Source organism: Paenirhodobacter sp. CAU 1674 (assembly GCF_029222945.1).
In the GTDB taxonomy this organism is placed as follows: Bacteria; Pseudomonadota; Alphaproteobacteria; order Rhodobacterales; family Rhodobacteraceae; genus Rhodobacter.
The window spans coordinates 220,496-277,081 of record NZ_JARHUH010000005.1 but is presented as its reverse complement, the minus strand read 5'-3'; the positions used below and the strand labels follow the sequence as shown (position 1 = coordinate 277,081).

General features: G+C 63.5%; 53 protein-coding genes and 1 tRNA gene (2 of these 54 only partly in view). 22 read left to right on the top strand and 32 right to left on the bottom strand.

Features of this window, described 5'->3' with window-relative positions:
• The 3 genes from purQ to purC all read right to left on the bottom strand — a co-directional run.
• Nucleotides 1-27, bottom strand: the 5' portion of a protein-coding gene (gene purQ, locus P2G62_RS09560; RefSeq protein WP_275734654.1) for a phosphoribosylformylglycinamidine synthase subunit PurQ. 642 nt of this gene lie to the left of the window's left edge; only the first 27 of its 669 coding nucleotides appear in the window; its start codon is at nt 25-27; the stop codon falls past the left edge of the window.
• A gap of 71 nt (nt 28-98) precedes the next feature.
• The gene (purS, locus tag P2G62_RS09555; RefSeq protein WP_275734653.1) at nt 99-338 is read right to left on the bottom strand and encodes a phosphoribosylformylglycinamidine synthase subunit PurS; all 240 of its coding nucleotides are present in this window, start codon (nt 336-338) and stop codon (nt 99-101) included.
• Nucleotides 339-349: 11 nt separating this feature from the next.
• Nucleotides 350-1,111: a phosphoribosylaminoimidazolesuccinocarboxamide synthase gene (gene purC / locus P2G62_RS09550; RefSeq protein ID WP_275734652.1), complete on the bottom strand. Its 762-nt coding sequence runs from the start codon at nt 1,109-1,111 to the stop codon at nt 350-352.
• A 220-nt stretch (nt 1,112-1,331) separates the two neighbouring features.
• Between purC and P2G62_RS09545 the strand changes: the two genes are divergently transcribed.
• From P2G62_RS09545 to bmt, 3 genes are all read left to right on the top strand, one after another.
• The gene (locus P2G62_RS09545; protein ID WP_275734651.1) at nt 1,332-1,643 is read left to right on the top strand and encodes a DUF1476 domain-containing protein; all 312 of its coding nucleotides are present in this window, start codon (nt 1,332-1,334) and stop codon (nt 1,641-1,643) included.
• A 191-nt stretch (nt 1,644-1,834) separates the two neighbouring features.
• A complete protein-coding gene (locus P2G62_RS09540; RefSeq protein ID WP_275734650.1) occupies nt 1,835-3,844 on the top strand; it encodes a phosphatidylglycerol lysyltransferase domain-containing protein in 2,010 nt (669 codons plus the stop codon).
• Nucleotides 3,845-3,947: 103 nt separating this feature from the next.
• Entirely contained in the window at nt 3,948-4,964 is a 1,017-nt protein-coding gene (gene bmt, locus P2G62_RS09535) for a betaine--homocysteine S-methyltransferase (RefSeq protein WP_275734649.1), read from the top strand.
• 106 nt (nt 4,965-5,070) lie between these two features.
• On the opposite strand, the gene P2G62_RS09530 is transcribed toward bmt, so the two are convergent.
• A complete protein-coding gene (locus P2G62_RS09530) occupies nt 5,071-6,168 on the bottom strand; it encodes a PA0069 family radical SAM protein (protein WP_275734648.1) in 1,098 nt (365 codons plus the stop codon).
• 169 nt (nt 6,169-6,337) lie between these two features.
• On the opposite strand from P2G62_RS09530, the gene P2G62_RS09525 reads away from it, so the two are divergent.
• The 4 genes from P2G62_RS09525 (at nt 6,338) to P2G62_RS09510 (ending at nt 9,538) form a co-directional block, all read left to right on the top strand.
• The gene (locus tag P2G62_RS09525; protein ID WP_275734647.1) at nt 6,338-7,036 is read left to right on the top strand and encodes a B12-binding domain-containing protein; all 699 of its coding nucleotides are present in this window, start codon (nt 6,338-6,340) and stop codon (nt 7,034-7,036) included.
• A gap of 96 nt (nt 7,037-7,132) precedes the next feature.
• Nucleotides 7,133-7,291, top strand: a complete 159-nt coding sequence (locus P2G62_RS09520; RefSeq protein WP_275734646.1) for a hypothetical protein — start codon at nt 7,133-7,135, stop codon at nt 7,289-7,291.
• Entirely contained in the window at nt 7,288-7,917 is a 630-nt protein-coding gene (locus tag P2G62_RS09515; protein WP_275734645.1) for a DUF1638 domain-containing protein, read from the top strand. Before P2G62_RS09520 ends, P2G62_RS09515 begins: the two co-directional genes overlap by 4 nt.
• Before the next feature lie 226 nt (nt 7,918-8,143).
• Nucleotides 8,144-9,538, top strand: a complete 1,395-nt coding sequence (locus tag P2G62_RS09510) for an XRE family transcriptional regulator (protein ID WP_275734644.1) — start codon at nt 8,144-8,146, stop codon at nt 9,536-9,538.
• Between the two features lie 50 nt (nt 9,539-9,588).
• Here the strand turns inward: P2G62_RS09510 and P2G62_RS09505 are convergent, their stop codons facing one another.
• From P2G62_RS09505 to betI, 5 genes are all read right to left on the bottom strand, one after another.
• Nucleotides 9,589-9,828: a DUF465 domain-containing protein gene (locus tag P2G62_RS09505; RefSeq protein WP_275734643.1), complete on the bottom strand. Its 240-nt coding sequence runs from the start codon at nt 9,826-9,828 to the stop codon at nt 9,589-9,591.
• Nucleotides 9,829-9,909: 81 nt separating this feature from the next.
• Nucleotides 9,910-10,530, bottom strand: a complete 621-nt coding sequence (locus tag P2G62_RS09500; protein WP_275734642.1) for a thermonuclease family protein — start codon at nt 10,528-10,530, stop codon at nt 9,910-9,912.
• Between the two features lie 75 nt (nt 10,531-10,605).
• Nucleotides 10,606-12,261, bottom strand: a complete 1,656-nt coding sequence (betA, locus tag P2G62_RS09495) for a choline dehydrogenase (protein ID WP_275734676.1) — start codon at nt 12,259-12,261, stop codon at nt 10,606-10,608.
• Nucleotides 12,262-12,327: 66 nt separating this feature from the next.
• On the bottom strand, nt 12,328-13,779 hold the full coding sequence (betB, locus tag P2G62_RS09490) for a betaine-aldehyde dehydrogenase (RefSeq protein WP_275734641.1): 1,452 nt from the start codon (nt 13,777-13,779) through the stop codon (nt 12,328-12,330).
• Nucleotides 13,776-14,357: a transcriptional regulator BetI gene (gene betI / locus P2G62_RS09485; protein WP_275734640.1), complete on the bottom strand. Its 582-nt coding sequence runs from the start codon at nt 14,355-14,357 to the stop codon at nt 13,776-13,778. The genes betB and betI overlap by 4 nt, the downstream gene beginning before the upstream one ends.
• 119 nt (nt 14,358-14,476) lie before the next feature.
• Between betI and P2G62_RS09480 the strand changes: the two genes are divergently transcribed.
• Genes P2G62_RS09480 through choV form a run of 3 tightly spaced genes read left to right on the top strand, consistent with a single transcriptional unit; the run spans nt 14,477 to nt 17,350 of the window.
• Nucleotides 14,477-15,406, top strand: a complete 930-nt coding sequence (locus tag P2G62_RS09480; protein ID WP_275734639.1) for a choline ABC transporter substrate-binding protein — start codon at nt 14,477-14,479, stop codon at nt 15,404-15,406.
• A 55-nt stretch (nt 15,407-15,461) separates the two neighbouring features.
• Nucleotides 15,462-16,298 (top strand): choline ABC transporter permease subunit, encoded by an 837-nt coding sequence (choW, locus tag P2G62_RS09475; RefSeq protein ID WP_275734638.1) that lies wholly within the window; start codon nt 15,462-15,464, stop codon nt 16,296-16,298.
• Nucleotides 16,295-17,350, top strand: a complete 1,056-nt coding sequence (choV, locus tag P2G62_RS09470) for a choline ABC transporter ATP-binding protein (RefSeq protein WP_275734637.1) — start codon at nt 16,295-16,297, stop codon at nt 17,348-17,350. Before choW ends, choV begins: the two co-directional genes overlap by 4 nt.
• A gap of 85 nt (nt 17,351-17,435) precedes the next feature.
• Here the strand turns inward: choV and P2G62_RS09465 are convergent, their stop codons facing one another.
• The 8 genes from P2G62_RS09465 to P2G62_RS09430 form a co-directional block, all read right to left on the bottom strand.
• Nucleotides 17,436-18,341 (bottom strand): DMT family transporter, encoded by a 906-nt coding sequence (locus P2G62_RS09465; RefSeq protein WP_275734636.1) that lies wholly within the window; start codon nt 18,339-18,341, stop codon nt 17,436-17,438.
• Between the two features lie 52 nt (nt 18,342-18,393).
• Complete coding sequence (locus P2G62_RS09460) at nt 18,394-19,011, bottom strand: LysE/ArgO family amino acid transporter (protein ID WP_275734635.1); 618 nt, start codon at nt 19,009-19,011, stop codon at nt 18,394-18,396.
• A gap of 75 nt (nt 19,012-19,086) precedes the next feature.
• Nucleotides 19,087-19,533, bottom strand: a complete 447-nt coding sequence (locus P2G62_RS09455) for an HAD family acid phosphatase (protein WP_275734634.1) — start codon at nt 19,531-19,533, stop codon at nt 19,087-19,089.
• Nucleotides 19,521-20,093 carry a histidine phosphatase family protein gene (locus P2G62_RS09450; RefSeq protein WP_275734633.1) on the bottom strand — a complete coding sequence of 191 codons (573 nt, stop codon included), beginning with the start codon at nt 20,091-20,093 and terminating at the stop codon, nt 19,521-19,523. The genes P2G62_RS09455 and P2G62_RS09450 overlap by 13 nt, the downstream gene beginning before the upstream one ends.
• Nucleotides 20,081-21,157, bottom strand: coding sequence for an MBL fold metallo-hydrolase (locus tag P2G62_RS09445; RefSeq protein ID WP_275734675.1), 1,077 nt, complete (start codon nt 21,155-21,157; stop codon nt 20,081-20,083). Before P2G62_RS09445 ends, P2G62_RS09450 begins: the two co-directional genes overlap by 13 nt.
• A gap of 1 nt (nt 21,158) precedes the next feature.
• Nucleotides 21,159-22,235 carry an ABC transporter ATP-binding protein gene (locus tag P2G62_RS09440; RefSeq protein WP_275734632.1) on the bottom strand — a complete coding sequence of 359 codons (1,077 nt, stop codon included), beginning with the start codon at nt 22,233-22,235 and terminating at the stop codon, nt 21,159-21,161.
• Nucleotides 22,223-23,929, bottom strand: a complete 1,707-nt coding sequence (locus tag P2G62_RS09435; RefSeq protein WP_275734631.1) for an iron ABC transporter permease — start codon at nt 23,927-23,929, stop codon at nt 22,223-22,225. The genes P2G62_RS09440 and P2G62_RS09435 overlap by 13 nt, the downstream gene beginning before the upstream one ends.
• Nucleotides 23,926-24,897: an ABC transporter substrate-binding protein gene (locus P2G62_RS09430; protein WP_275734630.1), complete on the bottom strand. Its 972-nt coding sequence runs from the start codon at nt 24,895-24,897 to the stop codon at nt 23,926-23,928. Before P2G62_RS09430 ends, P2G62_RS09435 begins: the two co-directional genes overlap by 4 nt.
• 184 nt (nt 24,898-25,081) lie before the next feature.
• On the opposite strand from P2G62_RS09430, the gene P2G62_RS09425 reads away from it, so the two are divergent.
• Together P2G62_RS09425 and P2G62_RS09420 are read left to right on the top strand one after the other, a co-directional pair.
• Nucleotides 25,082-25,849 (top strand): DeoR/GlpR family DNA-binding transcription regulator, encoded by a 768-nt coding sequence (locus tag P2G62_RS09425; RefSeq protein WP_275734629.1) that lies wholly within the window; start codon nt 25,082-25,084, stop codon nt 25,847-25,849.
• A 245-nt stretch (nt 25,850-26,094) separates the two neighbouring features.
• Nucleotides 26,095-27,339 carry a site-specific integrase gene (locus P2G62_RS09420; protein ID WP_275734628.1) on the top strand — a complete coding sequence of 415 codons (1,245 nt, stop codon included), beginning with the start codon at nt 26,095-26,097 and terminating at the stop codon, nt 27,337-27,339.
• Between the two features lie 322 nt (nt 27,340-27,661).
• On the opposite strand, the gene P2G62_RS09415 is transcribed toward P2G62_RS09420, so the two are convergent.
• From P2G62_RS09415 to P2G62_RS09400, 4 genes are all read right to left on the bottom strand, one after another.
• On the bottom strand, nt 27,662-33,166 hold the full coding sequence (locus tag P2G62_RS09415; protein ID WP_275734627.1) for a DUF3320 domain-containing protein: 5,505 nt from the start codon (nt 33,164-33,166) through the stop codon (nt 27,662-27,664).
• Between the two features lie 348 nt (nt 33,167-33,514).
• The gene (locus P2G62_RS09410; protein WP_275734626.1) at nt 33,515-34,969 is read right to left on the bottom strand and encodes a serine protease; all 1,455 of its coding nucleotides are present in this window, start codon (nt 34,967-34,969) and stop codon (nt 33,515-33,517) included.
• Between the two features lie 520 nt (nt 34,970-35,489).
• Nucleotides 35,490-36,329 (bottom strand): recombinase family protein, encoded by an 840-nt coding sequence (locus tag P2G62_RS09405; RefSeq protein WP_275734625.1) that lies wholly within the window; start codon nt 36,327-36,329, stop codon nt 35,490-35,492.
• A gap of 1,060 nt (nt 36,330-37,389) precedes the next feature.
• Complete coding sequence (locus P2G62_RS09400; RefSeq protein ID WP_275734624.1) at nt 37,390-38,016, bottom strand: SOS response-associated peptidase; 627 nt, start codon at nt 38,014-38,016, stop codon at nt 37,390-37,392.
• Between the two features lie 229 nt (nt 38,017-38,245).
• Here P2G62_RS09400 and P2G62_RS09395 point away from each other — a divergent pair, with 229 nt between their 5' ends.
• Complete coding sequence (locus P2G62_RS09395; RefSeq protein WP_275734623.1) at nt 38,246-38,548, top strand: hypothetical protein; 303 nt, start codon at nt 38,246-38,248, stop codon at nt 38,546-38,548.
• Between the two features lie 582 nt (nt 38,549-39,130).
• Here the strand turns inward: P2G62_RS09395 and P2G62_RS09390 are convergent.
• From P2G62_RS09390 to P2G62_RS09375, 4 genes are all read right to left on the bottom strand, one after another.
• On the bottom strand, nt 39,131-39,328 hold the full coding sequence (locus P2G62_RS09390; RefSeq protein WP_275734622.1) for a hypothetical protein: 198 nt from the start codon (nt 39,326-39,328) through the stop codon (nt 39,131-39,133).
• A 430-nt stretch (nt 39,329-39,758) separates the two neighbouring features.
• Nucleotides 39,759-41,060, bottom strand: a complete 1,302-nt coding sequence (locus tag P2G62_RS09385) for a DUF3987 domain-containing protein (RefSeq protein WP_275734621.1) — start codon at nt 41,058-41,060, stop codon at nt 39,759-39,761.
• A gap of 239 nt (nt 41,061-41,299) precedes the next feature.
• Nucleotides 41,300-41,566 carry an HNH endonuclease gene (locus tag P2G62_RS09380; RefSeq protein ID WP_275734620.1) on the bottom strand — a complete coding sequence of 89 codons (267 nt, stop codon included), beginning with the start codon at nt 41,564-41,566 and terminating at the stop codon, nt 41,300-41,302.
• Nucleotides 41,567-41,618: 52 nt separating this feature from the next.
• Nucleotides 41,619-41,753: a hypothetical protein gene (locus P2G62_RS09375; protein WP_275734619.1), complete on the bottom strand. Its 135-nt coding sequence runs from the start codon at nt 41,751-41,753 to the stop codon at nt 41,619-41,621.
• A 251-nt stretch (nt 41,754-42,004) separates the two neighbouring features.
• On the opposite strand from P2G62_RS09375, the gene P2G62_RS09370 reads away from it, so the two are divergent.
• Nucleotides 42,005-42,403, top strand: coding sequence for an XRE family transcriptional regulator (locus P2G62_RS09370; RefSeq protein ID WP_275734618.1), 399 nt, complete (start codon nt 42,005-42,007; stop codon nt 42,401-42,403).
• Nucleotides 42,400-42,570, top strand: coding sequence for a hypothetical protein (locus P2G62_RS09365; RefSeq protein WP_275734617.1), 171 nt, complete (start codon nt 42,400-42,402; stop codon nt 42,568-42,570). The genes P2G62_RS09370 and P2G62_RS09365 overlap by 4 nt, the downstream gene beginning before the upstream one ends.
• A gap of 72 nt (nt 42,571-42,642) precedes the next feature.
• On the opposite strand, the gene P2G62_RS09360 is transcribed toward P2G62_RS09365, so the two are convergent.
• Nucleotides 42,643-42,861, bottom strand: coding sequence for an AlpA family phage regulatory protein (locus tag P2G62_RS09360; RefSeq protein ID WP_275734616.1), 219 nt, complete (start codon nt 42,859-42,861; stop codon nt 42,643-42,645).
• A 229-nt stretch (nt 42,862-43,090) separates the two neighbouring features.
• A tRNA-Ser gene (locus P2G62_RS09355) sits at nt 43,091-43,180 on the bottom strand.
• Between the two features lie 208 nt (nt 43,181-43,388).
• On the opposite strand from P2G62_RS09355, the gene P2G62_RS09350 reads away from it, so the two are divergent.
• The 7 genes from P2G62_RS09350 to P2G62_RS09320 are packed head-to-tail and all read left to right on the top strand — an operon-like array spanning nt 43,389 to nt 49,779.
• Entirely contained in the window at nt 43,389-44,297 is a 909-nt protein-coding gene (locus P2G62_RS09350; RefSeq protein WP_275734615.1) for an SPOR domain-containing protein, read from the top strand.
• A gap of 13 nt (nt 44,298-44,310) precedes the next feature.
• Entirely contained in the window at nt 44,311-45,474 is a 1,164-nt protein-coding gene (locus P2G62_RS09345) for a D-alanyl-D-alanine carboxypeptidase family protein (RefSeq protein WP_275734614.1), read from the top strand.
• Between the two features lie 4 nt (nt 45,475-45,478).
• Nucleotides 45,479-46,090, top strand: a complete 612-nt coding sequence (gene tmk / locus P2G62_RS09340; protein ID WP_275734613.1) for a dTMP kinase — start codon at nt 45,479-45,481, stop codon at nt 46,088-46,090.
• Nucleotides 46,087-47,208: a DNA polymerase III subunit delta' gene (locus P2G62_RS09335; RefSeq protein ID WP_275734612.1), complete on the top strand. Its 1,122-nt coding sequence runs from the start codon at nt 46,087-46,089 to the stop codon at nt 47,206-47,208. Before tmk ends, P2G62_RS09335 begins: the two co-directional genes overlap by 4 nt.
• Nucleotides 47,209-47,231: 23 nt before the next feature.
• Complete coding sequence (locus P2G62_RS09330; RefSeq protein WP_275734611.1) at nt 47,232-48,035, top strand: TatD family hydrolase; 804 nt, start codon at nt 47,232-47,234, stop codon at nt 48,033-48,035.
• A complete protein-coding gene (locus P2G62_RS09325) occupies nt 48,032-48,832 on the top strand; it encodes an MBL fold metallo-hydrolase (protein ID WP_275734610.1) in 801 nt (266 codons plus the stop codon). The genes P2G62_RS09330 and P2G62_RS09325 overlap by 4 nt, the downstream gene beginning before the upstream one ends.
• Entirely contained in the window at nt 48,829-49,779 is a 951-nt protein-coding gene (locus P2G62_RS09320) for an AEC family transporter (protein ID WP_275734609.1), read from the top strand. The genes P2G62_RS09325 and P2G62_RS09320 overlap by 4 nt, the downstream gene beginning before the upstream one ends.
• 171 nt (nt 49,780-49,950) lie before the next feature.
• On the opposite strand, the gene P2G62_RS09315 is transcribed toward P2G62_RS09320, so the two are convergent.
• The 5 genes from P2G62_RS09315 to P2G62_RS09295 all read right to left on the bottom strand — a co-directional run.
• Nucleotides 49,951-50,862, bottom strand: coding sequence for an ABC transporter permease (locus tag P2G62_RS09315; RefSeq protein WP_275734608.1), 912 nt, complete (start codon nt 50,860-50,862; stop codon nt 49,951-49,953).
• A gap of 83 nt (nt 50,863-50,945) precedes the next feature.
• The gene (locus tag P2G62_RS09310) at nt 50,946-52,196 is read right to left on the bottom strand and encodes an ABC transporter permease (protein ID WP_275734607.1); all 1,251 of its coding nucleotides are present in this window, start codon (nt 52,194-52,196) and stop codon (nt 50,946-50,948) included.
• 126 nt (nt 52,197-52,322) lie between these two features.
• Nucleotides 52,323-53,396, bottom strand: a complete 1,074-nt coding sequence (locus P2G62_RS09305) for an ABC transporter substrate-binding protein (RefSeq protein ID WP_275734606.1) — start codon at nt 53,394-53,396, stop codon at nt 52,323-52,325.
• Between the two features lie 110 nt (nt 53,397-53,506).
• Complete coding sequence (locus P2G62_RS09300; RefSeq protein ID WP_275734605.1) at nt 53,507-54,610, bottom strand: ABC transporter ATP-binding protein; 1,104 nt, start codon at nt 54,608-54,610, stop codon at nt 53,507-53,509.
• Nucleotides 54,611-55,105: 495 nt separating this feature from the next.
• Nucleotides 55,106-56,586 carry the 3' portion of a TRAP transporter permease gene (locus tag P2G62_RS09295; RefSeq protein WP_275734604.1) on the bottom strand. It continues 604 nt past the right edge of the window, so only the last 1,481 of its 2,085 coding nucleotides appear in the window; the start codon falls outside the window, past its right edge — the gene reads right to left on this strand; it ends in the stop codon at nt 55,106-55,108.

Here is a 56,586-nt window from a genome sequence, read left to right as displayed (position 1 = left end):
GGGGAAGGTGATGACGGCGGCTTTCATCGCGGGGGCTCCTGCTTTCTTTCTGGCTCAAATATCCCGGGGGTCCGGGGGCGGCGCCCCCGGGCGCACCCTCAGGCGATCTCGATCGTGTATTTCTCGATCACCGTATTGGCGAGCAGCTTTTCGCACATCTGGCGCACTTCGGCCTCGGCAGCAGCCTTGTCGGCCGCCGCCAGGTCCAGCTCGATCACCTTGCCTTGCCGCACGGCCTCGACGCCGCCGAACCCCAGATGGCCGAGCGCATGGCGCACCGCCTCACCCTGCGGGTCCAGAACGCCGTCTTTCAGCATGACATGAACGCGGGCTTTCATCGCGGGCTCCTTCAGTTGATCAGCGTGGGCTTGATGGTGGTGGTGTTGGTGGGCAGAACGCCCAGACGCCGCGCCACTTCGGTATAGGCGTCGGTCAGGCTGCCCAGATCGCGGCGGAACACGTCCTTGTCCAGCTTCTGACCGGTCTTCACATCCCACAGGCGGCAACTGTCGGGACTGATTTCGTCGGCCACGATCAGGCGCATGAAATCGCCATCCCAGATCCGGCCGATCTCGATCTTGAAGTCGATCAGCTTGATGCCGACGCCATAGAAGATGCCCGACAGGAAATCGTTGACCCGCAGCGCCAGCGCCACGATGTCGTCCAGATCCTGCTGATTGGCCCAGCCAAAGGCGATGATGTATTCCTCGGGGACCAGCGGATCGCCGAGCGCATCATTCTTGTAGCTGTATTCCACGATCGGACGCGGCAGCGCGGTGCCCTCTTCCAGGCCCAGACGCTTGGCGATCGAGCCTGCGGCGAAATTGCGCACGATGACTTCCAGCGGCACGATCTCGACCTGGCGGATCAGCTGCTCGCGCATGTTGATGCGGCGGATGAAGTGGTTCGGCACGCCGATATTGGTCAGCCCGGTCATGAAAAACTCGGACAGCCGGTTGTTCAGCACGCCCTTGCCCTCGATCGTGGCTTTCTTCTGCGCGTTGAAGGCGGTGGCGTCATCCTTGAAATACTGCACCAAAGTGCCCGGTTCCGGGCCTTCATACAGAATCTTCGCCTTGCCTTCGTAGATTTTCTTGCGCCGGGGTGCCATGGCTGCTCCGTTCGATGCGGCCCGCAGCTGCGGCAATCTGCAGCGGCAGGCGGAGGGCGGGCGCGTGGCCCTTTTCGCCCCTATAGGCCAAGGCCGCGCGCCCCGCAAGACATAGGGCAAAGCGCTGTCCAGTTAAAACTTCGTGAAAGCGGGCTTGCGGCGCGGCGCGCGCTCGGCCATATGAAAGAATAAGAGCAACCTTTGAGGGGGGGACCGGAGTATGACCACGTTTGACGAGCGCGAGCACGCCTTCGAAAGCAAATTCGCCCATGACGCGACACTGCAGTTCAAGGCCGAGGCTCGCTGCAACAAACTGTTGGCGCAATGGGCCGCTGGTCTGCTGGGCAAGACGGGCCCGGAAGCCGATGCCTATGCCAAGGATCTGATCGTCGCCGATTTCGAGGAGGCCGGCGCCGAAGATGTCGCACGCAAGCTGATCGTCGATCTGGAAGGCAAGAGCGACGAAGCCACGATCCGTGCGAAAATGGCCGAGTGCCTGGCCGAAGCCAAGCGTCAGCTGGCCGAAAGCTGAGCCACTCTTTCGGCGGCCCCTCCCGGGCTGCCGCCTGATTTTCCGGCCCCCTGGGGCCCGACCCTGTTGTGCTTCGCGCAGCGGGGTTTTGTTTACCCCGATCCCACTCCTCCGCCGACACCGGCCTTCCGTTAAGCCTATGTGAACCGCTTCGCGCCACACTCCCATTCGGGTTCGGGGAGGAAACACGGATGTCGGAACACCACATGGCACAGGGCGCAACGGATGCGGCCCTGACCGGAGAGTGCGCGCAATCGCAGGTCGCACAGGGCGCACCGTTCGGGGTTCCCGACTGGCCGCGTGCGCTCTGGCGGCAGGCGTTGGGGCTGGCGCTGCTGGCGGGCTTTGCGCTGGTGCTGCACGACCGGTGGTCCGCCCTGGATCCCGTGGCCATCTGGGCGGCCGTCGGGGCCGTCAGCGCGCTGCAATGGTCTGTCGCCGCATTGGCCACCTTCGCGTCGTTTGCCGCCTTGGCGCAATATGACGCGCTGATGCACCGGGTTCTGGCCACCCGTCAGACGCCATCGCAGGCGCGGCGTGCGGGTTGGGTTGCAATCGCGATTTCGCAAACCGTCGGTTTCGGCTTGGTGTCCGGCGCGCTGGTGCGCTGGCGGATGCTGCCTGGCAGCAGCCTGCGCGACGCCAGCCGCCTGACCGCCGCCGTCGCGGCCAGCTTCCTTGCCGCCTGGGCGATGCTAAGCGCTACAGTGATGCTGGTCGCACCGGTTTCCCTGTCAAAGGGCCTGCCGCAGATCGCGGTGCAGGGGCTGGCGGCGATGGTTCTGTTCGGCGGGGGCGCCTTGATCGCGCTGTCGCTGTGGTGGCCGGGGGGGCGCATCGGCCGCTGGTCCTGGCGCCTGCCCTCCCTCCCGGCGATGGGGCGCATCCTGTGGCTGGCCGCCGCCGATACCGTCTGCGCGGCGCTCGCGCTCTGGGCCCTGATGCCCGAGGCCAGCGGCATAACCTTTGCCGCCCTCTACCCCGCCTTCCTGATCGCGCTCGGGGCGGGTTTCGTCTCGGGCACGCCCGGCGGCGTCGGCCCGTTCGAACTGATGCTGGTGCTGCTGCTGCCCGACGTGCAATCGGCGCCGCTGCTGGGGGCGGTGCTGGCGTGGCGTGCGGCCTATTACGGCGCCCCGGCCATTCTGGCGATGTTCGCCCTGATCTTTGCGCGGCGCGGTGCAGAGATGCGCTTGCAAGAGTGTCTCGAGGCCCCGGCCACCCCGCTCAGCGCCCGCGCCGCCGCGCTGATCGCCGCCGCACCGCAGGCCGAGCTGGGCCTCCTGCATCAGGGGGAACATGGCGTATTGCTTTGCCCCGATCACCGTGCGGGATGGATGATCGGGCGCACGACTCAGGCGCTGGTCGGCCTGATCGACCCGTTCGGCCCGACCCGCACCGCCGCCTTGCTGCCCGACTTGCGCAGCGCCGCCCGCGCCGAGGGGCGCATTGCCTGCCTCTACAAGATCGGCGCGCGCACCGCGGTGGCCGCGCGGCGCGCAGGCTGGACGGTCGCCCCGGTGGCAATGGACTGCCGCCTCGACCCGCAACGCTTCGATCCGGGCATCCCCGCCCGGGCAGGCCTGCGCCGCAAGCTGCGCAAGGCCGCCAGGGCCGGGCTTGTCTGCACCCCCGCGCGCCAGCCCCTGCCGTTGGCAGCGATGGCGCGGATCGCCGCCGACTGGGCTGCATCCCGCGGCGGAGAGCGGGGCTTTTCCATGGGCCGTTTCGCCCCCGACTATCTGGCCCGCCAAGAGGTGATCTTGGCGCATCTGAATGGCCGTCTGGTGGGCTTCGCCAGCTTCCATGCCAACGCACAGGAGTGGGCGCTGGATCTGATGCGCCCCGGCGCCGACGCCCCAGACGGCACGATGCAGGCACTGATCGCCACCGCCCTGGATCTGGCGCGAACCTGCGGGGCGCGGCAGTTCTCACTTGCCGCCCTGCCCCCCGACGCCGATCATATCGACGGGCCCGCGGCGCTGATTTGGCGCCGGGCCGAGACAGGCGCAGGCTGCGCCGGACTGCGTCAGTTCAAGATGGGTTTCGCGCCCCGGCTGGTGCCGCTTTATATCGCGGCCCCCAGTCGCGCGGCCCTGACGCTGGCCGCCGCCGACATCGCCCGCACGATCCGCCGCCCCCCTCCGCTGCCCGGCAACGGCGATGCACCGCCACATGCAGCGGGCTCAACATCTTCTTGAACAGAACGAATTTGCCAAAACGGCACAGCCGTGGCAGGAGGGGGGCAATCGCCCGGCCCCAGTCTGTGCCGCGGCAAGATGCATCTTGGAAAGGCCCCGCCCCATGACCAACGCGCTCCAGCGCCTCCTGCAGTCCCGCGACTGGCTTCTGGCCGATGGTGCGACCGGCACCAACCTGTTCAACATGGGCCTCAGCTCGGGGGAGCCGCCCGAACTGTGGAACGCCGATCATCCCGACAAGATCAAAGCACTGTACGCCGGTGCCGTGAATGCGGGCTCGGACCTGTTCCTGACCAATACCTTCGGCGGCAATGCCAGCCGGCTCAAACTGCACAATGCGCAGAACCGGGTGCGCGAACTCAACCGCCTGGCCGCCGAAATCGGCCGCGAGGTGGCCGATGCCGCCGGGCGCCCGGTGGCGGTCTGCGGCTCGATCGGGCCGACCGGCGACATCTTCGCGCCGATGGGCACGCTGACCCATGAGCTTGCCGTGGAAATGTTCCACGAACAGGCCGAAGGCCTGAAAGAGGGCGGCGCCGATGTGCTCTGGGTCGAGACGATCTCGGCGCCCGAGGAATTCAAGGCCGCGGCCGAGGCGGCGCGTCTGGCCGGCATGGACTGGTGTGGCACGATGAGCTTCGACACCGCCGGGCGCACGATGATGGGCGTGACCTCGGCCCAGCTGGCCGCCCTGGTCGAGAAACTGCCCAATCCGCCGCTGGCCTTCGGCGCCAATTGCGGGGTCGGCGCGTCGGATCTGATGCGCACCATCCTGGGCTTCGTCGCCGCGGGGACGGAACGTCCGATCATCGCCAAGGGCAATGCGGGCATTCCGAAATACCACGACGGCCACATCCATTACGACGGCACGCCCGAGCTGATGGGCGATTACGCCTGCCTCGCGCGCGACGCGGGCGCCACGATCATCGGCGGCTGCTGCGGCACCATGCCCGTGCACCTCAAGGCGATGCGCGCGGCGCTTGAAACCCGCCCGCGCGGGCCGCGTCCCACGCTCGAAGAGATTTCGGCCAAGCTCGGCCCGTTCTCCTCGGCCTCGGATGGCACCGGCGATGACGACGGCGCCCCCACCCGCGAACGCCGCGGCCGCCGTCGCGGCTAACCCGGCTTCGGAAGTTCAAGTATTTATGCCAAGAAGAAGACAGCTGATTTCTTCTTGGCCCAAATACTCATACCCAACCCGCCAGAGGCACAGAATGCCGGTTTTCTCAGAACAGCTCCAACTGATCCCCCACACGGGGCGGCACGGCAAACCCCGTGCAGTCGAGCGGACCAAGGCTGCGCTGAAACCCCAGGCGGCGGCAGGCGACGGCGTAACGCTGTGCCAGCAGATCGGCCTCGACGCCTTCGCCGGTCATCCGGGTCTTGAAGCGCGGATCGTTGAGCTTGCCGCCCCGCAGCGCGGCGATGGCGCCCAGCACGCGCTCGGCCCGGGCGGGAAAATGGCGTTCCAGCCAATCGGCGAACAGCGGCGCGACCTCGTGCGGCAGGCGCAAAACCAGCATGCCTGCCGCCCGGGCACCGGCCCTGCGGGCCTCGGTCAGGATCGCCTCGAGCGCGTGATCGGTGAGGCCGGGGATCATCGGCGCGGCCATCACCCGCACCGGCACACCTGCACGGGCGAGTTCCCGGATCATGCGGATGCGTGTGGCCGGGGCGGGCGCCCGCGGCTCCATCTTGCGGGCCAGATCATCGTCAAGCGTGGTCACGCTGACACCGACGTGAACCAGGTTTCGCGCAGCCAGATCCGCCAGCAGATCCAGATCGCGCAGCACACCCGCGCCCCGGGTGACCAATGTGACCGGGTGGTTATGCGCGCTCAGCACCTGCAACAGGCGCCGGGTGATGCCCATCTTCGCCTCCAGCGGCTGATAGGGATCGGTATTGGTCCCCATCGCGATCGGCGCCACCGCATAGCCGGGCCGCGCCAGTTCGCGTTCCAGCACCTCGGGCGCTTCGGGGCGGGCGACCAGCCGGGTTTCGAAATCGAGCCCCGCCGACAGGCCCAGATAGCCGTGCGAGGGCCGCGCGAAGCAATAGATGCAGCCATGTTCGCAGCCGCGATAGGCGTTGATCGACCGGTCGAAGGGCACATCGGGGCTGCTGTTGCGGGTGATTACACTGCGCGGCCGCTCAATGCTGACCTCGGTACGCAAAAGCTGTTCCTCTTCGGGAATGTCCCAGCCGTCGGGCTCGACCAGCCGGGCATAGGGTTCGAACCGCCCCACGGGATTATGCGCCGCGCCCCGCGCTTTCAGGCGCTGGCGCGGGTCGCTGGGCGGCAGATCAAGGGGCAAGAGGCTCATGCTCCAGATTTAGAACAAATTGGGAACATTTGCCAAGAGATTCGCCGCATTGCACGCCTGCCCCATCGGCCTCAGGTCGGGGACAGAACGGCGCATGTCGCAAATTGCCAAGTATCCCGGGGGCTTTGCCCGCATCACAGTATCAAGACCGCCATCAGGAGACCGCGCTATGGCCGATGAAGACGATATCATCCTCTCGGAACTGGATGACGAGGAGCTGGTGCTCCAGATGCATGACGATCTTTACGACGGCATGAAAGAAGAGATCGAGGAAGCGGTCGGCATCCTGCTTGACCGCAACTGGACGCCCTATGACATCCTGACCAAGGCGCTGGTCGCGGGGATGACGGTGGTCGGCAACGACTTCCGCGACGGTATCCTGTTCGTGCCCGAGGTGCTGCTGGCGGCCAATGCGATGAAGGGCGGCATGGCCATCCTGAAACCGCTGCTGGCCGAAACCGGTGCGCCGCGGATGGGCAAGATGGTGATCGGCACCGTCAAGGGTGACATCCACGACATCGGCAAGAACCTTGTCGCGATGATGATGGAAGGTGCAGGCTTCGAGATCGTCGATCTGGGCATCAACAACCCGGTCGAGAACTATCTGGATACCGCCGAGCGTGAAGGCGCCGATATCATCGGCATGTCGGCGCTGCTGACCACCACGATGCCCTACATGAAGGTCGTGATCGACACGCTGAAGGAAAAAGGCCTGCGCGACAAATATCTGGTGCTGGTCGGTGGCGCCCCGCTGAACGAAGAGTTCGGCAAGGCCATCGGCGCCGACGCCTATTGCCGCGATGCCGCTGTGGCCGTGGAAACGGCCAAGCAGATGCTGTCGCGCCGACACAACCAGATGAGCGCCTAAGCCCGCGTTTGTGATGGCAAAAAGGCCCCGAAGCACGCTTCGGGGCCTTTTCCTTTGCGCCCCCGCGCCCCATATTGAGGGCAGACGGAGGAAACGATGCCCCTGACCCATTTTCTGATCCTGATCTGCGCCGTCATCCTTGCTGGCGGGGTGACGCTTTGGCTGGCCGCATCCGCGGGCGTGCCTTTGGCCGCAGTGGCGCTGTGCGCGGTATTGGCGGCGGGGTTGGTGCGGCTGATGGCGCGCGTCGAATGATCTCGGACGCGCAGTTGAGCGATCAGGGCCTCGCCCCTGCGGGCAAGGGAAAAGTGTTGCTCATTGCCTGTGGCGCATTGGCACGAGAAATCCTGGCACTCAAGGCTGCCAATGGGTGGGATCATCTGGATCTGACCTGTCTGCCCGCCAATCTGCATCTTCATCCTGAAAAGATAACCCCGGCTGTCGAGGCTGCCGTGCGCAAGCACCGCGCCGATTATGCGGATATATTTGTTGTCTATGCCGATTGCGGCACGGGCGGCCAGTTGTTCGAAAAGTGCAAGGAACTGGGCGTCGAAATGGTCCCGGGCCCACATTGCTATTCGTTTTTTGAAGGCAACGACGCCTTCGCCGCCCATGCCGACAGCGAAATCACCGCCTTCTACCTGACCGATTTTCTGGTTCGTCAGTTCGATGCCTTCGTCTGGCGCCCGATGGGGTTCGACCGCTATCCCGAACTGGTGCAGACCATGTTCGGCAATTACGAAAAGCTGGTCTATCTGGCTCAGACCGACGATCCCGCGCTCGACGCCAAAGCCCGCGAGGCCGCCGCGCGACTGGATCTTGCCTACGAGCGGCGCCTCACCGGTTATGGCGATCTGACCGCGGTGCTTTCGAAACTCTGAGCCCGCGTCTCTCGGGCCAGAGCAAGCCTGCGCGCCATGCAGGACCCTAGGTGCCTTCATGCTGCTTACTGGCTTTGGGGGAACGAAGTGATGACTTATCGGGCGCCCTTATTGCGGCAAGCGCAGCAGTGATCCTTGCGCGGGTGCGGCCAGGCCGGCGCCCTCAAGCAACATTTGACGCAATACCTTTGCAAAGCTAGAAATAACTTTGCAAAGGGAGGGCGCCATGGCAACTCAGAAACTCTATGCAGGCGTCAAGCTGCGGGAAACCCGGGCACGCCTCGGGCTGACGCAAAAGCTGTTTGCCGACCGCCTCGGCGTGTCGCTGCCCTATCTGAACCAGATGGAGAACAATCACCGCCCGGTGTCGGCGGCCGTGGTACTGGCGCTGGCGGGCGAGTTTGGCCTGGATGTGACCGAATTGTCTGCGGGCGATGCCGAACGTCTGGTCAGCGACATGCGCGAGGCCCTTGCCGATCCCGTGTTTGCCGATGGCGCCCCGCCGCTGGCCGATCTGCGGCTTGCGGCCTCGAACGCCCCCGCGCTGGCGCGGTCGTTTCTGGAACTGCATCGTGCCTATCGTCAGGCCCATGAACGGCTCGCCTCACTCGACGAAGCCCTCGGGCGAGAGGCCGGCCAAACAGTGGTTTCGCCTTGGGAAGAGGTGCGCGACTTCTTTCACTATTGCGACAATTACATCGACGCGGTCGATCGCGCGGCCGAACGCTTTTCTTGCCCGGATGGCAAGCGTTTGGACCCGATACAAAGGGCAACCGAGGCCCTCAATGCCCGCGGCATCGAAGTTCAGTTTTCGAACATTTCCCCATTGCGCCAACGCGACGGCAACACGATCAGCCTGTCGGCCCATGTCGGCCGCGCCACGCAGGCGTTCCAACTGCTGCATCAGGTTGCATTGATTACGCAGAACGAATTGCTGGAGGCCACGCTGGACCTTGCGCGCTTTCAATCCGACACCGCGCGCGCCATTGCCAAGATCGGCCTGGCCAACTACTTCGCTGGCGCCGCGCTGATGCCCTACCGCACCTTTCTGGAAGCCGCACAAGAGACACGCCACGATCTGGAGCGTCTGGCGGATAGTTTCGGCGCCTCGTTCGAACAGGTCGCACACCGGCTGTCGACCCTGCAACGGCCGGGCGCCAAGGGGATTCCCTTCTTCTTCGTGCGCGTCGATCAGGCCGGCACGATCACCAAACGCCATTCCGCCACACGGTTGCAATTCGCCCGTTTCGGCGGCGCCTGCCCGCTATGGAATGTCCATCAGGCCTTTGAAACACCAACGAAATTTCTGCGACAACTGGCCGAAACGCCCGATGGGGTGCGCTATCTTTGCCTGGCGCGCGACGTGTCGAAACCGGGCGGATCGTTCACCGCCCCGGTGCGCCGCTATGCGATCTGCCTGGGCTGCGAGGTCAGCCATGCCCGCGGGCTGGTCTATGCCGACGACATGGAACTGAGCAATCCGCGCGCCTATCAGCCGATCGGCATTTCCTGCCGGATCTGCGAGCGCAAGGACTGCCATCAGCGATCGGTGCCACCGCTGGAACGGCGCCTCAGCATCAACCCAGATCGTCGCGGGCTGCTGCCCTATGACATCGCCTGAAACAAAAAAGCCCCGGATTTCCGGGGCTTTCGCGGCGTTTCTGATATTTCTCAGACAGCCATCATCATGCGCGCGATCTCATCCTTGATCGCGGCACGTTTCTTGCGCAACTCGGTCTCGGCCGTGCTGTTCATCGGCTCAAGATAGGTCTCGGCCCGGTGAACCTGATCGTTGACCGCGTCATATTCCTCCAGAAGACGTGCGAAATGCGCATTCGAAACCTTCAGATCATGAAGTTTCGCGATGTCCTGCGGGAATTCTTCCTGCAGCGTGTGCGGCGTATTCGACATGAGTCTCTCCCTTTCCTGCTCTGTTCGATTTCAACCTACGTCGGCAAACTGCGCGGCACTTTGACCCGTGTCAAACCGCGATCATGTGCCTGCCTTTCGCCACCCTGCCGCGCGAGCCTCGGCTTCGGTGCAGAACCAACGCTCTCCCTTCGCGGCATTGATCTGCGTCGCCCGATAGCTGCGTGCGCCCGGCATGTGATAAAGCCGCCCCTTGGCGGAAATGTTGCCCTTGATCGCACAGGCACCGCGCGGGGATTGGTCCATGTGCCCTGCGGCGCGAAAGTCTGCCGGACGCTCGGCCTGCCCCGCCCAGACACCGCGCCGGGCCTGTCGCGCCCGATCCTCCAATCCGACATAATCTGCCGAGTATTTCCGGTAGGCGAAGGCCAGCCCCTCGGCCACCAGAACCGCCGCCAGATCGCTGCCCTCCACCGCGCAGGTTCCGACCATTCGGCCATAACGATCAGTATCGCGCCCGGTGCAACGCACCTGCGCCCGGGTCAGTTCTGTCAACCGCACGCGGGCGGCGGCCCCGCAGGCCCAACGCCGCCCCGCCGCGTCTTGGCAATCTTGCGCGCGCTCCGGCGCATCAATGCCGAACAGGCGCACCCGCGTTGCACCGATTTCCAGCGTATCGCCGTCGATCACCCGCGCCGGGCCGGTGACCACCTCGGCAGACACCGGCAGCGCCAAGAGCAGCATAAATGAACAAATCCTGAACATGCCCCAGATATGGCGGGTCTGCAGGGATTTGCAACCAAGATCCTGTGGGTAACCTTACCGTTGCGCCACGGCCCAATCGGGATTGATCCAGGCCTCCGCCTGCTCTGGCGGCAGGCTTCGCCCCAGAATGTGATCGGCGATCTTTTCGCCCACCATGATCGAGGGCGCATTCAGATTGCCATTGGTGATGCGCGGAAAGATCGAACTGTCCGCCACCCGCAGCCCGTCAACGCCGATCACCCGGCCTTCTGGGTCGACCACCGCCATCGGGTCATCCGCCTGCCCCATACGCGCGGTGCCACAGGGGTGATAGGCGCTTTCGGCGTGGTCGCGGATGAAGGCGTCGATGTCTTCATCGCTTTGCACCCCGGCGCCGGGCTGGATTTCGTGGTGCACATGCCCCGCCATCGCCGGTTGCGCGAAAATCTCGCGCGTCAGGCGGATGCATTTGCGGAACTCTGCCCAATCGTCCGGGTCGCTCATATAATTGAACCGGATCAGTGGCTTGTCATCGGGGTTTGCAGAGCGCAGCGTGACCGTCCCGCGCGATTTCGAGCGCATCGGGCCGGTATGCACCTGAAACCCGTGCCCCTCGGCGGCGGCCTTGCCATCGTAGCGCACTGCAATCGGCAGGAAGTGATACTGGATGTCGGGATACTCGATCCCCCTGTCCGAGCGGATGAACCCGCAGGCCTCGAACTGGTTCGATGCGCCCAATCCCCGCTTGCTGAACAGCCATTGTGCCCCGATCAGTGCCTTGCCCCAAAGGTTCCAGTGTCGGAACAGGGTGATCGGTTCCTGCGCGGCAAATTGCATATAGATTTCAAGGTGGTCCTGCAGGTTCGCCCCCACCCCCGGACGGTCGGCCAGCACGGCAATCCCGTGTTCGGCCAGATGCGCGGCAGGCCCGATGCCTGACAGCATCAACAGCTTGGGCGTGTTGATCGAACTCGCCGTCAGCACCACCTCGGCCCGCGCGCGGATCACCGAAATCTGCCCGCCGCGCGCGATTTCAACGCCCACCGCGCGCCCGCCCTCGATCTGAACCTTGCGCGCGAAGCCCTTGATGATCCTCAGATTTCCGCCCTTCAGCGCGGGGCGCAGATAGGCATTCGCCGCTGACCAGCGCCGTCCCTTCCAGATCGTGGCCTCCATCGGGCCAAAGCCCTCTTGCTGGCGGCCGTTGTAATCCTCGGTCACCGGATAACCAGCCTGCCGCCCGGCCTCGATAAAGGCGCCGAACAGCGGATTCTTGCGCGGTCCGCGGGTCACATGCAAAGGCCCGCTGTCCCCCCGCCAGGTGGCATCGCCGCCATCGGCCTGCCCATGCCAGTGCTCCATCCGCTTGAAATAGGGCAACACGTCGGCATAGGACCAGCCCGCCGCCCCTGCTGCGGCCCAATGGTCGAAATCGCGCGCATGACCGCGCACATAGACCATGCCATTGATGCTGGAAGACCCGCCGATCACCTTGCCGCGCGGCGTCACAAGGCGGCGCCCGCCCAGGGCCGGCTCGGGCTCGGTGCCGAACCCCCAGTCATAGATCCCCATGTTCATAGGATAGGAAAGTGCAGCTGGCATCTGGATGAACGGGCCAAAATCGCTGCCGCCATGTTCGATAAGTGCAACTTTGCGCCCGGCCTCTGCCAAGCGATACGCCAGAGCCGACCCGCCAGAACCCGCCCCAACGATCACATAATCCGCGTCCATTGCTTCCGCTTTCATCTTGGCACAAATATCCTCGGGGGTCCGGGGGGCAGACAGCCCCCGACGCGTTCAATAGGGGCTTTCGACCGGGCCCATGCCGACATAGACCGTCTTCACCTGGGTATAGTGTTTGATCGCGGCCTTCGAATTCTCGCGCCCCAGCCCCGAGGCCTTGACCGCCCCGAAGGGCATCTCGACCGGGGTCAGGTTATAGGCGTTGATCCAGCAGGTGCCTGCCTGCAGCTGGCCGATCACCCGGTGCCCGCGCGCCAGATCGGCGGTAAACACCCCAGCCGCCAGCCCGAATTGCGTGGCATTCGCGCGGGCGATCACCTCTTCCTCGGTCTCGAAATCAAGGACCGCCATAACCGGACCAAAGACTTCCTCGCGCGCCAGGGTCATCTGGTCGGTGACCTCGGCAAACACGGTCGGCTGCACGAAAAGCGGCCCCTCGTTGCCCGCAGACCCGCCGCAGACCAGACGCGCCCCTTCACGTTTGGCGCCTTCGATATAGGCCAGCACCTTGTCGCGCTGCGCGGCGCTGACCAGCGGGCCGAATTGCGTCTCGGGGTCGAGCGGGTCGCCCGCGAGGATCGCCGCAGTTCGCGCCGCCAGCCGCTCCAGAAACGCCGCCTTGATGCCCGCCTGCACGAACACCCGCGTTCCATTCGAACAGATCTGCCCCGAGGAATAGAAATTCCCCAGCATCGCGGCGCCCACCGCGCTGTCCAGATCGGCGTCATCGAACACGATCAAGGGCGATTTACCGCCCAGTTCCATCGTCACATGCTTCATCCCCGCCGCCGCCGCGGCATAGACCCTGGCCCCCGTCGGCACCGATCCGGTTAATGAGACCTTGGCCACGCGCGAATCGGTCGCCAGCGCCGCGCCGACCGCGCCAAATCCCTGAACCACGTTGAAAACGCCGGGCGGCATTCCGGCTTCGATGAAGATCTGGGCCAGTTGCAGCGCGCCCAGAGGCGTGACCTCGGACGGTTTGAACACCATCGCATTGCCCATCGCCAGCGCAGGCGCCGCCTTCCAGCAGGCAATCTGACTGGGGTAATTCCAGGCACCGATGCCAACGCAGACGCCCAGCGGTTCCCGAATCGTATAGGCGAAATCGCCGCCCAGCGGGATCGTCTCGCCGGTCACCGTGGGCGCGAGCCCGGCAAAATATTCCAGTGCATCCGCCCCCGAGGGCCAGTCGGCAACCTCGGTCTCCTGGATCGGCTTGCCGGTATCCAGCGTTTCCAGACGCGCCAGCTCTGCCCCGCGGTCGCGGATCAGATCGGCCGCCCGACGCAGCACGCGCGCCCGTTCGACAGGCTTCAGCCGGGCCCAGGCGCGTTGCGCCTGTTCAGCCCCCGACAGGGCCGCCTCCAGCACCGCGGGGGTGGCGGCATGCAGCCGTGCGATCACCGCGCCGGTGCCCGGATAGGTCACCTCGATCGGATCGCCAGCGGTGTCTTCCAGCCAGTCGCCATTGACGAAGTGGCTTGCTTTCGGTTGCGCGTTCATCGGGTTTCCTCCAGCTCTCGGTCCAGATATTCCATAACGATTTCGGTCGCATAGGCGCGATCCGGCGCCCCTTCAGCCAGCGCGGCCCGAATATAGACCCCGTCGATCAGCGCCCCGAGCCCGCGCGCCACGGCGGGTGCCCGCACGCCCACCAGCGGGCGCAGCGCGACCATCAGATTCGACTTCAACCGCCGCTGATAGATATGCAGCAACCGCCGGGCCTGCGCGTTGGTCTGCGCCAGCACATAGAAATTCAGCCAGGCCGAAATCACCTCACGCCGGAAACTTCCTGCGGCGAACGACCCCAACACCACGGCGTGCAACCGGGTCTTCGGGTCGCGCGCCGTGGCCAGCGCTCCGCGCACCTCGGCCCCGTAGAGCGACAGGATCGACCGCATCGCCGCCAGGAAGATCTGCTCTTTCGAGCCGAAGTAATGATGCGCCAGCGCCGAGGACATGCCCGCGCGCCGCGCGATCTGCGCGACCGTCACCTCAAGCGATCCGGCCTCGCCCACTGTCTCAATCGTGGCTTTCACCAAGGCGGCCCGTCGAATAGGCTCTGCACCAAGCTTCGGCATCGGTTTTGTGACCTTCTCGTAAAAAGTCCTTGCCAAACGGAGCTACAGGCAAGTTTATTGACTCGTCAATCAACAAAAAGCCTGTGACCAAACTATGGGCAACCAACTGGGAGAGACCTATGACCCTTCGTTCCCTTCTTCTTGCGGGCGCAGCATCGCTGACGCTGGCCGGAACCGCGCAGGCCGCGGGCTGCGACAAGGTGATTTTTTCGGATGTCGGCTGGACCGACATCACCGCCACCACCGCCGTCGCCTCGACCGTGCTGCAGGCACTGGGCTATGAAACCGACGTGAAGGTGTTGTCGGTACCGGTGACCTATGCCGCGCTTGGTGGTGGCGATGTCGATGTGTTCCTGGGCAACTGGATGCCGACGATGGAGGGCGACATTGCACCCTATCGCGAGGCAGGAACCGTCGAAACCGTGCGCGTCAACCTGACCGGCGCGAAATACACGCTGGCCACCAATGCCAAGGGCGCCGAACTGGGGATCAAGGATTTCGCCGACATCGCGGCCCACAAGGCCGAACTCGACGGCAAGATCTATGGCATCGAACCGGGCAATGACGGCAACCGCCTGATCCTCGACATGATCACCGGAAATGCGTTCGAACTGCAGGGCTTCGATGTTGTCGAAAGCTCGGAACAGGGGATGCTGGCGCAGGTCGAACGCGCGGACAAGGCAGGTGAGCCGATCGTTTTCCTGGGCTGGGAACCGCATCCGATGAACGCCAATTTCAAGATGACCTATCTGGCGGGTGGCGACGACTGGTTCGGCCCGGATTTCGGCGGCGCCGAGGTCGCGACCAACGTGCGCGCAGGCTATGTCGCGGAATGCCCGAACACCGGCAAGTTCCTGGAAAACCTTGAATTCTCGCTGCAGCTGGAAAACGAGATCATGGGCGCGATCCTGAACGACGGGACCGATCCGATGGACGCGGCGAAAACCTGGCTGGCCGCCCACCCCGAGGTGCTGGCCCCCTGGCTGGACGGCGTGACCACCAAGGATGGCGGCGATGCACTGGCCGCGGTCACCGCTGCGCTGAACTGACCCAATCGGCCCCTTCCCACAGGAGGGGGCCCTTTCGCCCGAGGGAGAACAGGCGATGGATTGGCTGACCGCCAATAAAATTCCTGTCGGAAAAACGGCGAAGATCGTTTTCGACTGGCTCAAGGACAACGCATCGGGCTTTTTCGATGCGCTCTCGGCACTGATGCAGGCGCTGATCGACGCCATTCTGTGGGTGCTGCAGACGCCGCATCCGCTGGTGATCGTGGGGGTTTTCGTGGCGCTGACCTACGCGCTGCAACGCAGCTGGAAAACCGCGCTGCTGGTGACTGCGGGCTTCCTGTTCATCCTCAACCAGGGCTATTGGAAGGCCACGACCGAAAGCCTGACGCTGGTGTTGTCGGCCTGTGTCGTCTGCATGGCCCTGGGCGTTCCGATCGGCATCGCCACCGCCCACCGGCCGCGGTTGCATGCCGTGTTGCAGCCCATTCTCGATCTGATGCAAACCCTTCCGACCTTCGTCTACCTCATCCCCGCGATCGTGTTTTTCGGCATCGGCATGGTGCCGGGCCTGATCGCCACGGTGATCTTCGTGCTGCCCGCACCGATCCGGCTGACGCATCTGGGCGTGGTCTCGACCCCGCAGCCGCTGCTGGAGGCGGCACGCGCCTTTGGCGCCACCCCCAATCAGGTTCTGTGGAAGGTCGAGCTGCCCTATGCGACCCCGCAGATCATGGCCGGGCTGAACCAGACGATCATGCTGTCGCTGTCGATGGTGGTGATAGCGGCGCTGGTGGGCGCCAACGGGCTTGGCGTGCCGGTGGTGCGCGCGCTCAATTCCGTCAACACCGCCCTTGGCTTTGAATCGGGCTTCATCATCGTTGTCGTGGCGATCCTGCTTGACCGCATGCTGCGCATGGGGGGGCCGAAATGACCCGCATCACCGATCCGAAGGAAACCGCGGGCATCGCGGTGCGGTTCGACAATGTTTCCATCGTCTTTGGCGATCACCCCGAACGCGCCCTGCCGCTGATGGATCGGGGGCTGACCCGGTCCGAGATTCAGGACACCACCGGCCAGGTTCTGGGCGTGCATGATTGTTCGCTCAGTGTGGCCGAGGGCGAGATTTTGGTGCTGATGGGGCTGTCGGGGTCTGGCAAATCGACGCTTCTGCGGGCGGTGAACGGGCTCAACCCCGTCGTGCGGGGCGCGGTGCAGGTCTGCGACGGCAACGCGCTGGTCGACGTGACCCACGCCGACCCGGCCACGCTGCGCCGCATCCGGCTGAGCCGCGTGGCGATGGTGTTCCAGCAATTCGGCCTGCTGCCCTGGCGGTCGGTGCGCGAAAATGTGGGCCTGGGGCTGGAACTGGGCGGGATGACCCGCGCCGAACGCCGCGCGCGTGTCGACGCGCAGCTGGAGATGGTGGGGCTGGCCGACTGGGCCGATCACAAGGTCAGCGAACTGTCGGGCGGCATGCAGCAACGTGTCGGTCTGGCCCGCGCCTTCGCCACCGAGGCGCCGATCCTGCTGATGGACGAGCCGTTCTCGGCCCTCGACCCGCTGATCCGGGCCAAGCTGCAGGATGAATTGCTGGAGCTGCAATCGACGCTGAAACGCACGATCATCTTCGTCAGCCACGATCTGGACGAGGCCTTCAAGCTGGGCAACCGCATCGCGCTGATGGAAGGCGGGCGGATCGTGCAACTGGGCACCGCGCGCGACATCATCGCCAACCCGGCAGATGACTATGTCGCGGATTTCGTGGCGCATATGAACCCGCTGGGCGTGCTGACCGCTGCGGATCTGGCCGAAACCGGCCCGGCCGAAGGCCCCGCCCTGGCCATCGACACCCCGGTGAAAGAGGTGATGGAACGGTTGATCCGCACCCCCGCCGTGGCCCTGTCCGATGGTCGGCGCATCACCCGCGAGGGCGTCATCGCCCGGCTGATCAACCCGCGCGAGGGTATGACCGGCGATCAGTGAGTATTTGAGCCAAGAAGAAGCCCGATATTTCTCCTGGCGCAAATACTCCCGCCGGAGGCATCCTGCGGGTGCCCGGCGCGCGACGTCAGCCCTTGGTCGCGTTCACCGGCGGCGTGGTCGTGCGACGTTTGATCCGGGATTCGCGCCAGGTCATGTAGCTGATCGCGCCGATGATCAGCCCACCGCCGACCAGAACCCAAGGGTCCACCGCCTCGCCGAACATCAGCCAGCCCAGAAGCGTGGCCCAGACCAGCTGCAGGAAAGTGACCGGCTGCGTCACCGTCATCGGCGCACAGGCGAAGGCGCGCATCATGCAGTAATGCCCCAGGGTCGCGAACACCGCCACGCCCCCCAGCCACAGCACCTGCGTCAGGGTCACCGGCTGCCAGACGGCGGCGGCGAAGGGCGCAAGCCCGATGGTGACGGTCAGCGCCATCAGGGCCACGACCACACCTGCGGGGGCCAGTTGCGTCAGCCGTTTCGCCACCAGATAAGACGCGCCGAAGACCAGCGCGGCGCCCAGTTGGGCGTAATGCCCCGGGGTGATCTCGCGCAGGCCGGGGCGCAGCACGATCAGCGCGCCGATCAGCGCCACGCCGATCGCCAGCATCCGCCGCCAGGCGAAGCCCTCGCCAAACAGCAGCGCCGCGCCGATCGTCACCATGATCGGATTGAGATAGCCGATCGCCGTCACCTCGGCGATCGGAATGCGCGCCATCGCGAAGAACCACAGGATCACGGCCAGCGTATGCAGCCCCCCGCGCAACGCGAACAGGCCCCAGACACGCGGCCCGAAGCCTGACCGCAGGACCGGACGCAGCGCAGGCAGCAGGAACAACAGCCCCCAGGCAAAGCGGATGAAGGCCGATTGCGGCGCGGGCAGCGCGGTGCCCAGATAGCGCACGATGCCGTTCACGACGACGAAGCTCAGCCCCGTCGCCAGCATCCACAATACGCCCAGAACGGGCCGGTCTTGAGAGGGGGCGTTCATCCGCCCAGATGAACGCAAGCCCGCCGCCGCTGCAAGCGGCTGATTGTATGGGTTACAGCCCGCCGAACGCCAGCCGCGCCGCCACCGAGACCATAATCAGCGCAACCAGCGCATCCAGCACCTGCCAGGCGCGCGGTTTGGCAAACAGCGGCGCCAGCAGCCGTGCGCCATAGGCCAGCGAGAAGAAGAACACGAAGGACGCGATCCCCGCCCCGAGCCCGAAGCTGAGCCCCTGCCCCGGAAACTGCGCGGACACCGCACCAAGCAGAACCACGGTATCGAGCCAGACATGCGGATTGGCCCAGGTCAGTGCCGCGACCGTCGCCAGCACCCGGCCCAGCGACACCGTGCTACCCTGACCGGCCTGCAGGGCCTCGCCCCCGCGCCAGGCGGCACGCGCCGCGCGCCAGCCATACCACAGCAGAAAGGCGACCCCGCCCCAGCGCAGCGCCTCAACCACCCAGGGGGCAATCCGCGTCATCACCGCGACCCCCGAGACCCCAAGGGCAATCAGCAACGCATCCGACAGCGCACAAAACCCCGCCACCGCAAAGACATGCTCGCGCCGCAGCCCTTGGCGCAACACAAACGCATTTTGCGCACCGATCGCCAGGATCAACCCCAGCCCCAGACGAAACCCGGCAAACGCCGCGACAGAATTCAACACCACGCGCCCCTCCGAGCGAAGCCTTGCCGCGGTCTGCCCGGTTTTGTCCGGGGTTGCAACGCTGGTGCGCCAACCGCCTCAGAAATCCCCCGGCGCGCATTGCAGGCAGGTCAGCCCCGCGGCGCGCCAGAACTCCACCACGGCGCTGCGGTCATCCACCACCAGCCAAGGCCGATAGCCATCGGCGTGAATGCGCGCCAGCGCGTGGCGTTTCACCTCGGGGTCGCTGGCGTGGTCTTCCTCGGCGCGGCGCAGATACAGGGCATCGTGGCGGATACCGGCCGCATCGAGCCAGGCAGCGGTGCGATCGCGCCAGCCTTCCGGGCGCCCGGAGCACAGCACGATCGCCTCGCCCTGTGCCTGCAACCGTGCAAGCAACCGCGCGACCGGCGCGATCACCGGGGCTTCGGCCATCGCGTCATGGAAGGCATCCCAATGCTTGGGCACGCCATGCACCAGATGCCCCAGACGCGCGGCGTCGAATTCGGCCAAAGTCCCGTCGATGTCGAAGATCACGCAGTCCATATCCTGTCCTTTTCCGTCAAAATCTCTTCGCACCAGCCCGCCGCCGTCGGGCGGAACAGATGCGGTGTGGTATTGGCCGGGCTTGGCCCGTGGGCGCTGCCGCCGGTCAGCTGGCGCGCGGCACGGATCACGCCGGAATGGGCGACCAGCACCGGCAATGCCGCCCCTGCCCGATCCTGGGCCGCCCGGATCGCCCCGCCGACCCGGGCCAGCATCGCGGGCCAGGGCTCTCCCCCTTCGGGGGTGGCCTCGCGCGCGGGCATCTCGTGGATCGGGCGGCCTTCGAACTGGCCCCAGTCGCGTTCGCGCAGCCCGCCAAGAATGACCGGCATACGGCCGGGAAAGGCCAGCAGCGCGGTTTCGCGCGCGCGGGCCTGCGGGCTGATGAATAGCGCGATTGCCGCAGGCCATGGGCGCCCTGCCAGCGCCCGGGCGGCCGCGCGGCCCGCCTCGGTCAACTGCGCCTCGATCCGGCCCGCGATCAGGCCGTCGCGGTTGGCATCGGTCTGGCCATGGCGGATCAGCACGAAAGGACGGCGCGGGTCGATCACAGCGCGCACCGCTCGTTCAGCAGCAATGCCGCCTCGAAACGCGGTTCAAGCAGGTAGTCCTCGGGCTGGCTGCAAAACAGCGGGGCGAACCGCCGCGCGCCAAGCCGCCGCACCATGGCAATCTGGTCGGACAGCGGCGGGTGGACGTTCCAGCGCAGGAACCGCCCGCCCTGTGCGGCGATGGCACGGGCATGCGCGGTCATGTGCCCGGTAAAGACCACCACCGCGTCGCGGCCCAGCCGCCCGGCATCACGCCAGCCCTGCACCATTTGCCAGGCCATGCCGGCATCGGCGTTCGGCGTATCGCAGATCAGAAACCGCGCCGCCGGATCGAAAGCGCCCGTCAGCAGCGGGGCCAGATCGGCCGCGCGCCCGTTCAGACCGCCGCTGTCCAGCGCGCGCCTCAGCGCCTGCCGGCAGGTGTCATCAAGGGATAAATCACCGCGCCGCATCAGATGCAGCGCCAACTCGCCCGCGCGCCCCGAGGGCGGCACCGGAAACAGCAGCTGACACCCTTCCAGATCGTCAAGCACCCGGTCCAGCGCCGCCAGCCGCGCCGCCTGCGGCACGTCATCCAGATGATAGGAGGCGTCGATCAGCGCGGTCCCGGCCTCGAGCGGGGGATCGAAGGCGAACCAGGTGCTTTCCTCGGACCAGTCCCCCGAAAAGAACAGCCCTTCGCCCAGCGCGAAATGCAGCCAGACCCCACCCAGCGCATGGCCATTGCGTCCGGTCGTCACGCAGACACCGTCTACCGTGACCTGCCCCGCCTCGGGCAACGGATGCAGCGCCGCGCCGGGCGGCAGGGCGCGGGCGGTCTGCGCGGTGCAATGGATCGGCAGGCCCGCCGCAATCGCATGGGCCGCGCCGCCGATATGGTCGACGTGGTCATGGGTGATAAACACCCGCGCCGCCCCCTCGAGCCAGTGCGGCTCGAACGGCGAGGTCGCCTCGGGGCCTGCGCCGACATCCAGCACCCAGAGCGCGCGCCCCGTCCACAGCCGGATACAGGCCGGGCCCTTCTCGCCCAGCCCCGACAGAACCTCGACCCAAGGCGCGCTGCCGGCCTGCATGTCACGCATGGCTCAGCACCCGGGCAATCAGGGTTTCGGCCTCGGGGTCGCGAAACGCCCAAGGGTCGGTGATCGTGACCCCCAGAGTCTCGCCCAGCGCCGCACGGCGCGCAGAGAACGCCACCAGCGTTTCGCCCGCCGCTTCCAGTTCCAGACGGAAACGCCCGCCCAGATAGGTGCAGCCGATCACACGCGCACGCAGCGCCCCGTCGTTCGACAGGGCGATTGCCTCGGGGCGGATGCTGACGTGGCTGGGCGTGGCGGTGGCACTGCGCGCCCAGACCTCGACCCCCAGAACCGAGATCAGGACACGCCCGGCCTCGGCCCGGCCGGTCAGGCGCGCGGGCACCACCGCGCCGTCCCCGACGAACCCCGCCACGAAACAATCCGCCGGTTCGCGATACAGCACCTCGGGCGCCGCGAATTGCCGGATCTGTCCGGCCTGCATCACCGCAACGCGGTCGGCCAGCGCCAGCGCCTCGCTCTGGTCATGCGTCACATACAGCATCGTCGCCCCGGTGCGGCGATGGAACATCGTGAACACCTCTTGCATCGAGGCCCGCAGCGCCAGATCCAGGTTCGCCAGCGGTTCGTCCAGCAGGACCGCGCGCGGCTCGAACACCAGACAGCGGGCCAGCGCCACGCGCTGACGCTGCCCACCCGACAGTTGCGCCGGCATCCGCCCGGCTAAATCGCGCAGCCCCGTCAGGTCCAGCGCCTCGGCCACCCGGGCTTCGCGCGCGGCACGCGGGACCCGACGCACCTCCAGCGGGTAAGAGACGTTTTGCGCCACGGTCTTGTGCGGCCACAATGCGTAGGATTGAAACACGATCCCGATCTCGCGATCTTCGGGCGGCACGAAACGCCCCTCTCCTGCCACGATGTCACCACCGACCCGAATTGTCCCGGCGTCGGGATGTTCGAACCCCGCCGTCAGGCGCAGAAGCGTGGTCTTGCCACAGCCCGAGGGCCCCAGCAGCGCGACGAATTCCCCTGCCCCGATGCTGGCACTGATCCGGTCCAGCGCAGGCGCCGCGTCGAAACGCTTGGTCAGATTGTCGAAGGTCAGCTCTGCCATGGGATGACACCTTTCGGAAAATGTTTTGCGCTGATCTGAACCAGCGCCATCAGCGCGACGATCAGCAGCACGATCGACATGGCCAGCGCAGAGGCCATGACCGTCTCGCCGCTGTCTTCGAGGTTGTAGATGACGACGCCCAGCGTCTCGGTCCCCGAGGACCACAGCAGCGCCGAGACCGTGAGTTCATTGACCGCCGTCAGAAAGACCAGGATCGCCCCGGCGGCGGCGGAGGGGGCCGCAAGCGGCAGGACAATGGTGCGCAGACGGCGCCCCAGCCGCGCGCCGACGCTGGCCGCGGCCTCTTCCATGGCGGGATCAAGCTGCGCGAGGCTCGCCTGAATCGGGCGCAGCATTACGACGAAGAACCGCGCCAGATAGGCCATGAGGATGATCCAGATCGTGCCATAAAGCGTAAGGTCGGTGAACGGCAGCTTCAGGAAGGTCAGGATGCAGGCGATCGACAGCACCACCCCGGGCAGCGCATAGGGAAGGTCGATCAGCGCATCGAGCGCGCGGCTCAGGCGGCTCGGGCGGCGTTCCATCAGCCAGGCGAGCGGCAGGCTGACCGCCATCAGGATCGCTGCGGCCAGCACCGCCAGCATCAGCGAATTGCCATAGGCACGGCGGGTCACCGGCTGCACGAACAGCACCTCGGTCCAGGCCTTGAACGTGGCCGTGTCGAAGCTCAGTGCAACCCCATAGGCCGGGATCAGCGATGTCGCCAGAAGCGCGATCAAGGGCAGCGCCAGAATGGCGAAGATGAAGGCCCACAGCGCGATTTCGACCGGCAACCGCGCACGTCCCAGCGACAGCGCCAGCGGCGTGCCCGACAGGCCCACAAGCCCGAACCCCTGACGCGACAGCATCACACGACCAAGCAAAACCCCGGCGATCGCGACCGCCCCGATCAGCAGCGCCAGCACCGCGACCTCGGGCAACACCGCCGGCCCCATGCCCACCAGCCGCTGATAGATCAGTGTCGGCAGCGTCGAATACCCCGCCGGAATGCCAAGCATCGCGGGAATCCCGAAATTGCCCAGCGCGGTGACAAACGCCATCGCCCCCCCTGCGATCAGTGCGGGCATCGACAGCGGCAAGACGATCTGCGCCCAGACCCGGACGGCACCCGCCCCGGACATCCGGGCCGCCTCGACCAGATCGGCAGGGATCATCCGCAATCCGGCGCGCAGGGTCAGGAACACCAGCGCCGCGTGCTGGATGCCCAGCAGCAGCACGATCCCCCCTGCGGAATGCAACGGTTGCGGGCTGCCCAGCGGCGGGGCCAGCCCCAGCAGTTTCAGCAGCACCGAGGACGGGCCCGTCATCTGCATCCAGGCCAGCGCCGTGATCTGCGGCGGAATCATCATCGGCACCATCAGGCAGAACACCAGCGCGCCCTTGGCACGAATATCGGTCAGCGCCACCAGAAAGGCGAAGCTCGCACCGATCAGCACCGACAGGACGGTGCCGCCCCCCGCAGTCAGCAACGAATGGATCAGCGCGGTGCGCGTGCTGTCACGCCCCAGAACGGTGCGCAGGTGATCGGTGGTGAACCCTTCGCCAAAGCCGATGCCTTCCAGCAGCAGCCGGACAACCGGCCCAAGCGCCATCACCGCGACAGGCAGCAGAACAAGGGGCAACAGCCGGTCCAGCGACCGGCTGTTGCCATTTCCGAAAGTCGACACGCTCATTGGACGCCGAAGATCTCGGCGAAGCGCGCCTTGTTGGCCTCGCTCTCGGCCAGTGCCTTGGCCGGATCGAAGCTCATCAGCTTGATGTCATCGCGCGCGGGGAACCCCTCGGGGCTGGCCACGCCGGTGCGGGCGGGGATGTAGCCCATCTGCACGACCAGATCCTGGCCCGCCTCGCTCAGCAGGAAGTCGACGAATTTCTCGGCCGCGTCCATATGCTGGGTTCCGGCAAGGATCGCGACCGGCTCGGTCACATAGGACACGCCCTCCGCCGGGAAGACGAATTCCACCGGCGACCCTTCGGCCTTGGCGCGGATCGCCATGTAATCGACCAGAACGCCATAGGGTTTCTCACCCGAAGCCACCGCCTTGAAGGTGCCGCCATTGCCGCCCTCGGCCAGCGTGCCATTCGCGGCCAGCGCGGTGTAATATTCCCAGCCCAGACCTTCGGTCCCGGTCAGCGTAGCCAGATGGATCAGCGCAGCACCGGAATAAAGCGGCGAAGGCATTGCAACCAGGCCCGCCATCTCGGGCTTGGCCAGATCCGCCCAGGAGGTCGGGACCGCGGGCGCGCCGGTGTTGTAGACGATGCCGGTCGTGATCAGCTTGGTCGAATGATAATAGCCATCCGCGCTGTAAAGCGCCGCGTCATAGGCCGCATCTTCGGGCGATTTGTAGGCCGCCAGCCGACCTTCCTGCGCCAGACCTTCCAGCGTCACCGTATCGGCGATCAGCAGAACGTCGGCCTGCGGCGCCCCCGCTTCGATCTCGGCGGCCAGACGGGCCATCAGCTTGGTGGTGCCGTCACGAACCCATTCGACCGTGATACCGGGGTTGGCAGCCATGAACGCATCGACCGTGGTCTGCGCGTCTTCGTTGGGTTGCGAGGTATAAAGCGTCAGCGTTTCGGCAGCGGCCATCGTGGGCAGCACCAGAGCGACAGCAGCCGCCAGCAGGGAACGGGACATCGGATTCTCCATCTATTTTCGAACGAAAGCCATATGCGGGAAGGCGACTCTCTTCGGGGGCTAGCTACACCTGCTGCGTAACGCCAAGATGACAGCAATAAATATCTTGTTTTCTGGTCGAAAATATTGCCCTGCACCCAAGAAACGCATAGCCTGACGCAACACATCTAGATTTCGAAAGAAAATGGAAAAAAGCGATACCGCCCGCCGCCGCGACCATATCGTCAACCTGTTGTCGAGCTATGGCGAGCTGTCGGCGACCGCCCTGTCCGACATGCTGGGCGTCACGGTGCAAACCCTGCGCGCCGATCTGCGCGCACTGGATGAGGCGCGAATCGTGCGTCGGCGCCACGGCGGGGCCACACTTTGCGCCGCGACCGAGAACATCAGCTATCAACCGCGGCTGGCGGTGTCGCGTGACGAAAAGAACCGGATCGGCGCGGCGGTTGCGGCGATGATCCCGAACGGCGCGACCGTCGCCCTTGGCACCGGCACCACGGTCGAGGCGGTGGCGCGCGCGCTGACCGGGCACCAGGGGCTGACAGTCGCGACCAACAACATCCATGTCGTGCTGGCGCTGCGGCTGGCCGAACGGATCACCGTGCTGCTGGCGGGGGGCAAGGTGCGCCTGCGCGATCTGGATTTCATCGGTGCCGAAAGCGTCGAATTCTTCGCGGGACTGGAATTCGACCACGCCATCTTTTCGGTCGGCGGCATGTCCGAGACCGGCGATCTGCTGGATTTCAACCTGGACGAAATCCGTGCCCGGCAGGCGATCACCGCCTGCGCCCGGGAACGCACCCTGGTCATCGACCACGCCAAGATCAATCGCCCCGCACCGCACCGATGGGGGCGGATCGACACCCTGGAACGGGTCGTCTGCGGCGGCAGCTTCCCCGAGGCGCTGAAGACCTCGGGCACCGCCGCAGGCTGCAAGATCATCGAGGTCTGAGCCCGCCAGGGGCAGGCAATCCGATTCGCCCGCGCCGCCGGCCCGCTTTGACAAGCGATGGCAATACCATGGGAAAATGGCGGAAGCGGTGTCCGCAAAGAAGCAGTGGCAGGCGGCTGCATCCTCCCCGAAATTCCTAGGAAAGATCTTGTTTGCAAAGGAATTTCTTTCCAAGTGACTTGCAACAAGCTGCATTCAACCGTATCCGATTGCAGACTTTATGTTGGTAAGGATGTTGGGACAGAATGCCCAAGAAGGCCAAAGAGATCTCTGCCCTGGAAGTGAAGCGACTGTCGACTCCCGGCTTCCACCCTGTCGGGGGCGTGCCCGGCCTGCACCTTCGCATCAATGACGGTGCAGGTAAATCGTGGATACTGCGCGTCGTGGTGCAAGGCAAACGACGAGACATCGGCCTTGGCGGTTTTCCCGACATCTCGCTCGCCAGCGCTCGCGACGCTGCGCGCGCTATGCGAGCTAAGATCCACGAAGGTATCGATCCGATCGAGGAGCGCGCGCAGGAACGTCAGCGGCTCGCAGCTGAGCGCTCGCGCGCCCTCACGTTAGCAGACGCCATCGAGCAGTTCCTCACCAGCGGCAAGCTCGATGCTCTGAGCAATCCGAAGCATCGCGCACAGTGGCGCTCCACCCTCGATACCTATGTGGTCCCGGTCATCGGCAAGAAGCGCCTAGTTGATATCAACGTTGCCGACATCAAGTCGGTTCTGGATCCGATCTGGCAGACAAAGCACGAGACCGCGAGGCGCGTGCGATCACGTATTGAAGCAGTGATATCCTGGGCAACGGTCCATGGCCTACGTGGCGGTGACAACCCTGCTAGGTGGCAGGCGAACCTCAAGGAGCTCATGCCGGACGTGGGCAAGGCGGCAATCAAACATCATCGCCCTGCACTCCCAGTTCGCGATGTCCAAGCTTGGTTCGCCGAGCTCAAGACCCGCGAAGGCCTCGCTGCGCGCGCCCTCGAGTTTCTGACGCTCACGGCTACCCGCTCACAAGAAGTGCGCTTCGCCACTTGGGAAGAGATCGATCTTGAAGGTGAAATCTGGACTATACCCGCGGAGCGTATGAAGATGCGTCGCGAACATCGGGTGCCGCTCTCGCCTTCCGCTATGGAGCTTCTGCGCACGCAGCCGCGCATGGCTGGCACGGAGTTGGTCTTCCCATCGAGCCGGAACGGCGTGATGTCTGACATGACCCTGTCAGCCGTGATGAGGCGCATGGACGAGGACAAGACGAAGTTAGACCGTGTCGGGTGGCCTGACCCCGTTCTGAAGCGTCCCGCAGTTCCCCATGGATTACGCTCGACCTTTCGTGACTGGGTTAGCGAGAAGACTGAGTATCCTAGTGATATGGCCGAGGTGGCACTCGCGCACAAAGTCGGCAATGCAGTCGAACAAGCCTACCGCCGTGGCGACATGCTCGCCAAACGCAGGCAGATGATGGTCGACTGGGCGGCGTTCATCAGTGCCTAGAAGCACCACACGGGCCCGCTTAGCGCCCCTCTACTCCCGCCGGGCCACACCCTCCCCCTCTGCGCCCCACCCCGCGGCAAAACGGCTCTCCGTGAGTCTGAGGAACATCGCCCAACGCGAAGATAGTTTGGACTGCAGCGTCTCCATTTGTAGCTGAACTAGGCGGGCTGGCTGAGTGACTGTTTGGTTGCAGAGCAAATCCCGCCAGCGGTCCGGAAGGCCGCCGAGAACGAGAGCACATGCTCTACGGAATTCGTTGACCAATGGATCTCATCCCCGTCTGACCACCGGCAGGATCTTCTTTTGCCAGATACTCATTGCCTCAACGAGCGACCAAAACCTCCCCGATGACCTGCGCTAGGTCGGGCCCGACTCTCTGGAAGCCGAGAAGCCGCGCGACTGCCCGGACCATCTCCTCCGGCGGCATTTCTCCGCTCTCCTTTGCAACTCGATTTGCAGCAGCGCGCACCTCCATCGGCGGCAAATAGACAGCTTTGATTAAACTACCGGCCTCACCGCTGCGATCTCGGACAGGCACTTCCTGAACCTGGCTATCTGTCAGTAGAAAATCGCCTTCCACATGCAAACCTCTACCGAGCGTCCGTAGATGGTTCACAGCGCGCCGCGTCGCTTCGACTATGCGGTTGCCAGTGCGCTGTTTTCCAAAGGCGGAACTGATCCTCCGCCCCACCTCGTCGATATGGATCGGGCCTTCTACATCCACGATTTGCTTCACAAGCTCTGCGAGCTGCGCGAGCGGGGCCTCATGAGGCTCGACAGCGGAACGAACGACCATGTCGAAGCGTTCATAGGCGGGCGCCGTGAGTTCAAGATGCCCGATCTCGAGGGGCGGCGCGGAATCGTCGCTCGTCCCCGCCACGTCCTCTGGCAAATCCCGCCCTCCGGAATTTGCACCCTTTACCCTATGCCCCTCTGCCCCCGCGGCATGCGCGGCATCTAGCGCCTCACGCAGCCGCTCGATCTCGCGCGGGCGATGGTGGAACCAGTCGGTGCTCCAGATCCGGTGAAACTTCCAGCCGAGATTCTCCAGGATATCCTGTCGCAGCCGATCTCGCTCTCGCGCCCAAAGTGCCGCATGATAAGCTGCGCCATCGCATTCGACCGCGACAAGATATTGTCCCGGCAGATCGGGATGGCGCACGCCGATGTCGATGCGGAAACCCGCCGTGCCAACCTGCAGATCGGCGAGATAGCCCATGTCGCGGATCGCCGCGGCTACATCCTCTTCGAAGGGGCTCTCTGCCTCAAGCCCAGTGAGAACGCGCTCATCGATCATTCCAGTCTTAGCAAAATCCAAGAACCGCTTGAGAACGCGCGGCCCAACGCGCGAGCTACGCGAGGGGTCGATGTCGCCCGGATCGAAGGAAGCAAAGACCTCGCAACGCACCCGCGCGCGCGAGAAGAGCACGTTCAGCCGCCGCTCGCCGCCTTCCCCATTAATTGGGCCGAAGCTCATCGAAGCGAGGCGACCGTTCGGCTCCTGCGGGCCGTAGCCGACCGAGATCAGGATTACATCACGCTCGTCCCCTTGCACGTTCTCGATGTTCTTGACGAAGACATCCTCCTGACGTCCTTCACGCAGAAAGGCGTCGAGCACCGGGTCGATACGGCGTTCGAGTTCGAGCACCTCGGTCAGCATGTCGGATTGTGCCTTGGAGAACGCTACCACTCCGAGAGACAGATCCGGCCACTTGCGGGCATGCGCCGCCACCGCCTTCACCACAGCCTGCGCCTCAATCCGGTTGGTGCCCTGTCGCCCCAGCCCGCTTCCGCCCCGCGCATAGACACCAGGGACGCGGGTAAACTTCATCCCGTAGTCCGCGTCCAGTTGCAGTGGCGATGGCGGCAACACTAGTTTGTCACCGTAGAACTCCGCATTCGAGACCCGGATCAGCGAGGGGTCGCGCGACCGGTAATGCCATTCAAGCATTCGCGCACGCAACCCGCGCGCCTCGCATAGTGAGAGGATACTCTCCATGTCCGCAGCCGTCGCGCCAACCGGGGTATCGTCGTCATCTTCGTTATCTTCTGAATCGTCGGTCAGCCGATCAAAGAAGGAAGTCGGCGGAAGCTGTTTCTGATCGCCCACCACTACGATTTGCCGTGCCCGTGCAATCACACCGAGCGCGTCCTCAGGACGGATCTGTGAGGCTTCGTCGATCACAAGAAGATCGAATGTCACGCTGGAGGGCGGTAGGAACTGTGCCACCGACAGTGGGCTCATCAACAGGACCGGCTTGATCCGCTGCACCATGCCGCCTGCGTTCTTAATCACCCAGCGAATTGGCTTGTGGCCACGTTTGCGCGCGATTTCACCTCGGATTACGCTCATCTCGCCCATGGTGCCCTTTGGCAACTGCTCGAAATGACGTGATAGGATCAGGTTCTTTGCTGCGGCAATCCGATCCGCCTCAAGAGATCGGAACACTCTCACAAGCTCATGTCGGTCAAGCGTCGGCAATGCACTCAGCTCTGGCGCCCGTTTGCGCGCATCGTTCCAGCGCGCTTCGGCGCAAGCATATAGAAACTCATCAACGGCACCGGACAGCTTCAGTCGCCCGTCCGCAAGAGCCTGCTCGATCCCGCCAGCGCCGAGGTCATAGACCTGTTGCTTGGTCTGCTGATAGCGAGCCCAATCACCATATCCGGAAACCGCACCGCGCATCTTGGCAAACGCATTCGCGATTTCGTCGATCTCAGCACCCTCGATACCTTCCTCGAGATCAGCCTCGTCAAGATCGAGATCTAGGCGTTTTAGCGGAGAAGACACAGAGCTACGGCACGTCTCAGCCAGCGAAGATATTGCCTCGGCAATCTGGCCCGGTGATTTCAGCTCGGAAAGCGCCTCCGCAAGATGTTCCGCCGAGCCGAATTCTTCGAGATCCCGTTGATGCCAGATCCACTCGGCGCTATCGCGAACTCCCGAAAAGTCCGTATTCTCGCCTCGCCAGCTTAGTCCCAGCACCGTTGAAAGGTCCGGCGCGACCGCGGTGAAGGCAACATATTTCGCCTGCAGATCCCCAAGCGCCCTGACAAGAATGCCACTTTCAGCAGGTGTCGTCGGGGCTGCGCCAGAAAGATAGCCCGACAGGCCGATGATTGCGTTCCTGTAACGCTCCAGCGCCTCGAGACCTTCGCGGAGCGACGCGAATTCGTCCTCTTCAGGAGCCGAAAACGACACACCAAGACTACGATCGAACTCGGCCATCCGAGCTTCCAGTGCGTCGACCGCACGTTCCAGTGTCGCCACAGCATTCTTCGCTGCGACCCTTTGCTTGACTGCTCGCTCCAGGTCATCGACTGTTTCGAAAGCCTCCGTAGCGCGAACCTCTTTCAACCAAACTCGAGCAGCCTCGAGCTCGTCGAAAGGTGTTCGATCGTTGCGCCATTCGGAGCCAAGGATCTCTCGAAGCCAGTCTTCGTCATCACGAAAATGTCTCCGTTTCGATTGCACGTCAGAGAGCTTTTCGACCAGATTCACCCGCTCTGCAGGCGACGTGGGCAGCGGCACCGACAGCAACTCTGCAAGCGCAGCGGACGCACGACGATATCCCCCGGAAAGCCGGGCAAAGAAGGAATCCCGTCCGCGCATGAGCGTCGCACGCATTTCGGAGACATTCGCCTCCCAAGCGTCTTCGGAGAAAGTTTCCTCTAGGGACCTAAAGGCCTTCGACCATTCAAGGCCTGCAGCGATGCTTTCCTCGAGACGGAGCAGTTCGCAGTGGTCGAAAAGGCGAGCGACAAGACGCTCGCTACCTTGTGGAAAACTTTGGAGTTGCGTCAAGCCGCCTATCAGTATCTTGACCGCCACCAAACTTTTCGGCATCGGCTGGGACAGGTCGGAGGCAACCCTGCGGACTTCTTCCAAGGCTCGATCTGCCTCCTCGCGCATCAAGCGTAGCTGGTCGTTCATTTGCGCAGGCTCTATATTGAGCCCTTTGAACCTGTCCCCAGAGACGCCCACCAGAGCACTGGTAACTTCGGCAAGGTCGAACCCCAAAGCGGTTTTCAGAAAACTGCCGCCGTAACGCGAATTCGTCTTAGCCCAATCCTGACCGCACTTCAGCTTCTGGCGCAGCTCGTCACTGTTCTCGATTCCGAAGAGTGCTTTGGTAAGCGCCAATGCCTGCGGTGGAGCCGTATCTAGACGCTTCAACTTCTCGACCAACGGCGTCAAACTCGAGAGCGTCTTCGGAGCGGATATGTGAAGGCGGACGGAGACTTCCGAAGCCCGGTCCAACAATTCATCGATCGCGGTTACCGCGTCATCTATCTCGTTTTCGAGACGGGCAAGATCCGTCGGCTGCAAATCGAGATTTCGAGTCCCTCGGAAAGGATGTTCCTCAGGTTCGCCGACCCTCTTGCTCGCAGAAATGAAGTGTTCAATTGCATCAACAGCCTGATCGCGCATTGAGCGCGTGAGGGTTTCAAGGCTGTCGAGTGCGATGGAGGGGGCTGGAGCACCTTTACCAATGAACCCTATGATCTCGGAAATCGCCAAGAAGGGACTTTCGCTCGCCGGCCCCACTGGCGTGTGCAGCAGCCGCGAAATGCGGTTCAACTCATCACGCGTCAAACGCAGCTGACCGGGATCGCCCACAGCGGACAGCTCGCGCGCACTGGCGGCCAGCGTGCGCCCTAACTCCTGTGCCAGCGCCTTCTTGTTGGCGGTGCGCGAATGCAGCTCGAGACAGACATCGCGCAAACCTACCTTCACAAGCCGGTCATACACGACCGATAGCGCCGCCATCTTCTCAGCCACGAAAAGCACCGTTTTGCCGTCATGCGCGGCGGCGGCGATGATATTGGTGATGGTTTGCGACTTTCCAGTGCCCGGCGGCCCCTGCACGACGAGGCTCGCGCCCTTGCGCACCTCCTCGATTACCTTCGTCTGCGAAGCATCGGCGTCAATTACCTGAATGATCTGTGCGGGATCGAGGATGTCGTCGAGCTTGTCTTGCACCCCGAAGAACGGCTTGTCTTCAGGAAAGCCTTCGGCCAGAAGCCCTTGCAGCAATGGGTTTTCCGAGAGCGCCGCATCCGACCAGCTCACCGGATCAAGGTCGCGATGCATCAGAAGTTTCGCAAAGGAGAAGAACCCTAGCAGCATCCCGTCCCAATCGATTGACCAGTCTGGCTTGCTAGAGATCGCCTCCGCAACTTGATCAAAATACTGTGCCGGAGCCCATCCTTCACCCTCCTCAACTTCGGGCAGGGCGATACCGAAATCCTGACGCAGCCGCTCCTGCAGCGGTAGGTTCGTCGTGATGTCGTCATCACGCGCAACGACGTCATAGGTCGAGGTGCGCTCGTTACGGATGAGTCGCACCGGCAAGAGGATTAGCGGGGCCTCGCGCCAGATCTCAGAACTGGGTGCCTCGCGCCATTTCAGAAACCCCATCGCGAGGTAGAGAATGTTGAGCCCCTGCTCCTCTTCCGCAATGCGCGCATCATGGGCTAGTCGCAACAACCGCCGCGCGAGCGCATCCGGGCCGAGTGGAGTCTCGATCACGAGATCGGTGTAACGAGCGGAGCCCTCCTCGAGATCCTCCTCGGGCAGCGCGAATAGCGTCTCCTCGCTCGCGTCCGATTTATCCTTGCCCATCGCCTTGAAGCGCATCCGTTTCGACTGATCACGCAGGAGCGCATAGATATCGTCGGTGCGTTCGTTGATGATACTCAGCCAGTTCGCCCGCTTATTCTCTCGGTTCACGTGAACCAAGCGATTACGCGTGCCGGTATCGAGGAGCTTACGGCGTGAGCTTTCGAGGACTTTGATGATCGAATAGGTATTGGTTTCAAGCATGGTTCTCGCTCAATTCTGCACTTCCATCGTGTCCAAGTGGGCCTTGATGTCAATCCAGTTCCGCTCTGGGCAACCGGAACTGCATCGAACATGGCGTCGATGCGCGCCATGGCGGCCTGTGCGGGTTCATCGGCGGTGCAGCAGACGAAGTCCCTACGCGGCGTCATGATGCTGGACAAGGTCAACTGCACCTGGACGTTCTTTAGGTCATTCAAGTGACGTTCGTCTGAGAGCTGAAACGCGGCTGAAGTCACGCTCCCATCTCCTCGTGGATAGCATCGAGATGGCGGTTGGGGGCGCTGGATTTGGCGTAGGCTTGCACGCGGATTTGACCCGTTACGGCTGCGGTTAGTCGCAGGTGATGAGATGGGTGACATCCTTGAGCCTCCGACCTAGATCCTCGAGCGCTACTTGCTCGGTCAGATCACTGGTCTCGGGAGTGACGCCATTTTGATAGAGGAACAGCTTCGCGATCTCACCGCGGATCGCGAAATTGACGTTTTGCGGGATGTCCCCGATCTCGTCCTGAACTACTTTCGCATCGAGTTTCGAGACGACGACACCAACCACCTGCCCATGTGCATCGACGACTGGTCCGCCGGAGTTTCCTGGTTGCACGGGGGCAGAAATCTGCATGGTGCTCCCGTCACCTCCGAGCCCCTTCACGCTGGTGACCGAGCCGCGCGTGACGTTCAAACCACCGAGTAGTCCAGTCAAAGGATAGCCCGCGACGGTTACATCCGCATTCAATGGTGCAGGACGCTCGGCAAACGTAACGCTCGGCAGATCGGTCACGCCTGCGACCTGCACCAGTGCAAGATCGAACGCTTCGTCTTTTCCGATCACTGTCGCTGGCGAGCCATCGACAGTGATCTTGCTACAGTTCCCCGCGACGTGGTTGTTCGTCAGGATCATTCCGTTTGGCGAGACCGCGAACCCTGTTCCAGTTCCCTGCGTGCTCTCCTCGGGTGCAGAGGGCGGACGGGCCGCCACAGTTCCCTGGTCAGGCGTGGGCCCTTCGGCGACAGAGTCAGAATTCTTCATATCCTCGAGGAACGCCATCAAACCGGTATATAGCTCGCCCCCTTTGGGCAAATCCAGATCACCGCCACGATGCGGTAGGATCGAGCCCGTGACCACGGCCATCCGTCCAGCATCGCGGTCAGAGGCAGAGACGAGGATGGTGGACCACTCGCGGCTCGTGATCTTGTCGGACCGCACATAGAGCGTCTTGCCACCAGTCACCCGCGCGGAAGTGATGATGACAGCGTCTTTGCGGACAGTGTAAGGAGCGGAGACTGCGTTATCGAGGGCATATCGGTGGAAGGCCACCGTCCTGTCTACATCGCCAGACGTCAGTGAAATAGCGAGCGACGAAACGGAATCGTTGAAATCCAAGCTGAGCCCATTGGCGCTGACGCTCGATGACATCGTCTCCCCTGGCGAAAGGAAGGAGAGATCCGCAAAGTCGAAATGGTATCGCGACCAACCTTCGTCAGCGAAAATTGTGATTGTGTCGAGAGCAAGCAGGACTGGCGCAATATTGGGCAGGTTTTCGAGGTCGAGATCCAGGTCACGTTTGCGGATAAAGGCCTGCAACGCTTGCGTGCTGCGCGCGCCCCACTTGCCGTCGATCATTCCAACATAGGTATTCTTGATCGCCATTGCCGCCTGAAGAAACCGGATCTCTGTCGGCGTGAGGTCTCTCGCATCGAAGGTGTCCATCAGCTCATCGCTGGTCCACGCCCGCGCAGCCGAGCTAAGCGACAAGACGACCAGAAGACCAAGCGCGAAACGTCGCATCTATGTTCCCTCATCAATTCGTCGATGGTGCGCGGTTGAGAAGCACCAGTCAATTGGTCGAATTCTTAGCACCGCAAGGTGGTCAAAATATGCCGAAATCGGGATTACGCGTGTGTCCGTGCCGTTCAAGGTTCGCAGGCTGCTCCCGATCTTCGAGGTCTATCGGTCAGGTTTCATGCCACTGTCGAACCCGTCCGCATCGGAGTAATCGACGACAGCCCAAGCGAACGAAGCCGAGGCTAGAGCCCGAGATGCGTGACCCAGAAATCCTGCGGTGTGTGGGTGTCTGCTTTCGTTCGCCTAGTCGGCGATACGAATTCGGCGTCCGGGACAAACACGGCCAGTAGATCTGGTGTGGTCGGCAACGAAGTTTCAGCTTCGCCAACGACCAACGACGGCTCCCAGTTTGCTGCCGTTCCCCGTCCCCGGTGGGGCGAGATCATTACCTTCAGCTTTGCTGCGCTCATATCGATCACCAGCCCGGCGATCCCCTGTTCCCCGCCAGCAAAGATCTACCAGATCAGAAGATACCAAACTGGGGGTTAGACCTCATTTCCTTCTCATCTTCATCCAGGTCAGATATCGGAGCCGGGACGGGATCATCCTTGAGCACGACCAGCGGCACGGGTTCAATCGGAAGGTCATCGCGCTCCATTTCAGCCCATTCCTCGATCCGCTGCTCGGCGAGCTTGCGATGACGTTTGAGACCATCTCCAGTCCAGAGACGCTGCCATCCGGTCAGGATATTGCGCCTGTTCAGAAGGTCGGCCAGCGCGCGATGCGAAAGATCCCGATAGGCTTCATCCTCAAGTAGAACGTGCGCAATGAGATCCACGATCTCATCAGACCGCAGCCTGCGCGCCACTGCCGATGCTTTGTTCGCAGCACTCCGGTCGGCCTTCGAGCCAAGAACAGCGCCGCCTTCGCGGCTCTTCGCTAGCGCTATGACAGTGCCTTCTCTGGTCGCATCGGCAACCTGTTGCCCGGACCTGACGGCGTTCAGGATTTCCGAGTGAGCAAGTATCCGTCCTTCCCGGACCGAATAGACCGCCACGTCGTGAGACTTCAGCCAGCGTTCGGCGACTATGACATTCCGGAATAGTCTGGTCGGCTCGGGAACCATGAGACATGCACCTTCCCGAGCTGCCCAGCGTGTTGCTTCGGAGAGGGATGGCCGACGCTCGAGACTATGAGCGCCCACAGCAGAGCAGATATCTTCAGAGATGCCGATCAGCTTGATCCCACGCTCTGCGCAGTGCCTGCGGATCGTGTCAGCCTGTTTTTCCAGAGCACGGTCTTCTTCGTTCTGCTTCTCGGTTGATACTCTGATGTAGCCGATGGCTGTAGCTGGAGTGGTCATTGTTATGGTCTTCTCTGATCCTTGGGGCAGAACAAATGCATACGGTGCCGACAGTGGCGCTCACTTTACAATTGATACAATATCGGAACATTTATAGCAAGGAACGGCGAGCCGCCGTTCATAGCGAATGTTCCCCTCGATACGCCCGAAGGTCATCACTGAGACGCCAGTTGAGCCTCACGGCGGTCGGATGGCGGGATAGAGGGCTTCCGAACCCGGAGGAGGCACGATGCCAAGATGTGCCGGCACTCTCTGCCGAGAGCCGGCCAAACCTCCGCCATTACGATTCCGACGCGAAGCCCCTGATCGTCCCCAGCAGAGACGACGACCAGCGTCACCCACTACCTGATCGCAGCACGCTCACAGGCACATCCTGGCGCGCATCTGGTGCGGTCCGCGGTCGACCTGATGGTCGGGTAGCGGGGCATGTGGGGATCGCACCAGTGAGCGCCCCAGCGAGTTCCAGAGGATGCGCGCATTCGCCATGACTGCTGTCTCAGAGCCCGAGTCCGTTAGGTCGCCAGCTAGGTCGCGCTCGGACCTGCAAGCTGTCCAAGGTGGATGACCTTAGTGCCATCGCTTCTACCGAGAGTGCTCGGAACCACTGCCTCGATGTCGCGCTCTACCGTCTGCCTTCTGGTCTCCACGACCGCAGCCAGACGCTCCCGAAGGGTGCATCTGGCCTCTCTAGTCCGGAAAAAATCGCGAAAGTGGCTGTTCCATGTAACATCTAGGTTAAGTCGTGCTCGAGGAGACCAACAGGATAAGGGGTTTTCGCGATCACGACGAAGCAAGCCATGTAACATTTCGAAGCCGAAATGGCCGCATCCAAGGCAGTTTTCACGGCTTAATGTTACCTGAAATGCCCGGAAATGTTACATAAGCCCGCGAAATGTTACATGACGTATAGGTCATGTAAACCTGACGACGGTAAGCAGCGGCGCTGCACTCGCGAATTCAGAGACACATCAGCGCATCCCCGGACCTCGGTCTGAGACGTCGCGCACCAGCAAACCAACCCGGTTCGTTAAGACTTGGATGCACCCCGAACCTGTCCATGTCATCCTTCACGTTCGATCAGTTCTGGGCCTTCATCGCGCATCCCGAACGGCCTCACTGGATAATGCTCGAGACGTGCTCCGGCACCGAGTGTCACGTCATCAGAACCTCCGAGCCACGCCTCGCGCTCGTTGGCGTTCAGAACCACCGGCATCCGATCATGGATCGCGCGCATATCCTCGTTCGCCTCGCGCGTCAGGATTGTGCAGGTTAGCAGATCGCGCCAGCGGCTCGCCAGACCAGCGAGGTAGAGGTTCTCCTCGTTGCCAGCCGAGCTAAAGACATGCGGATGACGATACCCCTTTGGCCCCGTCCACTCGTAGAAGCCGCCCACCGGGATGAGGCAACGCCCGTGCCGCCAGACCTGCCGGAAGCTCGGCTTGTCCTTTGCCTCCTCGAAGCGGGCGTTGAACGTGGTCGCCTTCCAGTGCTTCGGGTCATCACCATCGAACCAGGACGGGATCAGCCACCAGCGGGCCGTCATAAGCTCAAGCGGCTCTTTCGCGAGAACCTGGATGACGTCCGTCGGCTTGACGTTATAGCGACGCTGCGTGATCGGATGGATCTTGGTCCGCGAGAATTCGACCTCCGTGTCGCGCAGGTTCGGGTCGATGATGCGTCCGCACATGCTGCCTCCAAGATCGAAAGCCCATCATTTGTCGCCTTACATGTCAACGGCGGATGTTAAAACGCGCACCGCAAGAGCTTGAAGAGGCAACACAAAGTCATTTTCGTCCTTGACGATAATTCGGCGAACTGGAACCTTCGCGCAGAGACGTCAGGTGATTTGGCGTTCGCTCTACTGCGTCACTCGGCACCCGTTCAACTTTCAGCCCTTTCATTCGGAGATTGCATTCATGCGCATTCTGAACTGGATTGCCTACTTGTCATGGGCGCTCGCCGCGATCTCGCTACCGCTCGCATTCATGGATGAATACACCTTTGGCTTCTTCATCGGATTGTCCGTGTCGATTGCGATTTCCGGCGTCCTCTTCTTCGCATTCAGCCGCATCATTGTCCTGCTAACGGATATCCGCGATGCGCTCGTGCCGAAGTCCGAAGTGCCGAAGAAAGTCGATGAACCGATACCCCTGCGCCCAACCTCGACGCACGCCGAACTCAGTGCGGAACTTGCAAGAATGAAGGAAAAGCTGGCGTAAGCTCAGGCCACTCGGCTCTGGTTGTGGCCGTGCAACGCTGCGGTGCCCTGTCACAGCCGGAAAAGTTATTTAGGCCGATCGTGCGCAGACCTCCCCCCCCGCCGGTCCTGGCCAAGGGAGGAAGTCTGGAGGTGCCCCCGGCCACTATACCTATGAGTCTGAACTCTACAGATAGCCGCCGAGCGTCAGAGGTATTGCATCATGAGCCACGCAAATTCGCGTTGCAGGTCCTCTGGCAGCGTCCCGCGTCTGGGTGAACTGCACCCTGTCCACGGGGCGAAATTTGGATGTTTCCACTCCAAGATTGTCTGTTGCCGAGGATCGAGGACGAACCTTGTTGGTCGCAGAAGTCCGCATGCATCCAAGTCTGACGAGTTTTGAATAATTAGGTCAGAGCTGGCACGTTGCGGAAACCGGAGCTTCGTGGTGCCGTAGCAAACGCGCACACCAATTTTCCCGGTAGTGCTTTGAAGCACCTGAGTAACAAGCAAAGGACGGCAATCGGGGCTGCCGTCCTTTGGTTTTGTTTCCGGGAAGTATCCCGTTACGATGCTGTATGCGGTAGGTGGGCGTCGTTCCCACTCATGCGAAATTTGCATAGGGAAAGTTCAACCCATCAATAACTTCCCACTTCTCGTCGGTCAGTTCGCCTTCGTGTCGTGCCTTGGAGGCGAGCACTACTTCCAAGGCTACTTCATCGTAGTTCATGCCAGCCTCCGGCGGGAAGGCGTGGGCAGCCCAACTCCCCCCAGACTTCTTTTCCGGCACACGATTTGCCATGTTACTTCTCCTTTTGTGTCGATTCGGCTCCCTCGATCCGATAACCGACTGATTTCCGGCCGCTTAGGTCCGGAAGGAACTTGCGCAACGCAAGGTTTTGTTTGTTAGACACTGTAAGAAAGCACTTGTCCACAATTTCGAGGCCATGTTGCAGGTTGCGTCTGCTTGCGTCTTATCGCCACGATTACCGATTCGGGACTCGATATAGGGGTCGATGCGAGAATTTCACCGTATCTTACAAAATCTTGAACGGCTGTTAACGACCCAAGCTGTGCGAAAACTGTCGCAGTTTTTTTGATTTCGAGATGCTCAGAACTGCTCATACCCGACTCAGTTTCGCGGTCAGACTCGGCCGCACGCTCGCACCAGCACCGCCAGACGCACCAGCCATCGGCTGCACCTCACGCACAGCCGGTATTGCTCGATCAGGTCAAAGCACCTGCCAGCCTGTCTTGCGCGGGGCACCGTCGATCATCGTTCCTTCGGGCAGACGGCGAATCCAGCCATGTTCTTCGAGGATCGCGAGCAACTTCGACGCCATCGCTTTCTTGTGCATCACACGGCGCGGTGAGTATTGCAGAACATCGCCGGTGACGAACTGCTTACTCGGGCGAGCCTGCAACCAGACGCGCAGCTCTTCGGCGAGCTGCATGTCGGCATCGGCACCGGCCACACCCATGAGACGGCGGGCTTCGCGCAAGTAATACAACGCAAGGCCGCATCCGGCCTTCATGTCGTCAAGATCGACCTCGTGGGCGTTCTCATCGCGCCACAGGGTCAGGACGCCCGCGATCCTGCATGCCTGCTCGGCGGTCTTGCTGGCGAATGCCTGCACCACTTCGAACTCTTCGCCGGATGCCTGCTTGCGTTCAATCAAGTCGTCAAACTTCGCCAGATACTCGCGTGCATCGTCAGACAGGGGCAGCTTGCGCGGGTCCAGATCAAGGGCTTCCGGGTCGGGGATCGGCAAGGGCATGTCGAGCAAGGCGCGCAAGCGCATCTGGAAGAACCCGACCGTCTCGCTATCCTTCGGGTTCACGGCTTTCGCCGTGCGTTTGCCGATCAGGCTTTCAGGCTCCACGATCAGGCACCTGGGCAGGAAGCCGATGCTTTCGGCCATCGGGTCAGACAGAAGGCGGGCGGCAGCGCTCGGCTGCACCATCAGGTGAACGGTAAGGCGGCGTCCGCGCAGGGTGGTGGTTTCCTTCTGCCTGGCAAGTTTGATCTGCTTTCCATCCCACAGGCTGTTGAACGTCCCATAGGTGCGCTGCGCGTTCGCGGCCTTCATCGCATAACCACCGAGGAAACTACCGGCTTCATCAGACAGAAGGCCCGCCGAGGGGTTGGATTTCAGGACGCGGAAAAGGCCGTCAGTCGTCGGCTCGCCGCAAACGCGCTCGATCTCGTCAAGGCCACCGGCCAAAAGGTTGTTCACGGTCGATTTGCGCTCGCCAGACTTCGCAATGGTCACGAGGTCGAGCGAGACCGGGCGGAAACTACCGCCAAGCGTCTCGACATTGGCGAAGCCCTGCACCGCGAGGGATGCAAGGGCGAGTGCAGACTGTGCAGCGATTGCGACGGGGGCCTGCGAAATGCGCTGCGCCGCCATGACAGCGGGTTGCAGGGGGCCGAGGTATTTCGTCGAGTAGGTGGCGGCATGGCTGGCAGCGGGCAACAAGGGGCGGCCTGCCGGGGCAGCGTGGAGCGGGATCACGTTAGAAGATGCGGGCATGTGGGTCTCTTTGGCTAAGGGAAAGTCACCTAGACCGAGGGCCTAGTGCTAAGCAGATACCGGCGAGGGACTATGTAGTATTTCGGGAAAGCGTCGATTGGCGATCGTGTTGCGCTTCCGCAACACTGGCGGGGGCAAGGACTGACTAAGCGTTCTAAACGACTAACCGGGTCGGGCCAGTTTAGTCGTTTAGAACACCGAGCAAGGGTTCGCCCCGAGCTTCGCGACTGCGCTTGGTTTCAGGGGTCAGGGCTTCGGCGAGGGTGCCAGTTGTAGCGGTCCCAGAAGAGCGCCTTGTCGCCCCGGTGGGGCTTGATGTGATCGACCACGGTCGCCGGGGCACCGCACATCGCGCAGTCAGGATGACAGATCAGGAATGCCTTGCGCTCGCGTTCCCAATCCGAGGTGTAGCCCCGTTCGCGCGCGCTCGGGCGTGTCGCATCGGTGCGGCGGTTCCGGGCGCGTGTGCTGGCGATCTGACAGGCGCAGCGCTCACCGTGGGGCACGAGACGCCCGAAGGTGCAAATGTGTGGGGGTCTCGGCATTACATCTTCGCTTTCAGGGCACGAAGCGCACCACGGTCGAAGGCAGGGTCATGGCCCAGCTCTTCGATCTGGCGCAGGCGCTCAGGGGTGTATTCGGTGGGGCTACGTCGCCCGAGGAGCCGCCGTTGATGCCGATCAGCATCGCCATTTTGCCCTCAAAGATTTCGTCCGCACGGGCACCACCGAGACCCAAGACCACACCTGCATGCTAGAAACCCGGAGGGTTCATGCGCCCCCCTAGTTCAGGCAGGAGAACGCATCCCCATCAACCTAACGCGAATTCCCTAGGACATCGGTCTCGCAAAACATCCCGTCACCGCTCGCTATGTTCCCACCCGACGAGGTCAGCGCGCTTCGTTAAGGTCGTCTCATCAGAAACATCATGAGACAAAAACGAACATGACGGCCCCTTTCAAGAACAGCGCAGTCGCGCGGCTAATTGCCGATCGCGTCGACGCATTAGCGTATCGCAAGACGCAACGCGAAATCGCCGCAGAGGCTGGTTTCGCGAACGCAAACTTCGTCTCTATCCTCAAGTCGGGCAAAAGCAAACTACCGCTCGACCGTGTGCCCTCACTCGCACGGGCGCTTGAGGTCGACCCGGCGTATTTGATGCGCATCTCGATCGAGCAGGCGGTGGGAGCGACCGCTGCGAAGGCGATTGTCGAGATCTTCGGCTCACCCGTGACTGCGAACGAGCGCACCTGGCTCGAAGAACTGCGCAATGCGTCTGACAATTCTGACCCTCGCATGACGGCACGGGGACGGACTGCATTACGGGGAGTCTTCAACAAATGACAGAATCGCTGTTTATGACACCGCGCTCACCAACCGGAAACTGGCAGGAACTGAGCGCGAATGAGTGCGGTTGGATCGAGTTCATCCGCGTGGTCAGCGGCGGCACCGACCCCAAGATCACCCCAGCCCGTGTTCGCGCGTTACGCGAACTACTCGACGCGGGATGACGGGGCGGGCGGGATACGTCGAGCCGCTCCACAGGTAGGGGCATGGCCCCTTTCCACAGGAGACTTGGCGACCTACCCGAAGGCGAACTCCGTCAGGAAGCAGGCCTGCAGCGTTGCCTCGTGAGCGATCAGATCAGCGAGACGCCACCGGGTGCAGCCATTGCTGACCTTGACGGGCCTCGGAAATTCTCCTTGGTTCTTCCAACGCCAGATCGTGTCGGTTGAAACGCCATACCGTGTGGCGACCTGCTTGACGTTCAGGAAAAACTGTTCGGGATCAACAGCGTTCATTCTTTTGCCTTCTATACTTCGCGCGCCGACGATCAGCGCCTCATCCTCACTTATACCGCTCGAGGCCGAAATAGTCGGCTGGGAAAGCAAAAAAGTCCGCTGAGGTCTGAGTAGGAGAAGGGTGTGATCCGACACCCTCCTAGCGAGAATTCTATGTTGGTATTGATGTTGGCAGCGAATCGCCCACCCTCAGGAATATCAAGCAAAACATGGCGAAAATAGAGAATTTTGGCGGAAGCGGTGGGATTCGAACCCACGGAGGGGTCTCCCCCTCGCTGGTTTTCAAGACCAGAGCCTTAAACCACTCGGCCACACTTCCAATCGCGCCGGACTAGCCCGGATCACGCGATTCTGAAAGGGGGGCGTGCCGAAATCCGCCCGTGTCCGCAGCGCGCGCTTTTCTTGACGGGTGCGAACAGGTAAAGTCCCGCAAAATGCAGGTGCTGCGCCGGTTTCGGCGGATGCGGACAAGGGCCACAAAGGCCGGGGATCAGACGCGGGCGGCTACCCGCGCAGGAAGGGGCAATATGAGCAAGCGTATGACGTCACCGCAGCGCGTGCGATTGGGGCTGATGCTGGGCGCCGCCCTGGCGCTGGCCGGCTGCCAGGAAGGCCAGCCGTTCGGGTTTGGCAAGAAAGCACCCGAAGGCGAGGCCGTGGTGACGCCCTCTTCCTCGACCCGGATCGTCGAACGCGATGTCGAGGCCCCCGAGGTGTTCTCGGTCGAGGAACAGGGCCTGTGGGACGGTCGTCCCTCGCTGGGCGGCGTCTGGGTCGCGCATCCGACGGTCAAGGACCCGGAACGGGTAATCATCCGCAACCCGGCCAACGGCAAGTTCGTGATCGGCGCGCTGTTCCGCCGCGAACGCGACAACCCCGGCCCGAAGCTGCAGGTGTCCTCGGATGCCGCTGCGGCCCTGGGCATGCTGGCCGGGGCGCCCGCGCAGCTGTCGGTGGTCGCACTGCGCCGCGAGGAAAGCCCCGCCGCGCCGGAAACTCAGGCGCTGGTCACCGACCCGGTGATCGCCGCGCCCGAGGCGATCACGGCGAAACCGCTTGATGGCAAACCCGCGCAGCCCGCACCGAAACCTGTGGCCGAGATCAGCAAGGCCGCAAGCAGTGCAATTGCCGCCGCAGAGGCAAAACCCGCCGCCAAACCCGCGGCAACGCCCGAGAAAGCCGCCACGCCCTCCGCCGCGACGGGCGGCAAGCTCTGGGTGCAGATCGGCATTTTCAGCGTCGAGGCAAACGCCAAACGCGCCGCCGGTCAGATGTCCAAAGGCGGCGTGAGCGCCGCCGTCAAGAAAGAGGAAAGCCAGGGCAAGACCTTCTGGCGTGTTGTGGCCGGGCCTGCGGCCAACACCGCCGAACGCGACGCCCTGCTCAAGAAAATCAAGGGCCTGGGCTACCCCGATGCCTATGCCGTTTCGAAATAGAGAGACCTGCCTGATGCGCCTGCCCCGCCTTCTTGCCGTGATCGGCCTTGCGATTGTCGCAGCCCTGCCCGCCCGCGCCTTTGAAACCCGCGCCTCTGCTGCCTGGGTCTATGACCTGTCGTCGCAAACCGTGCTGCTGGAGAAAAACGCCGACATCCCCCTGCCGCCCGCGTCGATGTCCAAGCTGATGACGGTCAACCTGCTGTTCGAGGCGCTGCGCGACGGGCGGGTGACGATGGACACCACCTTTGCGGTGTCCTCGCGTGCCAAGGCGATGGGCGGCTCGACGATGTTCATCAACGAAACCGACCGTCCCAGCGTGCGCGAGCTGCTGCAGGGCATCGTCATCAACTCGGGCAACGACGCCTGCGTCGCCGTGGCCGAGGGGCTGGCAGGCAGCGAAGATGCCTTTGCGCGGCTGATGACGGAACGCGCGCATGCGCTTGGCATGAACCATTCGATGTTCGCCAATGCCTCGGGCTGGCCGCATCCGGGGCAGCGCATGTCGATGCACGATCTGGGCATTCTGGCGGTGCGGCTGATCACCGAATTCCCTGAATATTACCCGCTGTTTTCGGAAACCCAGTATAATTACAAGGATCGCGCCCCGGCCAATGCGCATAACCGCAACCCGCTGCTGAAGCTTGCCGCCGCCGACTGGCAGGCGGACGGGCTCAAGACCGGCCACACCGAAGAGGCGGGCTATGGTCTTGTCGGCTCGGCGGTGATGGGTGATCGGCGCATCGTCTTCGTGATTTCTGGCCTGACCTCGGAAACCGAACGCGCGCAAGAGGCCGAGTCCATCGCCAACTGGGCATTCCGGCAGTTCGTGCTGAAGACGCTGGCGGCCAAGGGCACCCGCCTGGCCGAAGCGCCGGTCTGGCTCGGGGCGGCGGATAGTGTGGGCCTGACCCCCGCCGAAGACCTGACCTTGCTGATCCCCGCCACCGCCCAGGGCGGGATCACCGCGCAGGCGGTGTTCAACGGCCCCATCGCCGCGCCGATCAAGGCCGGCGATAAACTGGGCGATCTGGTGCTGACGATCCCGGGGCTGGCCGAACCCAAACATGTGCCGCTGGTTGCCGAAACCGATGTCGATCAGGGCGGGTTCATGGTGCGTGTCAAGGCTGCTTTGGGCCGGCTGACCGCGCGTGCCCTGCAGGCCGCCAACAGCTGAGCCGATGTTCATCACCTTCGAGGGCATTGACGGATCGGGCAAATCCACCCAGGCACGGCTTCTGGCCGAGGCCCTGCGCGTCACCGGGCGCGAGGTGGTGCTGACCCGCGAGCCGGGCGGCAGCCCCGGCGCCGAGGAAATCCGCCGTCTGGTCCTTGAAGGCGACCCCGATCGCTGGTCGGCGGAAACCGAAATCCTGCTGTTCACCGCCGCCCGCCGCGACCATCTGGAACGCACGATCGACCCGGCGCTGACCGCGGGCAAGGTGGTGATTTGCGACCGTTTTGCCGACAGCACGCGGATGTATCAGGGCCTGTCGCGCGGAGACCTGCGCGCGACAGTCGACACGCTGCACAGGCTGATGATCGGGCGCGAGCCGGATCTGACGATCCTGATCGACATCGACCCCGCCGTGGGGCTGGCGCGCGCCAAGGGCCGTCAGGGCCACGAGGAACGGTTCGAGGATATGGGGCTTGCGCTGCAACAGCAGATGCGCGCGGGGTTTCTGGGGCTGGCGCGTGAATTCAGCGCCCGTTTCCGACTGATCGACGGCGCCCGCCCGGCCGAAGAGGTGGCCGCCGATGTGCGAACCGTCGTGCAGGCGGCCCTGCCATGAGCAAGAAGGACGAGGTCGACCTGCCCGACCCGACCCAGGTTGCTGGCGCCCCCCACCCGCGCGATACGCTGCGCCTGGTTGGACAGGTCCGCGCCGAAGCCGGATTTCTGGAGGCCTTCAGCACCGGACGGATGCACCACGGCTGGCTGCTGACCGGCCCGCGGGGCGTTGGCAAGGCCACGCTGGCCTGGCGGATCGCGCGCTTCCTGCTGACGCAGCCTGCTGACGATGGCGGGCTGTTCGGCGCCCCGCCCCCGCCGACCAGCCTGGACACCGACCCCGAACATCCGGTCTGCCGCCGGATTTACGCGGGCTCGGAACCCGGGGTCTTCGTGCTCAAACGCGGCGCCAATGCCACCGGAACGGGCCTATCGCAGGACATCCGCGTGGACGAGGTGCGCAAGCTCAAAAGCTTCCTGCATCTGTCGGCGACCGAAGGCGGGCGGCGGATCGTCATTGTCGACAGCGCCGACGAGATGAACACGCAGGCCGCCAATGCCCTGCTCAAGCTGCTGGAGGAACCGCCCGCGCGGGTGACCTTCCTGCTGATCTCGCACCAGCCCGCGGGGCTGCTGCCCACGATCCGCTCGCGCTGCCGGGAATTGCGGCTCGATACGCTGGCGCCCGACGCGATGGCCGAGGCGTTGCTGGCCGCCGAAGATGGCGCAGATCTGAACACCGCCGCGCTGGCGACCCTGTCGGGCGGTTCCGTGGGCGAGGCGATCCGCCTGCTGAACCTTGACGGGCTGGCGAGCTATGAAAAGCTGGTGGCGCTGTTCTCGACCCTGCCGCAACTCGACCGGGTGCGCGCGCTGGCGCTGGCCGACAGTATCACCGGCAAGGCCAACGAGGCGCGCTATGACCTGCTGCTGGGGCTGATCGAACTGTTCCTGGCGCGGCTGGCGCGGGCGGGCGTCACCGGGCCGCTGCCGATCGAAGGCGCACCGGGCGAGGCGAAACTGGCCGCGCGGCTGTGCCCCGATGCCTATGCAGCGATGAAATGGGCGGCAGTGCATCAGCGTCTGGGCGCGCGGGCCCGGCACGGGCGGGGGGTCAACCTTGACCCGGCGGCGCTGGTCATGGATATGCTTCTGGAGATTACGGCGGCCGCAAGCTGAGGCCGCCACGAAAGGATAGACGCGTGGCCGAGACCGAGACAAACATCCCCGAAATCGTCGACAGCCACTGCCATCTCGACTTCCCCGATTTCGCCGACGACCTGCCCGGCGTGGTGGCGCGCGCCCATGCCGCCGGGGTGACGCGGATGGTGACGATCTGCACCAAGCTCCGGCTGCTGCCACAGGTGCAGGCCATCGCCGAGGCGCACCCGTCGGTCTATTTCGCCGCAGGCACCCACCCGATGAGTGCCGCCGAAGAACCGATGGCCACGGTCGACGATCTGATCGCGCTGTCGGCCCATCCGAAATTCGTGGGGATTGGCGAGACCGGGCTTGATTACCACTACACCGCCGACAGCGCCGAGGTGCAGAAGGTCTCGCTGCGCATCCATATTCAGGCAGCGCAGGAAACCGGCCTGCCGCTGATCATCCACTCGCGCGCCGCCGATGACGACATGGCCGCGATCCTGACCGAAGGCATGCGCGAAAAACCCTTCGGCTGTGTGATGCATTGCTTCTCATCCTCGCCCGCGCTGGCGCGGGCGACGCTGGATCTGGGCTGCTACCTGTCGATGTCGGGCATCGCGACCTTCCCGAAATCGCAAGAGGTGCGCGATATCTTTGCCGCCGCGCCGCTGGACCGGATTCTGGTGGAAACCGACGCGCCCTATCTGGCGCCCAAACCGCACCGCGGCAAGCGCAACGAACCGGCCTATACCGCGCTGACCGCGCGTCTGGGGGCAGAACTCTTCGGGCTCGACTATGCCAGCTTCGCCGCCGCCACCACGGCCAATTTCGACCGTCTGTTCACGAAGGCCCACGCATGAGCCGCCTGCGTTTCACCATTCTGGGCTGCGGATCGTCTGGCGGCGTGCCCCGGATCGGCGGGCATTGGGGCGAATGCAACCCCGACAACCCGAAGAACCGCCGCACACGCTGTTCGATGCTGGTCGAACGGCTGGGGCCGCACGGCATCACCCGCGTGCTGATCGACACCTCGCCCGACCTGCGCGAACAGCTGCTGCGCGCCGAAGTGGGCGAGCTGGACGCCGTGGCTTTCACCCATAGCCATGCCGACCACATGCACGGGCTGGATGACCTGCGCCAGATCACCTTCAACATGCGCGCACGGCTGGCCGTCTGGGCCGATTCCGACACGCAAGAGGCGCTGCTCAATCGCTTCGGCTATGTCTTCATCCAGCCGCCGGACAGCAATTACCCCCCGATCTGCGATCTGCGCGCGATCCATGGCCCGTTCGAAATTTCCGGCGCGGGCGGGATCATCCGGCTGGAGCCGTTCCGGGTCGAACACGGCAATATCGACGCGCTCGGCTTCCGTATCGGCGGGCTGGCCTATCTGCCCGATGTCTCCGAGATCCCCGAACCCGCCTGGGCGCATCTGCAGGGGCTGGATTGCTGGGTGCTCGATGCACTGCGCCGCACCCCGCACCCGACGCATGCGCATCTGGCGCTGGCACTGGAATGGATCGCGCGCGCCCGGCCTGCCAGCGCGGTGCTGACCAATATGCATATCGACCTCGACCATGACGATGTGGCCCGCGAAACGCCGGACCATGTCCGCCCCGCCTATGACGGGATGGTGCTGGAGTTCGCCGCCCCATGAGCGGGCTGATCGACGTCATCCTGCCCGTCTTCCTGGTCATCGGCTTTGGCTATGTGGTGGCCTGGCGCGGGCTGTTTTCGGATGCGGCGGTCGACGGGCTGATGCGATTTGCGCAGAATTTCGCGGTGCCGGTGCTACTGGCCCGCTCGATCGCCAAACTCGATCTGGGGGCGAGCTATGACGCCGGGCTGATGATCAGCTTCTACGCCGGCGCGCTGATCTCTTTCGCCATCGGCATAACGGCGGCGCGCTTCCTGCTGGGCCGCACCGGCCCCGAGGCCGTGGCGATCGGCTTTTGCTGCCTGTTCTCGAACTCGCTGCTGCTGGGCGTGCCGATCACCGAGCGCGCCTATGGGCACGACGCGCTGGCGGGCAACTTTGCGATCATCTCGATCCACTCGCCGCTGCTTTACACCATCGGCATCGTCGCGATGGAGGCGGTGCGCAGCCACGGCACCGGCGCGGGCCTCAGCCGAGTTGGCCTGAACGCGCTGATCGGGGTGCTGCGCACGCCGCTGGTAATCGGCATCCTGTGCGGTTTCGCGATTCAGGCCCTGCGCGCCGTGACGGGCCATGACCTGCCCGAACCGGTCTGGGCGGCGATGAACATGATGGCGGGCGCGGCACTGCCCGCCGCGCTGTTTGGCCTGGGGGGCGTTTTGTTCCGCTACCGCCCCGAAGGCGACAGCCGGGCGATCGCGATGGTCACCGCCCTGTCGTTGATCGTGCATCCGGGGGTGGCCTGGCTCTTGGGGCATTGGGTGTTCGATCTGTCCACGCCGGCCCTGCGCTCGGCGGTGATGACGGCCTCGATGGCGCCCGGCGTGAACGCCTATCTCTTTGCCAACATGTATGGCGTGGGGCGGCGTGTCGCGGCCTCCAGCGTGCTGATCGCCACGGCGGGCTCGATCCTGACGATCTGGATGTGGCTGGCAATCCTGCCCTGACCGGGCAAAGGGGGCGCTGCCCCCTCGCCCCTGCGGGGCTCACCCCCGGGATATTTATGCCAAGATGAAAGCCACAATTTCACCTTGGGACAAATATCCCGGGGGGTGAATTTGCGCAGCAAAGAGGGGGGCAGCGCCCCCCTTTTTTGTTCTTGCATGGTGCCGGGCGCCTTAGCGCGGGCTGACGCCCCGCAACCGCTCCGAACGGCGGCGCAGCAGTTCGACCGTGGTCAGCAGCGCGATCGAGATGATCACCAGGATCGTCGCCACCGCCAGAATGGCCGGGCTGATCTGTTCGCGGATACCGTTCCACATCTGCCGCGGGATCGTCTGCTGGCTGTGGTCGGCCACGAACAGCACCACCACCACCTCGTCGAACGAGGTGACGAAAGCGAACAGCGCCCCCGAGATCACTCCCGGCAGGATCAGCGGCATCACCACCTTGAAGAACGTGGTGCGCGGGTTGGCCCCCAGACTGGCGGCGGCGCGGCTGAGCGAGCTGTCAAAGCCCACCAGCGTGGCGGTCACGGTGATGATCACGAAGGGAATGCCCAGCGTGGCATGCGCCAGGATGATCCCCGGGTATGAATTGGCCAGCCCGGTCTTCGAATAGAAGAAGAACAGCCCCGTCGCGGTGATGATGATCGGCACGATCATCGGCGAGATCAGCACCGCCATCACCGCCCGGCGAAAGGGCATTTCCGGGCGCGACAGGCCAAGGGCGGCCAGCGTGCCCAGCACGGTTGCCACCAGCGTCGAGAAGAAGCCGATGATGATCGAATGCTTGGTCACCTGCATCCACTGCGCGTTCTGCCAGAAATCAAGCCACCACGCCCCGTCGCGCGGCGCTTCGGGGTTGAGCATGCCGAAGGTCAGCAGGCTGTCATACCAGCGCAGGCTGTAGCCCTCGGGGTCGAAGGTCAGCATCTTCTCGGTGAAGGTGAAATAGGGCTCGGCGTTGAAGCTGAGCGGGATCACGATCAGGATCGGTGCGATCAGGAACAGAAAGATCAGCACGCACAGCGTCAGATAGGTGTAATGCCAGATCCGTTCCAGCGGGCTTGCATAGGCAGGAAGCGCCATGTTCCGTTTTCCTTTCCGCCAGGGGTCGGGGCGCAGGGCCCCAAAACCACCGGGATATTGTCACCAGGGTTGCGCGCGCAGGCTCAGCCCAGCTTCATGTTGTCGATGCCCACGATCCGGTCGTAGAGCCAGTAAAGAGCCAGAATTCCGGCCAGCAGCAGCGCCGCCAAAGCCGCGGCCAGCGACCAGTTCAGCGATTTCTGCATGTGGAAGGCGATCAGGTTCGAGATCAGCTGACCATCGGCACCGCCGACCAGCGCGGGGGTGATGTAATAGCCGACCGCCAGGATGAAGACCAACAGCGCCCCGGCACCGATCCCCGGCAGGGTCTGCGGCAGATAGACCCGGTAGAAGGCGACAAAGCTGTTGGCGCCCAGCGAGCGGGCCGCCCGGACATAGGCCGGCGGAATGGTCCGCATCACGGAATAGAGCGGCAGCACCATGAACGGCAGCAGGATGTGCGTCATCGCGACCAGCGTGCCGGTGCGGTTATACATCATCTGAATGCGGCCATCGTCGCCGATGATCCCCAGCCAGACCAGCAGATCGTTGAGCACACCCTGACTTTGCAGCAGCACCATCCACGAGGTCGTGCGCACCAGCAGCGAGGTCCAGAACGGCAGCAGCACCAGGATCATCAGCAGGTTCGATTTCGCCAGCGGCAAGGTTGCCAGCAGATGCGCGATCGGGAAGGCCACGAACATGCAGATCACGGTGATCGCCAGCGACAGCATCATGGTGCGGCCGAACAGCATCTTGTAGACGGCCTGCCCCTCGGGCACGCTGACGATATTGCCGGTGTCGTCGCGGGTCATGTCCAGTGCGGCGAGGTAGAAGTCGATCGTCAGGGGCGAGCTGGCCGAGCGCATCGCGCGCCAGATGTTCGGGTTGTCCCATTTCTTCTCGACGCTCAGGATCGCCTCTTTGTAGGGCGGTTCGAACTTGTCGGCCTTGCGCGCGGTGCCGGTGAACATCGAACGCGACCCGGAAATGTCATAGTTGATCCGCGTGCCGGCAGAGCCCGAGGTCTTCTGTTCCTTCATCAGCTTCAGATCGGACGCCAGCGCGGCATAGGCGCTTTCGTCGATTTCCGAACCCGGCGGGTGTTCGTCGAACCATTTGCCCAAAGCGGGCGCGGCGGTGGAAAACGTGTCGTTATAGACCGATTGCATCAGCATCTGGCCGATCGGCACGACGAAGGTAATCAGCACGAACAGAAAGAGCGGTGCAACCAGCAGGAAGGCGCGCCTGCGCGAACGCGCAAGCGAAGCGGCCAGCGCGGCCTTGAGCGGCTTGCCGTCTGCGGTGGTCAACTGGGCGGTTGCGTCGGTCATTCGGTTCCCCATCGGAAAATATCGCCCATGTCCCGCGCATGTCATGGCTGCAGGTCGGGCCGCACAAGGCCCCGGGTCGGATCGGGTGAAGTGGCAGGGGGCCGGTCAGGCCCCCTGCCCGTCAGATCAGCTGGCGAGCCAGGCGTTGAACTTCTCGCTCAGTTCGACGTCATGGTCGGCCCAGAAGGTCGGGTCGGTCCAGATCGGGTTGATCATGTTGTCCGGGTTGGTCGGCATATGCGGCGCCATCTCGGTCTTGCCGTCCTGATACATGCCGATCAGAGCGGCCGAGGATTTCCGCGCCGGACCATAGGCGATGTACTTCGCCTGATCCGCCAGACGCTGGGTGTCGGTCGAGAAGGCGAGGAATTTCTTCGCACCTTCGACGTTCGGGGCGCCTTTCGGAATGACCCACAGGTCATAATCCATGTATTCGCCGTCCCAGATGATCGCGAAGGGTTTGCCTTCAGCCACCATCGCGTTGAAGAAACGGCCGTTGTAGCCGGTCGACATCACGACTTCGCCATCGGCCAGCAGCTGCGGCGGCTGTGCCCCGGCTTCCCACCACACGGTCGAATCCTTGATCGTGTCGAGCTTGGCCAGCGCGCGGGCCACACCCTCTTCGGTGCCCAGCACGTCATACACCTCGTCGGGCGACACGCCATCGGCAACCAGCGCCATTTCCATCGAGCGTTTCGCCGATTTCAGCAGACCGCGCTTGCCCGGGAATTTCTCCAGATCGAAGAAATCGGCCAGGGTCGAGGGCTGCTCGCCGCTGAACTTGGTGGTGTCATAGGCGATCACGGTGCCCCAGACGATGTTCGCCACGGCACAATCCTGGATCGCGCCCGGCACGAAGTCTTCGGTGGCGGGGGTGCCATCGGGCGCCGGCGGCAGCATCGCCGGGTCGATTTCTTCCAGCAGGCCCTCGTCGCACAGACGGATCGCATCCGACAGTTCCACGTCGGCCAGGTCGATGGTGACGTTGCCCGCCTCGACCTGCGCTTTCAGCGGCGAGGCCGGGTTGTCGGCGTCGATCGAAACGACCTTGATGCCAGTCATTTCGGTAAAGGGCTTGTGATAAGCCTCGACCTGCGACACCGTGTAGGCGCCGCCCCACGAGACCACGCTGATTTCTTCGGCCGAGGCGGCAGCGCCCACGGCGACCAGAGCGGTGGTCAGGGTCAACAGTTTATTCATGTGTATACTCCCGTGTTGTTATATTGGCTTAACGCCGTTTGACTTTACGTCATTTTGGCCGCGGATCTCGCAGCGGGGGGATAGGCGGGACGGACCCGCCTGCCCAGATCTTACATCGGATCGAGTGCGCGCGCATCCTGCGGATGCCAGCCGATCTTGATCGTCTCGCCGGGGTGCAGCTTGGTCTGACCCAGCGTGTTGCGCGACTTCATCACGAAGTCCTCAGAGCCCGCAACCCGCATCCGGGTGCGGAAAATGTCGCCCATATAGATCACTTCCAGCACTTCGGCCGAGATCATATGCGCGCCCGGAGGCATCATTTCGGGCTTGAATTCGATCCGCTCGGGACGGATCGAGACCAGCGTCTCTTGCCCCTTCTTGCGGATATTGACGGGCGTCGCGTCGATCAGCTCGCCCGTGGCCAGCCGCACGAGACACTTGTCGTCCGAATATTCCTCGACAGTGCCCGGCAGTTTGTTGTTCTCGCCGATGAACTGCGCCACGAAGCTGTTCTTCGGGCGTTCATACAGCTCATCCGGCGGCGCCAGCTGCTGAATGCGGCCATCGTTGAACACCGCGACGCGGTCCGACATCGTCAGCGCCTCGCCCTGGTCGTGGGTCACATAGACCACGGTGATACCCAGCCGTTCGTGCAGCGCCTTGATCTCGAACTGCATGTGTTCACGCAGCTGCTTGTCCAGCGCGCCCAGCGGTTCGTCCATCAAGACCAGCTCGGGGTCGAACACCAGCGCGCGGGCCAGCGCGATCCGCTGCTGCTGACCGCCCGAAAGCTGCGCCGGGCGGCGGTTGGCAAAGGCGCCCATCTGCACCATGTCCAGCGCGCGCATGACCTTGGCCTCGCGCTCGGATTTGCCCATTCCGCGCACTTCCAGCGGGAAGGCAAGGTTTTCGGCCACCGACATATGCGGAAACAGCGCGTAGTTCTGGAACACCATGCCGATCCCGCGCTTGTGCGGCGGCACCATGTTGATGTTGCGCCCACCCAGCCGGATTTCGCCATGCGTCGCGGTTTCAAACCCCGCCAGCATCATCAGGCAGGTGGTCTTGCCCGAGCCCGAGGGCCCCAGCATGGTCAAGAATTCGCCTTTGCCGATGGACAGATTCAGATCTTTTACGACCAGTGTTTCGCCGTCGTAGCTTTTCTGCACATGGTCAAAAACGACAAAAGACTTGTCGGTTTCAGAAATCGTCAAAGCGGGCTCCCCGTGATTTTCTTCTTCGTTAGCTCCCGTGTTTGTGACTAAAGCAATTGGTCCTGCAGAGTTCAACCGCAAATTCACAGCGCTGTCACAGTGGCTACACTGCCACCGTTTCGGGCATGAAACGGTCAGAAAACGTCCTAAAATGTGCAAGCAGCGACCACTTCGCACATGCAGAATGAAGGATCTGTCGCCACGTCAACATGGGGTGGATTCGAGGGGCACAGAGCCGCCCGACGGGAATCAAGCCCATCCGCGCGGGGGAAGGGGCTGGATGGGCTGTGATCCGCATCCACCGCACCGAATCATCCGGCCAGGAAAACGCCCGCAGGCAGGGCCCGAAGCGTTCCGTTCCGGGCCGCCCGTCCGCAGCAATGCATGACGCGGGGCCAAGATCGGATCACGCACACAGCAATGAAAAAACGTGCCCCGGGGAAGCCCGGGGCACGTCTTTCGGAAACACGTTCTCGTCGAGCGCGCAAACGCCCCTCAAGCCGGGGCACCGCCCTGCCGGCCTGTCAGCAACTGACGCATCGCAATCGGTGCGACAAGCAACAGCCCGACCATGCTGGCCATCAGGTTCGGTGCCACCAGCAACAGCGCCGCGATGACCAGAACGATGCGCTCGAACCAGTAAAGCGGCGCGAAAAGCCAGCTGGACACCGCCGAGGCCAGAATCCAGATCCCGAGCGTGGCGCCGCTGAAGGCAAGCGCAAAGGCCTGCCAGGTGAACCCGTCGGTCACCAGAAGCAGCGCGGGCTGGAAGGCAAAGACAAAGGGCACCAGCGCCTTGCCCATGCTCAGCCGGAAGGCCGTGTTGCCCGCCTTGAACGCATTCGCCCCGGCGATCCCGGCGCCCGCATAGGCCGCCATCGCAACCGGCGGCGTCACATCCGCCAGCACCCCGTAGTAGAACACGAAGTAATGCGCGACCATCGGTTGCACGCCCAGCATGCCCAGGATCGGCGCCGCAACGGCGACCATGATGATATAGTTCGCCGTCGTCGGAATGCCGCAGCCCATCAGGATGCAGACCACCGCCGTCAGGATCAGCGTGAACAGCAGCGTCAGCGACGGCACCGTCATCAGCTCGAACGGCAGCACCGCCAGCGTGTCATGCAGCGACATCGCCCAGCCCTGCGCGATCGAGGTCACCATATAGGCGATCTTGAAGCCGACGCCGGTCAGGGTCACGACACCGATCACAACACCGACCAGCGCAGCAGCGGCCGTCACCGAAAGCGATTGCTTGGCGCCCAGGATGAAGCCTTCGAAAACACCATGCGCCGTGGCCTTCAGGCCGTTGGCAATGCCCGATGCCTGAATCTGCTGGATCGCTAGAACGATGATGCAGGCGGTGATCGACCAGAACGCGGCAGCAAACGGCGTGCGCCCCGACAGCAGCACGGCAACCAGAATGGCCAGAGGCACGACCGAGAGCCAGCCCTCTTTCAGCACTTTCCAGGCGTTGGGAAGCTCGGCGGCCGAAAGGCCGCGCAGCCCCAGACGGCGCGCCTCAAGGTGAACCTGCACCAGCACGCCGAAGAAATGCATGAAGGCCGGCACCAGCGCGGCGGTCAGGATCGTGGTCAGCGGCACACCCAGATATTCGATCATCAGGAAGGCAACCGCCCCCATGACCGGCGGCGTGATTTGCCCGCCCGTCGATGCGGCCGCCTCGACCGCCGCCGCGAAATGGCGCGGATAGCCGATGCGGATCATCGCGGGGATGGTCAGGGCGCCGGTGGTCACCGTGTTCGCAATCGACGAGCCGGAGATCGAGCCGAGCAGCGCCGAGGACAGCACCGACACTTTCGCCGGCCCGCCCGCATAACGCCCGGCCAACGCAGAGGCGATGTCGATGAACAGCTGGCCCAGACCGATCCGCGTTGCCATCACGCCGAACAGAACGAAGTGGAACACATAGGTCGCAATGACGCCAAGCGCGGTGCCATAGATCCCCTGCGAGG

What these genes read in the sequence shown, in the direction of transcription:
- purS (WP_275734653.1), bottom strand. Translation starts at nt 338, where the DNA reads ATGAAAGCCCGCGTTCATGTCATGCTGAAAGACGGCGTTCTGGACCCG.
- purC (WP_275734652.1), bottom strand. Translation starts at nt 1,111, where the DNA reads ATGGCACCCCGGCGCAAGAAAATCTACGAAGGCAAGGCGAAGATTCTG.
- P2G62_RS09545 (WP_275734651.1), top strand. Translation starts at nt 1,332, where the DNA reads ATGACCACGTTTGACGAGCGCGAGCACGCCTTCGAAAGCAAATTCGCC.
- P2G62_RS09540 (WP_275734650.1), top strand. Translation starts at nt 1,835, where the DNA reads ATGTCGGAACACCACATGGCACAGGGCGCAACGGATGCGGCCCTGACC.
- bmt (WP_275734649.1), top strand. Translation starts at nt 3,948, where the DNA reads ATGACCAACGCGCTCCAGCGCCTCCTGCAGTCCCGCGACTGGCTTCTG.
- P2G62_RS09530 (WP_275734648.1), bottom strand. Translation starts at nt 6,168, where the DNA reads ATGAGCCTCTTGCCCCTTGATCTGCCGCCCAGCGACCCGCGCCAGCGC.
- P2G62_RS09525 (WP_275734647.1), top strand. Translation starts at nt 6,338, where the DNA reads ATGGCCGATGAAGACGATATCATCCTCTCGGAACTGGATGACGAGGAG.
- P2G62_RS09520 (WP_275734646.1), top strand. Translation starts at nt 7,133, where the DNA reads ATGCCCCTGACCCATTTTCTGATCCTGATCTGCGCCGTCATCCTTGCT.
- P2G62_RS09515 (WP_275734645.1), top strand. Translation starts at nt 7,288, where the DNA reads ATGATCTCGGACGCGCAGTTGAGCGATCAGGGCCTCGCCCCTGCGGGC.
- P2G62_RS09510 (WP_275734644.1), top strand. Translation starts at nt 8,144, where the DNA reads ATGGCAACTCAGAAACTCTATGCAGGCGTCAAGCTGCGGGAAACCCGG.
- P2G62_RS09505 (WP_275734643.1), bottom strand. Translation starts at nt 9,828, where the DNA reads ATGTCGAATACGCCGCACACGCTGCAGGAAGAATTCCCGCAGGACATC.
- P2G62_RS09500 (WP_275734642.1), bottom strand. Translation starts at nt 10,530, where the DNA reads ATGCTGCTCTTGGCGCTGCCGGTGTCTGCCGAGGTGGTCACCGGCCCG.
- betA (WP_275734676.1), bottom strand. Translation starts at nt 12,261, where the DNA reads ATGGACGCGGATTATGTGATCGTTGGGGCGGGTTCTGGCGGGTCGGCT.
- betB (WP_275734641.1), bottom strand. Translation starts at nt 13,779, where the DNA reads ATGAACGCGCAACCGAAAGCAAGCCACTTCGTCAATGGCGACTGGCTG.
- betI (WP_275734640.1), bottom strand. Translation starts at nt 14,357, where the DNA reads ATGCCGAAGCTTGGTGCAGAGCCTATTCGACGGGCCGCCTTGGTGAAA.
- P2G62_RS09480 (WP_275734639.1), top strand. Translation starts at nt 14,477, where the DNA reads ATGACCCTTCGTTCCCTTCTTCTTGCGGGCGCAGCATCGCTGACGCTG.
- choW (WP_275734638.1), top strand. Translation starts at nt 15,462, where the DNA reads ATGGATTGGCTGACCGCCAATAAAATTCCTGTCGGAAAAACGGCGAAG.
- choV (WP_275734637.1), top strand. Translation starts at nt 16,295, where the DNA reads ATGACCCGCATCACCGATCCGAAGGAAACCGCGGGCATCGCGGTGCGG.
- P2G62_RS09465 (WP_275734636.1), bottom strand. Translation starts at nt 18,341, where the DNA reads ATGAACGCCCCCTCTCAAGACCGGCCCGTTCTGGGCGTATTGTGGATG.
- P2G62_RS09455 (WP_275734634.1), bottom strand. Translation starts at nt 19,533, where the DNA reads ATGGACTGCGTGATCTTCGACATCGACGGGACTTTGGCCGAATTCGAC.
- P2G62_RS09445 (WP_275734675.1), bottom strand. Translation starts at nt 21,157, where the DNA reads ATGCAGGCCGGCAGCGCGCCTTGGGTCGAGGTTCTGTCGGGGCTGGGC.
- P2G62_RS09440 (WP_275734632.1), bottom strand. Translation starts at nt 22,235, where the DNA reads ATGGCAGAGCTGACCTTCGACAATCTGACCAAGCGTTTCGACGCGGCG.
- P2G62_RS09435 (WP_275734631.1), bottom strand. Translation starts at nt 23,929, where the DNA reads ATGAGCGTGTCGACTTTCGGAAATGGCAACAGCCGGTCGCTGGACCGG.
- P2G62_RS09430 (WP_275734630.1), bottom strand. Translation starts at nt 24,897, where the DNA reads ATGTCCCGTTCCCTGCTGGCGGCTGCTGTCGCTCTGGTGCTGCCCACG.
- P2G62_RS09425 (WP_275734629.1), top strand. Translation starts at nt 25,082, where the DNA reads ATGGAAAAAAGCGATACCGCCCGCCGCCGCGACCATATCGTCAACCTG.
- P2G62_RS09420 (WP_275734628.1), top strand. Translation starts at nt 26,095, where the DNA reads ATGCCCAAGAAGGCCAAAGAGATCTCTGCCCTGGAAGTGAAGCGACTG.
- P2G62_RS09415 (WP_275734627.1), bottom strand. Translation starts at nt 33,166, where the DNA reads ATGCTTGAAACCAATACCTATTCGATCATCAAAGTCCTCGAAAGCTCA.
- P2G62_RS09410 (WP_275734626.1), bottom strand. Translation starts at nt 34,969, where the DNA reads ATGCGACGTTTCGCGCTTGGTCTTCTGGTCGTCTTGTCGCTTAGCTCG.
- P2G62_RS09405 (WP_275734625.1), bottom strand. Translation starts at nt 36,329, where the DNA reads ATGACCACTCCAGCTACAGCCATCGGCTACATCAGAGTATCAACCGAG.
- P2G62_RS09400 (WP_275734624.1), bottom strand. Translation starts at nt 38,016, where the DNA reads ATGTGCGGACGCATCATCGACCCGAACCTGCGCGACACGGAGGTCGAA.
- P2G62_RS09395 (WP_275734623.1), top strand. Translation starts at nt 38,246, where the DNA reads ATGCGCATTCTGAACTGGATTGCCTACTTGTCATGGGCGCTCGCCGCG.
- P2G62_RS09390 (WP_275734622.1), bottom strand. Translation starts at nt 39,328, where the DNA reads ATGGCAAATCGTGTGCCGGAAAAGAAGTCTGGGGGGAGTTGGGCTGCC.
- P2G62_RS09385 (WP_275734621.1), bottom strand. Translation starts at nt 41,060, where the DNA reads ATGCCCGCATCTTCTAACGTGATCCCGCTCCACGCTGCCCCGGCAGGC.
- P2G62_RS09375 (WP_275734619.1), bottom strand. Translation starts at nt 41,753, where the DNA reads ATGGCGATGCTGATCGGCATCAACGGCGGCTCCTCGGGCGACGTAGCC.
- P2G62_RS09370 (WP_275734618.1), top strand. Translation starts at nt 42,005, where the DNA reads ATGACGGCCCCTTTCAAGAACAGCGCAGTCGCGCGGCTAATTGCCGAT.
- P2G62_RS09365 (WP_275734617.1), top strand. Translation starts at nt 42,400, where the DNA reads ATGACAGAATCGCTGTTTATGACACCGCGCTCACCAACCGGAAACTGG.
- P2G62_RS09360 (WP_275734616.1), bottom strand. Translation starts at nt 42,861, where the DNA reads ATGAACGCTGTTGATCCCGAACAGTTTTTCCTGAACGTCAAGCAGGTC.
- P2G62_RS09350 (WP_275734615.1), top strand. Translation starts at nt 43,389, where the DNA reads ATGAGCAAGCGTATGACGTCACCGCAGCGCGTGCGATTGGGGCTGATG.
- P2G62_RS09345 (WP_275734614.1), top strand. Translation starts at nt 44,311, where the DNA reads ATGCGCCTGCCCCGCCTTCTTGCCGTGATCGGCCTTGCGATTGTCGCA.
- tmk (WP_275734613.1), top strand. Translation starts at nt 45,479, where the DNA reads ATGTTCATCACCTTCGAGGGCATTGACGGATCGGGCAAATCCACCCAG.
- P2G62_RS09335 (WP_275734612.1), top strand. Translation starts at nt 46,087, where the DNA reads ATGAGCAAGAAGGACGAGGTCGACCTGCCCGACCCGACCCAGGTTGCT.
- P2G62_RS09325 (WP_275734610.1), top strand. Translation starts at nt 48,032, where the DNA reads ATGAGCCGCCTGCGTTTCACCATTCTGGGCTGCGGATCGTCTGGCGGC.
- P2G62_RS09320 (WP_275734609.1), top strand. Translation starts at nt 48,829, where the DNA reads ATGAGCGGGCTGATCGACGTCATCCTGCCCGTCTTCCTGGTCATCGGC.
- P2G62_RS09315 (WP_275734608.1), bottom strand. Translation starts at nt 50,862, where the DNA reads ATGGCGCTTCCTGCCTATGCAAGCCCGCTGGAACGGATCTGGCATTAC.
- P2G62_RS09310 (WP_275734607.1), bottom strand. Translation starts at nt 52,196, where the DNA reads ATGACCGACGCAACCGCCCAGTTGACCACCGCAGACGGCAAGCCGCTC.
- P2G62_RS09305 (WP_275734606.1), bottom strand. Translation starts at nt 53,396, where the DNA reads ATGAATAAACTGTTGACCCTGACCACCGCTCTGGTCGCCGTGGGCGCT.